The sequence below is a fragment of the Saccharothrix sp. CB00851 genome (assembly GCF_001905065.1).
Taxonomy (GTDB): Bacteria; Actinomycetota; Actinomycetes; order Mycobacteriales; family Pseudonocardiaceae; genus Actinosynnema.
The window spans coordinates 111,600-168,267 of sequence record NZ_LWLC01000011.1 but is presented as its reverse complement, the minus strand read 5'-3'; the positions used below and the strand labels follow the sequence as shown (position 1 = coordinate 168,267).

At 69.6% G+C, this 56,668-nt stretch carries 57 protein-coding genes and 2 pseudogenes (1 of these 59 running past the window's edge); 27 read left to right on the top strand and 32 right to left on the bottom strand.

Annotated features, from left to right (window positions below; translation table 11 throughout):
* Together A6A25_RS12695 and A6A25_RS12690 are read left to right on the top strand one after the other, a co-directional pair.
* On the top strand, positions 1-211 hold the 3' portion of the coding sequence (locus tag A6A25_RS12695) for a hypothetical protein (RefSeq protein WP_143193125.1). The gene continues 683 nt to the left of window position 1, outside the view; the window shows 211 of its 894 coding nt (coding positions 684-894); its start codon lies beyond the left edge, outside the window; its stop codon occupies positions 209-211.
* An 88-nt stretch (positions 212-299) separates the two neighbouring features.
* Positions 300-2,339 (top strand): hypothetical protein, encoded by a 2,040-nt coding sequence (locus A6A25_RS12690; RefSeq protein WP_073888819.1) that lies wholly within the window; start codon positions 300-302, stop codon positions 2,337-2,339.
* Positions 2,340-2,743: 404 nt separating this feature from the next.
* On the opposite strand, the gene A6A25_RS12685 is transcribed toward A6A25_RS12690, so the two are convergent.
* From A6A25_RS12685 to A6A25_RS12675, 3 genes are read right to left on the bottom strand one after another with little or no spacing between them, the layout of a single operon-like run.
* Positions 2,744-6,223: a DEAD/DEAH box helicase family protein gene (locus A6A25_RS12685; RefSeq protein WP_073888817.1), complete on the bottom strand. Its 3,480-nt coding sequence runs from the start codon at positions 6,221-6,223 to the stop codon at positions 2,744-2,746.
* A 59-nt stretch (positions 6,224-6,282) separates the two neighbouring features.
* A complete protein-coding gene (locus A6A25_RS12680) occupies positions 6,283-7,482 on the bottom strand; it encodes a restriction endonuclease subunit S (RefSeq protein WP_073888815.1) in 1,200 nt (399 codons plus the stop codon).
* Positions 7,479-8,999: a type I restriction-modification system subunit M gene (locus A6A25_RS12675; RefSeq protein WP_073888813.1), complete on the bottom strand. Its 1,521-nt coding sequence runs from the start codon at positions 8,997-8,999 to the stop codon at positions 7,479-7,481. The genes A6A25_RS12680 and A6A25_RS12675 overlap by 4 nt, the downstream gene beginning before the upstream one ends.
* Positions 9,000-9,306: 307 nt before the next feature.
* On the opposite strand from A6A25_RS12675, the gene A6A25_RS12670 reads away from it, so the two are divergent.
* Positions 9,307-10,356: a DUF4917 family protein gene (locus tag A6A25_RS12670; protein WP_073888811.1), complete on the top strand. Its 1,050-nt coding sequence runs from the start codon at positions 9,307-9,309 to the stop codon at positions 10,354-10,356.
* Positions 10,357-10,709: 353 nt separating this feature from the next.
* Here the strand turns inward: A6A25_RS12670 and A6A25_RS12665 are convergent, their stop codons facing one another.
* From A6A25_RS12665 to A6A25_RS12655, 3 genes are all read right to left on the bottom strand, one after another.
* Positions 10,710-11,090 (bottom strand): hypothetical protein, encoded by a 381-nt coding sequence (locus A6A25_RS12665; RefSeq protein ID WP_073888809.1) that lies wholly within the window; start codon positions 11,088-11,090, stop codon positions 10,710-10,712.
* 63 nt (positions 11,091-11,153) lie between these two features.
* Positions 11,154-12,380, bottom strand: coding sequence for a helix-turn-helix domain-containing protein (locus A6A25_RS12660; protein WP_143193124.1), 1,227 nt, complete (start codon positions 12,378-12,380; stop codon positions 11,154-11,156).
* Between the two features lie 540 nt (positions 12,381-12,920).
* The gene (locus A6A25_RS12655; protein ID WP_143193123.1) at positions 12,921-13,148 is read right to left on the bottom strand and encodes a hypothetical protein; all 228 of its coding nucleotides are present in this window, start codon (positions 13,146-13,148) and stop codon (positions 12,921-12,923) included.
* 118 nt (positions 13,149-13,266) lie between these two features.
* On the opposite strand from A6A25_RS12655, the gene A6A25_RS12650 reads away from it, so the two are divergent.
* The 4 genes from A6A25_RS12650 to fxlM all read left to right on the top strand — a co-directional run bounded on the left by A6A25_RS12650 (position 13,267) and on the right by fxlM (position 18,913).
* Entirely contained in the window at positions 13,267-13,419 is a 153-nt protein-coding gene (locus A6A25_RS12650; RefSeq protein WP_083668276.1) for an FxLD family lanthipeptide, read from the top strand.
* A gap of 69 nt (positions 13,420-13,488) precedes the next feature.
* Positions 13,489-16,482, top strand: coding sequence for a lantibiotic dehydratase (locus A6A25_RS12645; RefSeq protein ID WP_073888803.1), 2,994 nt, complete (start codon positions 13,489-13,491; stop codon positions 16,480-16,482).
* Positions 16,479-17,627 (top strand): lanthionine synthetase C family protein, encoded by a 1,149-nt coding sequence (locus A6A25_RS12640; protein WP_073888801.1) that lies wholly within the window; start codon positions 16,479-16,481, stop codon positions 17,625-17,627. Before A6A25_RS12645 ends, A6A25_RS12640 begins: the two co-directional genes overlap by 4 nt.
* A 29-nt stretch (positions 17,628-17,656) precedes the next feature.
* Positions 17,657-18,913 (top strand): methyltransferase, FxLD system, encoded by a 1,257-nt coding sequence (fxlM, locus tag A6A25_RS12635; RefSeq protein ID WP_073888799.1) that lies wholly within the window; start codon positions 17,657-17,659, stop codon positions 18,911-18,913.
* On the opposite strand, the gene A6A25_RS12630 is transcribed toward fxlM, so the two are convergent.
* The 7 genes from A6A25_RS12630 to A6A25_RS12600 form a co-directional block, all read right to left on the bottom strand.
* Complete coding sequence (locus tag A6A25_RS12630; RefSeq protein WP_143193122.1) at positions 18,879-19,793, bottom strand: DUF3987 domain-containing protein; 915 nt, start codon at positions 19,791-19,793, stop codon at positions 18,879-18,881. The genes fxlM and A6A25_RS12630 overlap by 35 nt on opposite strands.
* A gap of 74 nt (positions 19,794-19,867) precedes the next feature.
* Positions 19,868-20,110 (bottom strand): hypothetical protein, encoded by a 243-nt coding sequence (locus A6A25_RS12625; RefSeq protein WP_073888795.1) that lies wholly within the window; start codon positions 20,108-20,110, stop codon positions 19,868-19,870.
* Positions 20,107-20,319 (bottom strand): helix-turn-helix domain-containing protein, encoded by a 213-nt coding sequence (locus tag A6A25_RS12620; RefSeq protein ID WP_158073722.1) that lies wholly within the window; start codon positions 20,317-20,319, stop codon positions 20,107-20,109. Before A6A25_RS12620 ends, A6A25_RS12625 begins: the two co-directional genes overlap by 4 nt.
* A gap of 36 nt (positions 20,320-20,355) precedes the next feature.
* Positions 20,356-21,078 carry a hypothetical protein gene (locus tag A6A25_RS12615; protein ID WP_143193121.1) on the bottom strand — a complete coding sequence of 241 codons (723 nt, stop codon included), beginning with the start codon at positions 21,076-21,078 and terminating at the stop codon, positions 20,356-20,358.
* A 108-nt stretch (positions 21,079-21,186) separates the two neighbouring features.
* Positions 21,187-22,296 (bottom strand): DUF6461 domain-containing protein, encoded by a 1,110-nt coding sequence (locus A6A25_RS12610; RefSeq protein ID WP_143193120.1) that lies wholly within the window; start codon positions 22,294-22,296, stop codon positions 21,187-21,189.
* A 77-nt stretch (positions 22,297-22,373) separates the two neighbouring features.
* Positions 22,374-23,894: a hypothetical protein gene (locus A6A25_RS12605; RefSeq protein WP_143193119.1), complete on the bottom strand. Its 1,521-nt coding sequence runs from the start codon at positions 23,892-23,894 to the stop codon at positions 22,374-22,376.
* A 551-nt stretch (positions 23,895-24,445) separates the two neighbouring features.
* Entirely contained in the window at positions 24,446-25,951 is a 1,506-nt protein-coding gene (locus A6A25_RS12600; protein ID WP_073888785.1) for a recombinase family protein, read from the bottom strand.
* 33 nt (positions 25,952-25,984) lie between these two features.
* Here A6A25_RS12600 and A6A25_RS12595 point away from each other — a divergent pair.
* A pseudogene (locus A6A25_RS12595) lies at positions 25,985-26,176 on the top strand (MBL fold metallo-hydrolase); the annotation flags it as partial.
* Here A6A25_RS12595 and A6A25_RS12590 read toward each other — a convergent pair.
* Genes A6A25_RS12590 through A6A25_RS12575 form a run of 4 tightly spaced genes read right to left on the bottom strand, consistent with a single transcriptional unit; the run spans position 26,143 to position 28,672 of the window.
* Positions 26,143-26,835 carry a macro domain-containing protein gene (locus tag A6A25_RS12590; RefSeq protein WP_073888783.1) on the bottom strand — a complete coding sequence of 231 codons (693 nt, stop codon included), beginning with the start codon at positions 26,833-26,835 and terminating at the stop codon, positions 26,143-26,145. The pseudogene A6A25_RS12595 and the gene A6A25_RS12590 overlap by 34 nt on opposite strands.
* Before the next feature lie 21 nt (positions 26,836-26,856).
* Entirely contained in the window at positions 26,857-27,216 is a 360-nt protein-coding gene (locus tag A6A25_RS12585) for a hypothetical protein (protein WP_143193118.1), read from the bottom strand.
* A gap of 34 nt (positions 27,217-27,250) precedes the next feature.
* On the bottom strand, positions 27,251-27,850 hold the full coding sequence (locus tag A6A25_RS12580; protein ID WP_073888779.1) for a DUF7711 family protein: 600 nt from the start codon (positions 27,848-27,850) through the stop codon (positions 27,251-27,253).
* Between the two features lie 42 nt (positions 27,851-27,892).
* On the bottom strand, positions 27,893-28,672 hold the full coding sequence (locus A6A25_RS12575; protein WP_073888863.1) for a class I SAM-dependent methyltransferase: 780 nt from the start codon (positions 28,670-28,672) through the stop codon (positions 27,893-27,895).
* 89 nt (positions 28,673-28,761) lie between these two features.
* On the opposite strand from A6A25_RS12575, the gene rnhA reads away from it, so the two are divergent.
* Entirely contained in the window at positions 28,762-29,247 is a 486-nt protein-coding gene (rnhA, locus tag A6A25_RS12570) for a ribonuclease HI (protein WP_073888777.1), read from the top strand.
* Here rnhA and A6A25_RS12565 read toward each other — a convergent pair.
* From A6A25_RS12565 to A6A25_RS12540, 6 genes are all read right to left on the bottom strand, one after another.
* Complete coding sequence (locus tag A6A25_RS12565; RefSeq protein WP_073888775.1) at positions 29,203-29,673, bottom strand: hypothetical protein; 471 nt, start codon at positions 29,671-29,673, stop codon at positions 29,203-29,205. The two genes, rnhA and A6A25_RS12565, sit on opposite strands and share 45 nt — an antisense overlap.
* Positions 29,674-29,687: 14 nt before the next feature.
* Positions 29,688-30,068 carry a hypothetical protein gene (locus A6A25_RS12560; protein ID WP_073888772.1) on the bottom strand — a complete coding sequence of 127 codons (381 nt, stop codon included), beginning with the start codon at positions 30,066-30,068 and terminating at the stop codon, positions 29,688-29,690.
* A gap of 107 nt (positions 30,069-30,175) precedes the next feature.
* Positions 30,176-30,781: a response regulator transcription factor gene (locus A6A25_RS12555; RefSeq protein ID WP_073888770.1), complete on the bottom strand. Its 606-nt coding sequence runs from the start codon at positions 30,779-30,781 to the stop codon at positions 30,176-30,178.
* Positions 30,778-31,851, bottom strand: coding sequence for a sensor histidine kinase (locus tag A6A25_RS46290; RefSeq protein WP_073888862.1), 1,074 nt, complete (start codon positions 31,849-31,851; stop codon positions 30,778-30,780). The genes A6A25_RS12555 and A6A25_RS46290 overlap by 4 nt, the downstream gene beginning before the upstream one ends.
* A 7-nt stretch (positions 31,852-31,858) precedes the next feature.
* The gene (locus tag A6A25_RS12545) at positions 31,859-32,248 is read right to left on the bottom strand and encodes a hypothetical protein (RefSeq protein WP_073888768.1); all 390 of its coding nucleotides are present in this window, start codon (positions 32,246-32,248) and stop codon (positions 31,859-31,861) included.
* Positions 32,249-32,335: 87 nt separating this feature from the next.
* Positions 32,336-33,469 (bottom strand): aminotransferase-like domain-containing protein, encoded by a 1,134-nt coding sequence (locus A6A25_RS12540; protein WP_073888766.1) that lies wholly within the window; start codon positions 33,467-33,469, stop codon positions 32,336-32,338.
* A gap of 629 nt (positions 33,470-34,098) precedes the next feature.
* On the opposite strand from A6A25_RS12540, the gene A6A25_RS12535 reads away from it, so the two are divergent.
* The gene (locus A6A25_RS12535) at positions 34,099-34,815 is read left to right on the top strand and encodes a S1 family peptidase (RefSeq protein ID WP_073888861.1); all 717 of its coding nucleotides are present in this window, start codon (positions 34,099-34,101) and stop codon (positions 34,813-34,815) included.
* 31 nt (positions 34,816-34,846) lie between these two features.
* Here A6A25_RS12535 and A6A25_RS12530 read toward each other — a convergent pair whose 3' ends face one another.
* Positions 34,847-35,752 carry a LysR family transcriptional regulator gene (locus tag A6A25_RS12530; RefSeq protein ID WP_073888764.1) on the bottom strand — a complete coding sequence of 302 codons (906 nt, stop codon included), beginning with the start codon at positions 35,750-35,752 and terminating at the stop codon, positions 34,847-34,849.
* 108 nt (positions 35,753-35,860) lie between these two features.
* Between A6A25_RS12530 and A6A25_RS12525 the strand changes: the two genes are divergently transcribed.
* On the top strand, positions 35,861-36,523 hold the full coding sequence (locus A6A25_RS12525) for a type 1 glutamine amidotransferase domain-containing protein (protein WP_073888762.1): 663 nt from the start codon (positions 35,861-35,863) through the stop codon (positions 36,521-36,523).
* A 76-nt stretch (positions 36,524-36,599) separates the two neighbouring features.
* Here the strand turns inward: A6A25_RS12525 and A6A25_RS12520 are convergent, their stop codons facing one another.
* Positions 36,600-37,985 (bottom strand): MFS transporter, encoded by a 1,386-nt coding sequence (locus tag A6A25_RS12520; RefSeq protein WP_198932679.1) that lies wholly within the window; start codon positions 37,983-37,985, stop codon positions 36,600-36,602.
* An 82-nt stretch (positions 37,986-38,067) separates the two neighbouring features.
* Between A6A25_RS12520 and A6A25_RS12515 the strand changes: the two genes are divergently transcribed.
* Complete coding sequence (locus tag A6A25_RS12515) at positions 38,068-38,766, top strand: TetR/AcrR family transcriptional regulator (protein WP_073888760.1); 699 nt, start codon at positions 38,068-38,070, stop codon at positions 38,764-38,766.
* Between the two features lie 2 nt (positions 38,767-38,768).
* Here the strand turns inward: A6A25_RS12515 and A6A25_RS12510 are convergent, their stop codons facing one another.
* The gene (locus tag A6A25_RS12510; protein ID WP_073888758.1) at positions 38,769-39,326 is read right to left on the bottom strand and encodes a dihydrofolate reductase family protein; all 558 of its coding nucleotides are present in this window, start codon (positions 39,324-39,326) and stop codon (positions 38,769-38,771) included.
* Positions 39,323-40,360 carry a DNA polymerase IV gene (locus A6A25_RS12505; RefSeq protein WP_073888756.1) on the bottom strand — a complete coding sequence of 346 codons (1,038 nt, stop codon included), beginning with the start codon at positions 40,358-40,360 and terminating at the stop codon, positions 39,323-39,325. The genes A6A25_RS12510 and A6A25_RS12505 overlap by 4 nt, the downstream gene beginning before the upstream one ends.
* Before the next feature lie 76 nt (positions 40,361-40,436).
* Here A6A25_RS12505 and A6A25_RS12500 point away from each other — a divergent pair.
* The 6 genes and pseudogenes from A6A25_RS12500 (at position 40,437) to A6A25_RS12475 (ending at position 43,048) form a co-directional block, all read left to right on the top strand.
* Positions 40,437-40,798: pseudogene (locus tag A6A25_RS12500) on the top strand (helix-turn-helix transcriptional regulator).
* 23 nt (positions 40,799-40,821) lie between these two features.
* Positions 40,822-41,232 carry a VOC family protein gene (locus A6A25_RS12495; protein ID WP_073888754.1) on the top strand — a complete coding sequence of 137 codons (411 nt, stop codon included), beginning with the start codon at positions 40,822-40,824 and terminating at the stop codon, positions 41,230-41,232.
* Positions 41,233-41,277: 45 nt separating this feature from the next.
* Complete coding sequence (locus A6A25_RS12490; protein WP_073888752.1) at positions 41,278-41,724, top strand: DUF309 domain-containing protein; 447 nt, start codon at positions 41,278-41,280, stop codon at positions 41,722-41,724.
* Between the two features lies 1 nt (position 41,725).
* Complete coding sequence (locus tag A6A25_RS12485; protein WP_073888750.1) at positions 41,726-42,358, top strand: GNAT family N-acetyltransferase; 633 nt, start codon at positions 41,726-41,728, stop codon at positions 42,356-42,358.
* A 36-nt stretch (positions 42,359-42,394) separates the two neighbouring features.
* Complete coding sequence (locus A6A25_RS12480) at positions 42,395-42,577, top strand: hypothetical protein (protein ID WP_073888748.1); 183 nt, start codon at positions 42,395-42,397, stop codon at positions 42,575-42,577.
* A gap of 33 nt (positions 42,578-42,610) precedes the next feature.
* Entirely contained in the window at positions 42,611-43,048 is a 438-nt protein-coding gene (locus A6A25_RS12475) for an SRPBCC family protein (RefSeq protein ID WP_198932678.1), read from the top strand.
* A 22-nt stretch (positions 43,049-43,070) separates the two neighbouring features.
* Here the strand turns inward: A6A25_RS12475 and A6A25_RS12470 are convergent, their stop codons facing one another.
* Positions 43,071-43,301, bottom strand: coding sequence for a hypothetical protein (locus tag A6A25_RS12470; RefSeq protein ID WP_073888744.1), 231 nt, complete (start codon positions 43,299-43,301; stop codon positions 43,071-43,073).
* 111 nt (positions 43,302-43,412) lie between these two features.
* On the opposite strand from A6A25_RS12470, the gene A6A25_RS12465 reads away from it, so the two are divergent.
* On the top strand, positions 43,413-44,165 hold the full coding sequence (locus tag A6A25_RS12465) for an EI24 domain-containing protein (RefSeq protein WP_083668286.1): 753 nt from the start codon (positions 43,413-43,415) through the stop codon (positions 44,163-44,165).
* A gap of 9 nt (positions 44,166-44,174) precedes the next feature.
* On the opposite strand, the gene A6A25_RS12460 is transcribed toward A6A25_RS12465, so the two are convergent.
* Positions 44,175-46,121: a beta-propeller domain-containing protein gene (locus A6A25_RS12460; protein WP_073888742.1), complete on the bottom strand. Its 1,947-nt coding sequence runs from the start codon at positions 46,119-46,121 to the stop codon at positions 44,175-44,177.
* 155 nt (positions 46,122-46,276) lie between these two features.
* Here A6A25_RS12460 and A6A25_RS12455 point away from each other — a divergent pair, with 155 nt between their 5' ends.
* The 8 genes from A6A25_RS12455 to A6A25_RS12420 all read left to right on the top strand — a co-directional run bounded on the left by A6A25_RS12455 (position 46,277) and on the right by A6A25_RS12420 (position 54,584).
* Positions 46,277-46,651: an FKBP-type peptidyl-prolyl cis-trans isomerase gene (locus tag A6A25_RS12455; RefSeq protein ID WP_073888740.1), complete on the top strand. Its 375-nt coding sequence runs from the start codon at positions 46,277-46,279 to the stop codon at positions 46,649-46,651.
* Between the two features lie 126 nt (positions 46,652-46,777).
* Complete coding sequence (locus A6A25_RS12450; protein WP_073888738.1) at positions 46,778-47,332, top strand: YbaB/EbfC family nucleoid-associated protein; 555 nt, start codon at positions 46,778-46,780, stop codon at positions 47,330-47,332.
* Positions 47,333-47,353: 21 nt separating this feature from the next.
* Positions 47,354-47,656 (top strand): type VII secretion target, encoded by a 303-nt coding sequence (locus A6A25_RS12445; RefSeq protein ID WP_073888736.1) that lies wholly within the window; start codon positions 47,354-47,356, stop codon positions 47,654-47,656.
* The gene (locus tag A6A25_RS12440) at positions 47,656-51,594 is read left to right on the top strand and encodes a WXG100 family type VII secretion target (protein WP_073888734.1); all 3,939 of its coding nucleotides are present in this window, start codon (positions 47,656-47,658) and stop codon (positions 51,592-51,594) included. The genes A6A25_RS12445 and A6A25_RS12440 overlap by 1 nt, the downstream gene beginning before the upstream one ends.
* 11 nt (positions 51,595-51,605) lie before the next feature.
* A complete protein-coding gene (locus A6A25_RS12435; RefSeq protein ID WP_073888732.1) occupies positions 51,606-52,037 on the top strand; it encodes a hypothetical protein in 432 nt (143 codons plus the stop codon).
* Positions 52,038-52,215: 178 nt separating this feature from the next.
* Complete coding sequence (locus tag A6A25_RS12430; RefSeq protein WP_073888730.1) at positions 52,216-53,079, top strand: hypothetical protein; 864 nt, start codon at positions 52,216-52,218, stop codon at positions 53,077-53,079.
* A 224-nt stretch (positions 53,080-53,303) separates the two neighbouring features.
* Positions 53,304-53,888, top strand: a complete 585-nt coding sequence (locus A6A25_RS12425) for a DNA-binding protein (protein ID WP_073888728.1) — start codon at positions 53,304-53,306, stop codon at positions 53,886-53,888.
* A gap of 39 nt (positions 53,889-53,927) precedes the next feature.
* Complete coding sequence (locus A6A25_RS12420; RefSeq protein WP_073888726.1) at positions 53,928-54,584, top strand: RES family NAD+ phosphorylase; 657 nt, start codon at positions 53,928-53,930, stop codon at positions 54,582-54,584.
* Between the two features lies 1 nt (position 54,585).
* On the opposite strand, the gene A6A25_RS12415 is transcribed toward A6A25_RS12420, so the two are convergent.
* The 3 genes from A6A25_RS12415 to A6A25_RS12405 form a co-directional block, all read right to left on the bottom strand.
* The gene (locus A6A25_RS12415) at positions 54,586-55,149 is read right to left on the bottom strand and encodes a GNAT family N-acetyltransferase (protein WP_073888724.1); all 564 of its coding nucleotides are present in this window, start codon (positions 55,147-55,149) and stop codon (positions 54,586-54,588) included.
* Between the two features lie 51 nt (positions 55,150-55,200).
* Positions 55,201-55,794, bottom strand: coding sequence for a hypothetical protein (locus A6A25_RS12410; protein ID WP_073888722.1), 594 nt, complete (start codon positions 55,792-55,794; stop codon positions 55,201-55,203).
* Between the two features lie 85 nt (positions 55,795-55,879).
* Entirely contained in the window at positions 55,880-56,563 is a 684-nt protein-coding gene (locus tag A6A25_RS12405) for a Crp/Fnr family transcriptional regulator (RefSeq protein ID WP_073888720.1), read from the bottom strand.
* Positions 56,564-56,668 lie beyond the last annotated feature (105 nt).

The following is a 56,668-nucleotide window of genomic DNA, read 5'->3' as shown; positions in this document are numbered from 1 at the left end:
GTACAGGCACAACGTCCCCGGAGAGGACGCCAAGCCCGAGCGGGCTACCGACGTTCGTACCACCCTACTGGTGAGGCGCGCTCGCCAACTGATCGCCGGTGGACAACTGCCCGCCGACCCGTCGGCCACCCGGCTGCGCGAGGCCCTGGGATGCGGCACCGACACCGCACGTGAAGTCCGCGACGCCCTTCGCACGAAGGGAACGGAGTGACCGAGCGACAGACGAAGGATCGGCCCCTCGGTGGCGAACTGATCGTCAGTCCCTCCCCGCTTCGGCCTCCCCACTCGGACAGCCGGACGTGCTGGACGGCGAACTGATCACCGATGGCGAGTACTCGCGCACCCGCCGACTGGCCGAGAGCGCCATGTCGCGGCTCCCAACGCAGTTGCAAACCCGTCAGTCGGCCGGGCAGGCCGGGTTTGAGCTGGCCGGTCTCGCGGTGCTCGTGCCGGTTCGTCTCCTTGCCGCCGCCGGTCGCGGCCTGGTCCTGTCCGCGGGTGCGTGGTGGCGGCGGGTCCGGGTGACCGACTTCTATGACGCCGCGAAGGCCACTGACAGCCTGGCCGCGAGGTGGCAGGAGATCGCCGTCATCCGCCGCAGGCGGGGCGTGATCTCGCTCGTCGCCACAGGCACCACCGCGCTCGGCGGCCTGGCCACCGAGCTGATTGCCGGATCCCTGCCGCTCCTGATCACAGGTGGTGTCGTCTCGGCGTGGCTTGCGGTCGCAGGGCGGCGCAAGGACGGCGCGGGCGGACGCAGCACCCGACTTGGTTCGCGTTCACTGGCGTGGCTGATGAACGGCGACCACCTGGTCGTCGCGTTCAAGGCTGCAAAGCTGATTGGCAAGGACGAGAGTCTGATGCTGGTCAAGGCCCCTCGCCACGACGGCACTGGATGGGCACTGACCATCGACCTGCCGCCGTCGCGCAAGGCGTCCGACGTGATCGCCAAGCGGGAGGCGCTGGCCTCTGCGCTCGCGGTGGACGAGGTCCGGCTCATCGTCGAGCGCGTACGCGGCGACGACGGCCACGCCGGACGGCTGGCTCTGTGGGTCGGCGACGCCGACCCGTACGCGGCCGAACCCGTACCGAGCCCGCTGGCGACAGCCGCGAGGTGGGATCTCTGGAGCCCACCGCCGTTCGGCACCACCGCCCGCGGCACGGCCGTGTCCCTGCCCGTGGTGTGGACGTCGCTGCTCATCGGCGCCATCCCCCGTCAAGGCAAAACGTTCGTGATGCGCCTTCCTCTCACCGCAGCCGCGCTGGACCCGCACGTCCGACTCATCGTCGCCGACGGCAAGGGAGGCAAGGATCACCGCCCGCTCGAGTACGTCGCGCACCGGTTCATCCGGGGCTCGCGAGAAAGCGACGCCCGGCGGCTGATCCACGTGCTGGAGGAGTGCGCCGCCGACGTCGGCGACCGGTTCGACCGCCTGTCCGAGATGGATGACGAACTGTGCCCGGAATCCAAAGTCACCCCGGAGATCACCCGCGACCCTAACCACGGGATGCCGCTGACCGTGATCGGCATCGACGAAGTGCAGAACTACCTCGGCATGGACATCCCCTTGGACCCCGACAACCCGAAAGGCAGGAAGATCGGCCAGCGGATCTGCGAACTCCTGACCTACATCGCCAAGACCGGTCCGGCAGCCGGCTACTCGCTCATCCTGGCCACCCAGAAACCCGACGCCCAGGTGATCCCCGACGGGCTGCGCGGCCAACTCGGCACCCGCTTCGCCCTCAAGGTCATGACCTACCAGGCGTCCGAAACCATCCTCGGCGCAGGTACCTACAAGGCGGGCATGGACGCCTCACGCCTGCTCACCAGCCACAAAGGCGTCGGCCTGCTGCTTGGCGCGGACGGCGAGACCGAACTGGACACAGGCTCGGCCACCACCGTGCGGACCCACCTGCTCCACATCACCGCCATCCGCGCCGCCTGCGAACGCGGCCGAGCCCAACGCGAACTGGCCGGGACGCTGACCGGCGACGCCGCAGGACAACGCGAACTCGCGGCATTGGACGCAACCACGACGGCACGACTGGCCACGGAGTTGGACGGCACCGCTACCGACGAACCCGTAACCCCTACGACGGCAGAACCGCCGGAAGTTCTGGCATTGCTGGCCGACGAGTTGACCGATGACGAGCACGGCCTCGTCGCGACGGCCGAGTTGGCGGCCCGCATCGGCTGGCAGGCGAAACCGTTCGGTGAGGCACTACGCCGTGCCGGCGTGAAGCCGCCGACCCCACCCAGGCAACGCATCGGAGGCTCAACGAATCCGGTGTCGGTAACCGACCTGGACATGATCCGGACAGCGATCACCGGCTGCTGAGTGGGTGGGGTGGGTCGGCACAGCTTGTGCCGACCCACCCCACCCACTCCGAGAGGTNTGGACGGCACCGCTACCGACGAACCCGTAACCCCTACGACGGCAGAACCGCCGGAAGTTCTGGCATTGCTGGCCGACGAGTTGACCGATGACGAGCACGGCCTCGTCGCGACGGCCGAGTTGGCGGCCCGCATCGGCTGGCAGGCGAAACCGTTCGGTGAGGCACTACGCCGTGCCGGCGTGAAGCCGCCGACCCCACCCACTCCGAGAGGTGCTAATCCGGCCGTGACCAGCATCAACAGTCGGCCATAGCAATCCGAACCGCTGTGCCGACCAGTGCCCAGGGGTCTACACAGCTCCACAACCTCGCTCGCCCACGCGCCAACCACCGCGGTCGACGAGGTCGGTCAAGCTGCTTCATCCTTGGCGACAGCGGTAGCGCGAACGGACTTGATGATCTCTTCCATGCTGGTGATGTCCGCCTCGTCGAACAGGCTCTCGGGGCCGTGTGGTGCAAGAGAGTTGAAGGGCGGGTCGTACAGCGCGGCGACGTCGATGACACCGTTGCGGGACAAGTAGTCGATCACCATGTCGATGAAGCGCAACTGGGCACTGGAGAACGACCGTCCCCGCTGGAAGTCCTCGAAGGCGGCGCGCGCAGCCTCCCGGTCCAGGCCGGTGAGCGAGCGCAGGAAGACACCGAGACCGCCTTCGACGTTCCGGGTCCGTTCGAGGTCCACCTCGTTCGCGATAAGGGCTTCCAGGAAGATCCGCTCCAGTTCGGTCAGGTCCGACGTGGTGATCTGCCGGTTCCGGCGGATCTTCTGGATCGCCATCTGATCTTCATGGGCACGCAGGTAGATCTTCAGCTTCTGCTCGAACCGGGTCAGGTTCGCGCCGATCGCCGTGCCCTGCAACTGAGCGACCGTCAGGTCCCCCAGTTCGTCCTCGAAGTCGGTGTAGACGATGTTGCGGCGCGTCTTCTCGATGAGCTTGACGAGGCTGCGGAGTCGCCGACGCATTGTCTCCAGCATCGGCAGAGTCACCTCCTGCCACCACTCGTCGCCGACCAGCTCGTCGATCAGCTGCTGCTGTGCCCGCACCGCCGGGATCGTGTACTGGTCTTGAAGTGCCGAGGCGATGTCCTGTACCTGTGCGCGCAGCCGGTCGTAGCCGGAATCTGCGTGAAGTACCCCGAGCTGCAACCGTAGGGCCAGGAGGTCGAAGCGCTTGGCTTCCTCGCTGCTGTCGTCGTCACGGAACGCGGTCGGCAGACCGGCGAGGTGATCAACAACCTGCGCATGCGTCTCCTGGGTCAGCGAGAGCCAGGCGTCGAGGCCGGAGAAGGCGTCCACGTACTCGCGCTTGGGGCGGACCAGGAAGTTTTCCGGGTTCATGCCCGTGACCTCCTGGTGAAGCCGCTGCGCGATGTCGATGCGCAGTCCGTGCGTGCTGACCGTGCCATCGCTTTCAGCGGGCTGGGCCCCTGCGCTCTCGGTTTGGCGGTCCACCTCAGCCTGCTCATGGCGACCGGATTCATCGGCGTCCAAGGCCAGCAACAGGTCGGCGCGACCCTTGAAGATCCTCTCCGTCAACGACGGCCCGAGCTTGCCCTCCGCCTGCATCAGGTTCTGGTTGAAGAACTCGATGTTCTGGCACAGGTCGAAGACCAAGAATCCATCCTTATCCCGGTTCGGCCCGAACAGGTCGGGACATAGCCGGGTGCCACGGCCGATCATCTGCGAGAACTTGGTCTTGGACCGGACGAGCTTGAAAAAGACCAGGTTGACGACCTCTGGAATGTCCACGCCGGTGTCGAGCATGTCGACCGAGATCGCGATGTGTGGAGCCTTAGCCGGGTCGGAGAACTGGTCAATCAGACTTTGCGCATAGTCCTTGCGGTAAGTGATGACCTGAGCAAATTCTCCACGCAGGTGCTTGTAGTTGACATCGAATCGCTCAGCAATAAACTCCGCGTGCGCGTTGTTCGCGGCGAAGATGATCGTCTTACCGAGGCGGTCACCACCTGCGACACGGACGCCTCGTTCCATCAGCGTGGCGAGTGCCTTGTCAACCGTGTCAGCGTTGAAAAGGTACTTGTTCAACTCATCCGAGCTGACCTCGTCTGGGACACTGCCGTCCTCAGACCAGTCCAGTTCGTCCCAGCGCTCCTTGTCCTCGTCGGACAGGTCTGCGTACTTGATCCCGCCGCGTTGGAACTTCAGTGGCACTTCCACAGCCCGCGCCGGCACCAGGTATCCGTCGGCGACAGCCTCTTCCAGGCTGTACACGTCGGTCGGAACGCCGTCCTCCAACTGGAAGCGCCGGTAGGTATTCCGGTCGATCTCGTCCTTCGGCGTCGCGGTCAGGCCGACAAGGAGGGCGTCGAAGTAATCGAAGATCGCCCCGTACTTCTGGTAAATCGACCGGTGCGCCTCGTCCACTACGATCAGGTCGAAATACCCAGGGCCGAACCGCCGCACCCCCGAGTCGTCCACCTCGTTGATCAAATTCATCAGCGTCGGGTACGTCGACACGTACACCCGCGCGTTGGTGTTCTTCTCCTCCAGCAGGTTCACCACCGGCGCCCCAGACAACTGCTGCTTGAACGCGTTGGTCGCCTGCTTCACCAGCACCTTGCGGTCCGCGAGGAACAGCACCCGCTTGACCCAGTTCGCCCGCATCATCAGATCCGTCAGCGCGATCACTGTGCGGGTCTTTCCAGAGCCCGTCGCCATCACCAGAAGAGCGTGCCGCGCGGCGTCCGCCTCGAACGTCTCCGCCACCCGGCGGATCGCGTGGGACTGGTACCTGCGACCGGCGATCTGGTCATTAATCGGCAGCTTCGCGAGACTCTGCTGACCTGCCCGACGCTGCACAAGGAGCCGCAGCTCCTCCTTGGTGTAGAAGCCCTGAACTTCACGCGGCGGGTAGTTCAGGTCATCCCACAGGTAGGTGTGGTAGCCGTTCGTGTAGAAGATGACCGGGCGCTGATCGAACTGCTCTTCGAGCGCATCCGCGTACACCTTGGCCTGGTGCTGGCCTGCCTTCGCGTCACGAGTCGTGCGCTTGGCCTCCACAACGGCCAACGGCTTGCCGTCGTTGTCCCACAGCACATAATCGGCCTTGCCTTTACCGGTCTTAGACGCCGACTCCGGTAGCCCCGACAGCGGGAACTCCCGGTTCTGGGGCTGGTCCAGCGGCCAGCCTGCCTCCTTCAACAGCAGGTCGATGATCAGCGTGCGGGTCTCGGCCTCGTTGTAGTCGTGCGTGTCGACGCGCGCCTCGTTCGCAGCCTTAGCCGCCTTGATCTCCGCACGCAGCACCTGCAACTCGGCATCGAGGTCCTGGCTCCTGCGGCGCTCCGCCGCCAACTCCTCCTGCTGCCTGGCGAACTGCTCTGCCAGCTTCTTGAGCTCGGCTTGCTTGGCCAGGCGTACGCTGGCAGGCTCCGGGCGCGGCACAAGTGTCGAGTTGAAGACCAGGCCGGGCTCAGGCAGGTTCGCACGATCCACGGTGTAGGTGCGTGCCAGCCAGTACATGACGTGGAACAGCTCGCCGACGACACGCATCGCATCGTTCACCGACACCAGGGCCTTCCGGTGGACGGCGGCGTTTCCTTGGCGCCGGACCACGTCCATTTTTGTCCGGATCGCCGGCCCCACGACTCGCACGAACGTCGGCTCAGCCAGCATCGCCGCTAAGTCATCCCGGTACGGCCGTTGCAGCGCCTCGTCCGCCTCAAACATCCACGTGACCCCGAGCTCCACCGCCCGCCGCGCGTAGAACACCGCCGCCCGCGGATCAGCAGCCGCAAGCCGCTCCGCACGCGTCGCCTCACCAGCAAGGTCAGGCCACTCGGCCTTAAGGAACCCGAAGTTACTCACGTGTCACCCTTTCCCCTATGAGAGCAACGCTAGACGCAAACAGGTTGACAGAACGCCTTTCAGGCCGCAGGAACGGGGCGGACCCACAATTCATCCCGAAAGACCCGACCCCGAATCGACACGAACAAGTCATCAAGAGAAGCTAGGTGCGCATAGCACAGTCGGCGCTGCAATGCGATTGCTTTTACCCTCGCCATGAACTCTTCCTGAAGACTCGCATCCGGAACCATCACTCGCGTTTGCGCCAACTGCTTTATGTTCAGCGTAGGCTGAGCTACGGTGCGCAGTTCACTTGTAAAGTATTCCTGAGTGCTTTCAGAGCGCAGATGCTCCGCAAGGTAAACCCTCAGAGGGAGAGAAGCAATCGGAATCCGAGCCACCGCCCGAGCGATGTTAGAACCGACATCCTCCACCTCGACTAGGGAGACCCTTCCAATAGATCCCACACAGCCGACCAGGATTTCATTTCCCCTGATTCGAGAGCGCGAGTATTTTGACTCAATCAGCGGGCTAATCCTTTTGATTCGCGATCGATTTACACCTCCACCTACCAAGTCGCTCACCCTGATCAAGGGAACACCCCCCTCCTGGTCCACGCCCGGCTGAACCACCCCATAATTAATCCTATCCTCCGAGTCGGAAAGCTCCGCCAAGGTTCGAATCATAAACTTGTGCGGGTTCGTTCGAGGTTCACCAAACATGTCTAGAAAGACAGACTGAGAAAGGTTTTCAAGCAGAGCTATCGAGCTGCGACGCTTAGAGCGCAGCGCGTCCGCCTGGTCCAGAACCTGAACAATGCGTCGCTGCTCCGAAAGCGGCGGGACCGGGATCTGCAAGCGCGCAAGCTTTGCCTTATTAAGAGTCTGTCCCATTACGGCGTTATCGACATCACCAGTTAGGTCAATTGCCCGAAGAGTCCAGTACAGAAATTCTTCTGTAATCCGAGAGGGGCTCTTGATTGGAAGTGCCGCAATTGCCTCATTAGTGTACATGGGAACCTGAGCGATACCCACCTTTCCAATACTCAGCTTAAAGCTCAAGAGTACCGTACCCGGAGACACAGCAGTCCCCATAACGCTATTCACAGCGGCCTGCGTGATCTGCTCCTTCGTCTTGGCGATCATGCGCCCCTGGTTCATATCAGCAATGGACAGCCAATGATAACCCTCCCCCCAGTACTCTCGGTGGTTTCGAGATGGGGTACGTCCGATTCGGATCTCACATAGATCAGACAGAGCGACGGTAGGCCAACCTCTCATCCCAGCATGCCCTTCAGCTCGCTCATACCCTGTTGGATCTCCGCCTCGATACGTGCGAGCTCATCCAGGATGTCAAGGGGAGAGCGGTACTCGGCCTCCTCATGGATGACCTCCTTGTAGCGGTTAAGACTTAGGTCGTAACCCTGTGCGGCGATATCGGCCTTTAGGACGTAGAAGCTCTGCTCGCTGCGCGTGCGACTATGTTCACCGCCGTTGCGTAGCTTCCAGCGACGCAAAACGTCGGGAAGGTTGTTCTTCTGATGCTCGCCCTCGGTCAGTTCTCCATCTGCGGGAACCGGCCCCAGCTTGTCCTCGTCCAGCAAGGCGGTGCGCTTGTCGTCCAGACTAAAACCGTCTGCAGTGACCTCGTAAAACCAGACGTCGTCCGTGCCACCGCTGTTGGTCTTGGTGAAGAACAAGATCGCTGTCGACACGCCAGCATACGGCTTAAACACGCCGCTCGGCAGCTTCACGACAGCGTCGAGCTTGTGATCCTCTACAAGACTCTTCCGCAACTCCTTGTGTGCCTTTGTTGAGCCGAATAGTACACCGTCGGGAACGATAACCGCAGCCCGACCACCAGGCTTGAGCAAACGAAGGAACAGAGCAAGGAACAAAAGCTCGGTCTTCTTTGTTTTGACGACCTTCAGCAGATCCTTCGCCGTCGTCTCGTAGTCGAGACTGCCTGCGAACGGCGGGTTCGCCAAGATCAGCGAGTATCGCTCGGCTTCATCCGCAGCACTCTCCGCAAGCGAGTCGCGGTAGCGAATGTCCGGATTCTCCACTCCGTGCAGAAGCATATTCATTGAGCCGATGCGCAGCATCGTGCCGTCGAAGTCGAAGCCGTGAAACATGCTCTCGTTAAAATGTTTACGCTGTGCAGGCTCCAACAACGCTTCGCGATGGGTCCGGTTAACATATTCCGCCGAGGAAACAAGGAAGCCTGCAGTACCGCAGGCCGGGTCACAGATTTCGTCTTTCGGTCCCGGAGCCATCATCTCCACCATTAGTTGAATGATGTGCCGAGGCGTGCGAAACTGCCCATTGTGGCCTGCCGTAGCGATCTTTCCAAGCATATACTCGTACAGGTCGCCCTTGACATCCCGGTCGCCGAGCGGAATTTCGTCGAGCATGTCGACGACTTTCGCCAACAGGTTGGACGTGGTGATCGTGAAGCGAGCGTCCTTCATGTGATGGGAGTACGTCGAGCCTTCACCTCCCAGGTTCCGCAGCCAGGGGAACACACCATCCCGGACCAAGGCAAGCATCGCGTCCGGAGCTTCGTTGGCGAAGCGGGACCACCGCAGCCTGTCGGTGCCGGGGGTGTAGATCGGGCTCTCGATCGGCCGGCCTGTCCGGTTGGCCTTGTTCTCCTTGGCCGTCTGAAGATCATCCAGGCGGCGGATGAACATCAGATACGTGATCTGCTCGATCACCTCCAGCGGGTTCGAGATCCCGCCCGACCAGAAGGCGTCCCAGACACGGTCGATCCTGCTCTTGAGGTCACCTGTGATCACAGCCGAAGGCTAGCGGACCGCTCTCAGCAACTTCCGGTTGGACCAGGCAGGATGCAAGGCAGCCGCAGCGCCCGGAGACAGCCGCTTGCGCCCCCTGAGCCAGGTCAGCGTGTACGTCCGCATTCCAGTGGTGCCGCCCTACCAGCACGGACTGCTACCCGCTCGCTTGAACGTCCTCGTCCGGGCATCCAGGTCATCCCTCTGCATGGGACAGATCAGCGATCCTCGTACCAAGAGCTTAGACCGTTCGATGTACAACCGCAGCACTCGAAGCGATCCACAACCATCAGGCACCAAGGGGGTAGGAGTGAAGACCTTCAACGAAGCGTTCCAATGGCTTCTGGAACCACTTAGGCCCCAGAAGCGACCACATGCACTGTTGGGGAACGGATTCAGCATGGCACTCGACCCCTCTAGGTTTTCCTATTCGGCACTCGCCACGGCGGCAGAAGCTGACGATCTGCTTCCAGCGGACGCAATTAACATAATGCAGAAAACAAGCACCGTGGATTTTGAGAAGGTTATCCGACAACTCGAAGACACGGCACATACGCTAAAGATTCTGGCAGCGTCCAACACCGTCGACATAGTGGCAAGACTTCTGAAGTCTTCGGCAAGCCTCCGTGAAGCCCTGGCACAATCCATTGCTGGACTACATCCCGATAGGCCGTACGACATCGAACAAAGTCGCTACATCTCCACTCGTGACTTCCTCAACAGATTCGACCATGTCTTCACGGTCAACTACGACCTCCTCCTGTACTGGTCAATTATGCAGGACCTGCCGGGACACTCCGACAAAGAACGCGATGACGGCTTTAGGGATAGCGGCGTAGATGGCGACGAAACGGTTCTATGGGATATCTATAGCAACTTCTCTCAGACCGTCTTCTACCTCCACGGAGCACTGCATCTATTTCTCGGAACAGACGGGCTACGAAAGATCACATGGAAGAGGACTGACATTGCTCTGATCGACCAGGTTCGTCAGCAACTCAAAGAAGGAAGGTTTCCACTGTACGTAGCCGAGGGAGACGCAGAGAGCAAGCTTGATAAAATCAATCGAAGCGCCTATCTCTCCCGAGGTCTTCGCAGCCTAACGCAATGCGGCGGCTCCCTGCTTATCTACGGACACTCGCTAGCCAAAAATGATGCACACATCTTTCAGGCAGTAGTGCGCGGAAAGTACAAGCGCGCCGCCATATCAATCTACGGCGACCCAAATAGTGACGACAACAAAGAAATCATGCGTCGTGCACGCGGCCTAGTCGCCGACCGATCCGTATACTCGTCAACCAACCCTCTTGAGGTCGAGTTCTTCAACGCCGCAGAGGTTCGACTGTGGAAACCCGCCTGAACGGGCGGACACCGCAAGGTGCACGACATCGAAATGCAAATACGTTCTTCGACTGGCCGACGAGGAGTCGGTTCGACGAGGCGATGCGGCTGACCGAGGAGCATGTTCTCAAGCCGTGAGACTCCGATCGCGTCATATCCTCCGGCGTCCATGGCTGGACGGGAGGGTTTTAACACGTCTCGGACATTCGGTCCCTCCGCCGGACCTAGATCGTGATACGCCGATCAGACCGACAGAGCACGAAAGAGGCTCCGCTTCATGGGCAGCACGAGAAGCTGACCAGCGGGTTCCGACTCTGGACCAAGAGGTCTGCCGTGGCTCGTCCGATCGGTGTCAAGGGTAGCGACAGACATTCATTCGTCAGCGACGTGGTCCTGTTCGATGCGCTCGAATATGTCCGCATCGGTCTCCTGTTGCCAGACGGGTAGCTCGTCCCAGTCGGCAACGTAGGAGGGTTTGGGATCGGGAAAGTGCCGGTGGATCTGGCCGGTCCAGCAGGCGGCGACGAACTGGCCCTTCTGGGTGCGAGTCAGCTTGGCGGCTTGACCAGCGGTGATGGCGAGGAAAGCCAGGACCTGCGAGTAGACCGCGGCGGCAGAGGCGCGTTCCCAGTCGGGGGTGTCCTCCCAGACGGCGACGTAGCCGGGTTTCGGCTCGCCTGGGTAGTGCTTGCGGACCCCGGCGATCCACGCCTCCCGGAAGATCCTTCCACCTTCGGTGTTGCTCGCGGGCACGCGCGTTCTCCTTGGATCCTTGCGGTGACGATTACGGTCGGTTCGGTGGCGTCAGGCTGGTGATCAGGCGACGCCAGCACGGACGGCGAACTCGCGCAAGCCTGGCAGCGACGGCCCGGAAGAGCGCAGTTGCCGGGTCAAGCGGTGCGCCCACGGGCGCAGCCTGACTTCCTGTGGGGCGGCGCGTTCTGCGGCGAGCAGCGCGTGGAATGCCTGTTCTCGCTTACCCCAGGAGCCGAAGGTCAGGGCGACGTCCTCCCAGTAGCGCACCAGCCGCTCGGTGACGGTGATCGTGCCCGGACGGATGGCGCGGGCCGCCTCGATGGCGGTGCCGTAGTCGCCGAGCTTGCGGTGCACGCTGATCTCGTACAACCCCAGGTAGCGGGCGTCCACCGCCGACGGGGTGAGTGCGGTGGGCAACGCCGTCCGGGTGGTACGGGCCGCGGTGGTCGCCTCGGCGTGCAACTCCAGGGCGGTGTCACGGCGGCCCGCGATGGCGGCGGTGTACGCGCCGGTCTCCAGCAGCATCGCGTAGGCCGCGCCGTACCCAGAGCTGGCCAGGCCGGCATCGGAATGCAGTTTGCCTGCGGTGTCTACGACCAGGTGCTGGGCCTTGTCAGGCTGCTCGAACCGGCGCAGCACGACCGCACCCATCTGAGCGGCTTCGGCCTCCACCAGCAGGTTTCCGGACGCGCGGGCAGCCGAGAGTGCCTGGTCAGACAGACCGGTGGCCAGTCCGTCCTCGCCCAGCCGCAGCGCCAGCCAGGTGGCGTGCCGGTAGGCGGTGGCCATCAGCGCGTCCACTTCGCCACGTTGTTCGGCGTCCACGGCGGCGCGCGTGGCCTGCGCGTGGCGGATTACCTGCGGCAGGCCAGCGGCCAACTGGGAGTACCGGCAGGCCAGGTAGTCGGCTTGAACGCGGTCGACCAGGCGACGCAGCTCGTCGACGGTCACGGGTCCGGTTGTCGTGGACTGGGCGTGGGCGTCGGGCAGGCCGAGCAACGCGGCCCCGGCGACACCGAGCACCCCGGCCAGCAGTTCTCGACGCAGCACGTCATCACCGCCATTCAGAGGGTCTGCTGGCCCTACGGTAGCGAGTCCCAGCCGCTGCGGGTGGATGCCGTAGCGGTCGGCCAGCCGCCGCAACGTGTCGGTGTCCACCGGACGTCCACGTTCGATGCGGGACAGCGCCGAGCCGGAGTAGCCCAGCAGCTTGCCAGCTTGGGCCAAGGTGAGGCGGCGTCTCTGGCGCTCGGCGCGCAGGACGTCTCCAGGGGATGGATCCGACATCTCCGTGATCCTCACGTGTCCCGCCTCTACTCCACCAGACCCAATCGGGTCAAGAGGCTGCCCGGAATCGGCACACCGTGCGCACGCAGCGCACACAAGCTCCCGACGCGACCAAAACGGTCGTTAGCTGGCTCCAGCGGACATGGCGTCCAGCGGACCAGGTGGAACGGAGCATCCCGCATGAGCCTCCGGGCACGACCTGGTGGTGGGACATACCCCGGCAACCGGACGCCGGACGCCGGACGCATCTTCGAGCGTCTGCCGTGCTGGCCGTGCGGGCACCGGTCAGGACAGCAGGCTCCCACCGATCACGACCGCGAGGGCGTCATGTGGGTTGTCATCTCGTGGGTCGCCACCGCGCTCACGTTGCTGGGCCTGTCGCTGTTAGCGCTGGCCGCCGTGGCCAGCTTGATCTACGGGTTGCGTGCCTGGCGGAACCACCGGCGGTTGGCCCGTCGCCGCACCGCGGACATTCGAACGCATGTGGCGGAGCTGCGCTGCCGCACCGGCTCCGGGAAGCAGGACCACGACTCGCTGCCGTCACCCTCCCAGCCTGAAGAAGGAGGCGATCAGCGCGAGCGATCCCCACGCGGCGACCGGACCGACGACGAAGTCCAAGGCGGCCGACATCGAGCGGTGAGGCCACCGTTCGAAGGTCGTGTCCGTATCGCCGGTCATGTCCTGCACAACGCCGACACCCGACGTCTCCCCCGCATTCCACCTTCCGCTGGCGAGGGCTGATCTACCCGAGACCTCGACATCGCTCATGGCGACACCGATCACCGCCTGGTTGCTGCACCGCCGTGCTGCCTTCCCAGATGGCCTCTGCTTCCAACTACAAGATCACGCGTGCGATGCGCGTGTGTGACGAACGAAGGAGACAAACGTGATTACTGCCCTTCAGGACGCCCCGGCGGGCGTCTTCGACCTGGACGTGCGGATCGAGACCGAACAGGTGGGGGTCGAAGACGCGGCGTGCGCGACCGACGACGGCTGCGGGCACACCTGCGAGCTTTCCGCCTGCCACTCGCAGCGGTGATCTGACGACGGCGACCGACGTGGGGTCGGGTGCGAAGCGCGGCCCCACGTCGGGGAGGAGGACGTAGACATGCGCGCTGACAAGGGTTTCGTCCACTACCAGCACCACAGGACCGGGTTGCTCCGTGCGACGGCTGAGGTCATCGACGTCCGCCGCTGGCCGGATCCTGACGACGAGCAGGACTGCCGCTCGTGGCTGGCCGAAGCATGGCCCCTTCCCGGGATCGCCCCGGCAATCCGGCACGCCAGCCCCGTCCTTGCCACCCGCGTGGAGACGATCCTGTCGGGCGACGCGGTGGCAGCACGGGACGTCCGACGCGCCACCCTGTCCGTCGTCCGTTACGTGTTGCGCGCTCGTGGCCGACCGACCCCGTTCGGCACCTTCGCCGGCGTGAGCACGCTGGCCGTAGGGACGTCGACGGACGCTCGCTGGGGTACAGGTCATCGTCCCGTTGTACGTGCCGAGACGCGCTGGCTCCACCGGGTCGTGCAACGCCTGGAGGACTGCCTTGAACTGGTGGCGCGGCTGGATGTCACCGTCAATGACGCGGCGGAACTGCGCGCCGGACGGTGGGAACTGCCCGGCCCGCGCAAGGTCAGCATCCGAGCCACATCCGCAGTGGCGATGGTTCGGGACGAGGCCGCCGTGCCGATCGGGTTCGGTGTCCTGTCGGACAAGCTGGCGCACGCCTTCCCGGAGGCCGGGGACGCCTCGGCGACGCTGATGTCCCTCCTGCGGCACGGTCTCTTGTTGACTTCGCTGCGCGCCACGGGCACGGTCACCGACCCGTTGGCGTTCCTGATCGAACGTCTGCGGGACGCGGGTGCCGACTCGTTGCCCATCGCTCCCTTGGCGGAGGAACTGAACCGGATTCACCGCGCGATCACCGAGCACAACCACACTCCCAGCGAGCAAGCACGCGTTGACCTGGCTTCGCGGATGCGTGAGGTCGCGGACTCGATGCGCGTGCCGCTGTCGGTCGATCTCCGGCTCGACGCTCACGTGCAGCTCCCGCAGCAGGTGGTCCGCGAGATGCAGCGCGCCGCTGGCGTGCTGGCACGGCTGACCCGTGAAACCACCGGCAGCCGCGAGTGGCGAGAGTGGTTCGCCGCGTTCTGCGAGCGCTACGGCACCGGCACGCTCATACCACTGCGGATGGTCCTGGATCGAGACGGCGGAATCGGCCTGCCCCGCGGCTATCCGGGCAGCCCGCGGTCTGCCCACCGGCACGTGTTCTCGGCACGTGACGAGCTGCTGCTGGCTTTGGCTGCCGAGGCCACCGCCCTCGGACAGCGAGAGGTCGAGCTGGACGAAGCGCTGGTGGAGAAGCTGGCTGCCGCCGGCGGTGAGCGGGGGACACCTCCGCCGCACGTCGACCTCGGTGCGCGCATCCACGCCGCCAATGCCGCCGCTCTGGACCGTGGCGAGTTCACGCTGACGGTGTCGCCCGGACGGGCCGCCGGGACGCTGACCTCACGGTTCACCACTCTGGTGCCGGAGGCGGGGCTGGCAGCGATCTTCGCCGCGTTGCCGACCACGACCGCCGGCGCGGCACCGGTGCAACTGTCGTTCTCCCCGATCTACCCGGCTGCGGAGAACGTGTGCCGGGTGCCCGCGTACCTGCCGAACGTCGTGTCGATCGGCGAGCACGTCCCTGATGGGGCGATCCGCGTTGACGACCTTGCGGTCACTGCAACGCACCGACGCCTGCACCTTGTGGACCTTCCTCGTCGCCGCGTCGTCGAACCGCAGGTGTTGCACGCCCTGGCACCCAAGCAGCAGCCGGCGATGGCACGTCTGGTCGGCGAGCTGTCCCGCGCCCTGGACATCGGTTGGATCGGGTTCGACTGGGGCGCGGCCGACGCGCTGCCCTTCCGGCCGCGCGTGCGCTACGGGCGGGCGATCCTGTCGGCGGCCCGGTGGCGGCTCACAGCGGCCGATCTGCCGAGTGGGACGGCTGGGTGGGACCAGGCCCTGGACTCCTGGCGGGAGACGTGGCGCTGCCCGGCACGAGTCGAGCTGCGCGACTTCGACCAGTTGCTTCCGCTGGATCTCGACGTGCCCGTACACCGCACGATCCTCTACCGACACCTACGTAAGCACTCCGAAGCCGTGTTGCTGGAAGCCGCCGACCCCGACGCGGACGGGTGGCTTTCCGGCCACCCGCACACCGTGGTGCTGCCGCTGACCTCGCTGCGGATGCCCGATCCCGCCCCGGACGTCAAGGTGCTGCCGGTCCTGACCCGCGAACACGGCCACTTGCCCGGCTCGGCTGACTCGTCCTGGCTGTACGCCAAGCTCTACCTCTCCGCGGGCCGGATGGACCACCTGCTCGTCCACGAGTTGCCCGCGCTGCTGGCCGCACTCGGCGACCGCGCGTGCTGGTTCGTCCGCTACCCGCAGGCCCGGGAAGGAGAGGATCCCGATCAACTGCGGCTGCGGGTCCGCGTGCACGGCGACAAGCCAGGTGACACCGACCGGGTGCTGACCGCCGTCACCTCATGGGGTGACCGACTTCGCGCCGAAGGGCTGATCGGACGACTGGCGTTCGACACCTACTTCCCCGAGGTCGGCCGCTACATCGCCATGGAAGAGGCAGAGGACGTCTTCACCGCGGACTCCCACCTGGTGCTCGCCCAACTCACCCACCTGGCTGCCGACAACGTCGCTCCGACCGTGCTCACCGGGTTGTCGATGTTTGACGTGGCCACCGCGTTCCTCGGCGGCCGTGCCGCCGCTGTGGACTGGTTGAGCGCCCAGGCCACGCCAGCCGTTCCTGACCGCGCAGAGGTCAACGAGGTCACGCGGTTGGTACGCGACGGAGCGCAGGCTGGCATTCCCGGACGGTCCGCCATCTCTCAGGTTCACCGGCAACGCACCGACGCGCTTGCCCGGTACCGCCGAGCACTGCCCGACGGCGTGGACATCGACCGCGTACTGCACTCACTGCTGCACATGCACCACAACCGCGCACTGGGCGTGAACCGTGACCGCGAGGCGATCTGTCTGCGGTTGGCTCGGCAGGCCGCCGCAGTCTGGCGAACCACCCAGGACATCGCATGACAGTCCGAGGACGCGGACAGGTCCGCGACGTCAGGACCGCCCGATGGGCGCAGTCGCTGGCCGACGGTGCGGCGGGCACGGCACTGCTGCACTTGGAGCTCGGTGAGGGCGCTGAGGAGTGGCTGACGGCGATGGTCGCCGAACCGGTGCTGGCGCACCCGCACCAGGCCACGCTGTTCGACGGCGCACCGGCTGTGGCGTTCACCCTCGCCGCAACCACCCATCACCGTGCGTTGGCCGCAGTGAACGGGCATGTCGAGGCGGTCATCCGCGCCCGCCTGGACGCCGCTCATCGCCGGATCGACTCCGGCGAACTGCCCGCCAAGCGAGAGTTCGACCTCGTCTCTGGGCTGACCGGCCTCGGCGCGTACCTCCTGCGCCGCCACGGCAGCATGGACTGGCACAAAGCGCAGTTGGCTGACGTGCTCGTCTACCTGGTGCGCCTGACCGAACCACGCCCCGACGGCCTGCCGGGATGGTGGGCCACCAGCGGGCCAACCGGTCCCGGCCCCGACTGGGCGGGCGGACACGGCAACCTCGGCGTCGCGCATGGAATCGCCGGACCGTTGGCGCTCCTGGCGCTGGCGATGCGGCGTGGGATTGCCGTACCCGGTCACGCCGAGGCGGTGGACCGCATCTGCCGCTGGCTGGACCACTGGCGTTGCGGGAGCGAGTACCGGGTGTGGTGGCCCGGAGCGATCACGCGAACCGAACACGTCACCGGCGCCCTCCGATCGGCTGGCCCGCATCGCCCGTCCTGGTGTTACGGCACCCCCGGCATCGCCCGTGCCCAACAACTGGCCGCACTCGCTCTCGGCGACACCCACCGGCAGCGCTTCGCCCAACGGGCACTGGCCTGGTGCCTGACCGACGAAGCACAGTTAGCCCAGCTCAGCGATGTGTCGCTGTGCCACGGATGGGCCGGGGTGCTGCACACTGCCTGGCGGGTGGGAGAGCACGATGAACAGGTGCGCGCCCACGTTCCCCGGCTCGCCGGGCGGCTGGCCGAACACCTGCTCCACCACCCGCCGCGCCCACACGGGCTGCTTACCGGGGCAGCCGGTGTCCGGCTGGCACAGCGTGCCGCGACCACCGACACGACGCCCACCACGCGGTGGGACGCCTGCCTGCTGCTGGACGGTTGACCATGAACGCTGAACAACGAAAGGAACCGATGGACTCCGACACCGCCACCGATCCGACGACCGATACCGCCGCCTCACCCGAGGCGCTGCGCGCGGAGATGGTCGAGAAGGTCCGCAAGGTCGGGTACGCCCAGCGCGAGGAGGTGGAACGGGTCCTGCGGGACACGCCCCGCCACGAGTTCGTGCCCGAAGCCGACCTGAAGACCGCCTACAACCCGTGGCAAGCGGTGATCACCCACCGCTTCGAGGACGGCCGCTCGCTGTCGTGCGCCTCGGCACCATTCGTGGTCGGCATGATGCTCGACCAGCTCGACGTCCAGCCGGGCGACCGCGTCCTGGAGATCGGCGCGGGAACCGGCTACAACGCCAGCCTGCTCTCGCGGTTGACCGGCCGCGCGGATCTGGTGACCACCATCGACATCGACCCGGACGTCACCACGCAAGCTTCTCGCAACCTGGCCGCCGCAGGCCACGGCGATGTCCACGTGGTCACCGGCGACGGCGGACTCGGCCACCCCGACCACGCTCCCTACGACCGCCTCATCGCCACCGTCTCGCCCTGGGACATCCCCGCGGCCTGGTGGCAGCAGCTCGCCCCCGGCGCGCGGCTGGTCGCCCCGCTGCGCTGGCGCGGCCAGGCACGCAGCGTCGGCTTCACCTACGCCGACGGTCGACTGGTCTCCGACTCGATCTATTTGTGCGGCTTCGTGTACCTGGTCAACGCCGACGATGGCGAACTCAGCGGCCCGATCAACGACGACGAGACGGTCAAGCTCCACTGGGACCGGGACCAGGCCGTCAACCTGGACGCGCTGCGCGGCGTGCTCGACCAGCCGCGCACCACTGCTTGGTCGGGCGTCACCATCGCCGGCGACGAGCCGCACGACGGGATCTGGCTCCGGCTGACCGCCACCGATCAGCGCGTGTGCCGGATCGACGCCCACTCCGACGTCGCGCCCGAGGTGTGCGACCCGATCCAGGCGTTCCGGTCCCCGGCACTGGTCGACGGCGACTCACTGGCCTACCTCACCTCCCGCCGCCAGACCAACGGTGACGAGGTGCGCTGGGAGCTGGGCGCGATCGGCCACGGTCCGGCTGCCGCCGAGTTGACCGAGCACCTGTGCGACGAGATCCGGGCATGGACGCCCGAGCGGGATCGGCGCAAGCCCACTCTGATCGTCTATTCCGCCGACACGCCGGACAGCGAGCTGGCCGGACCCGCCATCGACAAGAACCACAGCAGGTTCGTGCTCACTTACGACGCGCCTTCAGATCGCCCTCATTGACGTAGGAGCGGTCGTCCAACACCGCGTAGAGGGCAGCGACGCGGCGGCAGTACGGCAGCGCTCGACGGGCGAACTCGGTCCAGGCGCCCTCCTCGTCGTCGGCGCAACCCAGCTCGTCGTACAGCTCGTCCTCCCACAACCGGCGGGCCTCCTGGTCCAGGCCGACCTCCCCGTGACGGGCGGCCCGCTCGACCGCTGCACGCAGCCGGGCACCCAGCTCCGCGAGGAGTCCGGGTGCGATTCCCTCCGGCAGTGGGAGCCGTTTGGAGCGCTCGACGTAGACCGGCAGGAAGCGGTTGAAGGTGCCGCCTGCCATCTCGGTCGCGGCCAGCCTGAGCCGGAACTCACGGGGCGTGACGTGCCCGATGATGATCACGTGGGAGGACGAGGCCCGCAGCGCGAGGCGGTTCATCACCGCCAGCGCCTTGCCCGACCAGCCCTCGCGCAGCACCGCTCCGACGGTGTTGCCCTCCCGCTTGGCGCGCGCCATCACCGAGCCGAACTCGGCTTCGAGAATCCTCAGCCGCTTGTCCTCGGTGCCACCCGGATCGTTCTCGTCACGCGGATCGCGGATGCGTTCGATCAGCCCCTCGCCCGAGGACAGGCCGCTGACGAACAGATGCTCGACCTCCGGCATTGCGGCCCGAGTGAGCCGGTCCGCGGTGTCGGTGGCGTCGCCCTTGCGGCCCGCGCCGGTGCGGCCGAACAGCAGCGGCCACACGATCAGCGGGTGCCGGGTGTCGCCGATCTGCACATGCGGACCGGTGCCGATGACGGCGCTGACGTTGGCCATCAGCGACACCAGCACCCCGACCGGGTCCGCCTCCGTCGTCGGATCGGCCGCCAGCACCAACTCGCCGAGCACCCCGCGAAAGACCACCGGGTCCACCGCGGGCGGAGCGGGCGGCAGTTCATTCGTTTTCTTCGTTCGTTCGTCGGACTCCCCAGGGTGCGTCACGGACGGCCGTCCTCGTGGTCGGCCGCAGTGCGGTTCGCACGCCCGGCGGACGGCGCGGCGCCGTTGAGGATCGCCGCGATCCGCGCACGCTGGCTTGCGGTGAACGGCGGCGCGGCGCGCACGATCCGCTCGACGTACGCCTCCAAGCCCGCCTCGGTGGCCGCCTGGACGCCCGTCACCGCACGCCGTGTCCGGCACGGCTTGCGGCCCGAACCGGCCTGCTTGCGGTGGCCCGTCATCGGGTCTCACCGCCCTCGACGGCCACGCGCCGCGCGGCGGCGTACGCGTCGAGATCGACGACGGCGACGCGCACGGCACGCCCGATGCGGACGTGCGCGAGTTCACCGGACCTGATGGCACGGCGGATCGTCGCCTCGGACACAGAGAGGCGTGCCGCCGCGTCCCCCACGGACAGGTACGCCGGTTCGATGATGTTGTTGTCTGCCACGGTGTGGCCCTTCCGATGCGGGAAGGCCACGACGGACTATGTGATCAGAGCGCTCCCCCAAGCGCGCACAGCCCGACGCGGCCCTCGCTGCACGACAACAGCGAGGGACCAACGGCGACCCGGCGCACGGGCGACACGCGGCTCGGCGAGCACAAGACGACCCGGTGGATGCTTCGTCCGAGGCGGCGGCGCGTTCGAGACCGGCCACGTCGGACGATGCGGCACCAGCCGCGGACCGAAGATCAAGAGCAGGAGCGCGCGGAGCGCGGCCGGGTACTTCCGGGCGCCCAACGCGGCCCAGAACAGCAGGAGCCTGATCAGCCGGATGACCGCTTCGGCGTCGCTGACTACCTTCTCCTGCTGGGCTCGTGAGGAACCCGGGTAGTACGAGACGGTGATTCCGAGATCCTGTGGCGTGGCCGAGGCCAACGCCTTACCGGACAACACGAACAGGTCTTCCTGCACCGTGTACGGCAGATCGTCCGCTCGTCGCAGCAACCTCAGTCGCTTCGCATGACCCGCCGCGATCCGCGCCCGCATCCGGTCGTCGCGCTCGACGAACGCCTCGAACCCGGCCGCCAGTCCTCGCGGCCATCCCTCGTCGGGAGGCTCGGCCTGCGTGAGGCGAAGCGCGCGAAGACTGCCGACCGTCCGCCGGATTTCACCGACCGAGTATGAATCCGGTACAGCGGACGACGGCACGGCCAACCGTTGCGGCGGTCGTTCCCCCACCATCCTGGTGTTGTCACCAGCCCCCATGAGACCACGTTAGACCACACAGGACAGTCGGTCGAACAACTCACGACCAGTGTCAGGACGGCTACTCATCGAGTTCTTCTAGTTAATAAAGTGGCCCAACACAGTGATCTAGAGATTTGAGAGGGCTTGCGTCAGGCGGTCACGAAGGGCGGGCCAGCCCGGTTTGTCGATCTGGCAGGCGTTGGCCACCGCGAGGGCCAAGCCGAGGCCGGGGTCGTTCATCAGTCTGCTGTGGGTTGTCGCCATGGCGTGTGCGCGGGCGACCAAGCCGTATTCGGTCGACCGGTCGGCGTTGCGGCGGCTGACCTCGGCTTGCAGGGCGGCTATCGGATCGAGGTCCAACGGTCGGCAACGGTCCCAGCGCAGGTGCAGGGCCTGCCGGTATTCCTCCCGGATACGTCTTGCCAGTCGTTCGCGAAGATCGGCGCGCTCGGCCGCCGGGAGGGCGTCGACGTCTTCGGTGAGGCTGCCGAGCACAGCGGGGTCGTCGACGCCGGCAGCCTCGCAGGCCGAGACGGCGGCCAGGGTGGTCACGGTGCGCATCTCCGGGCCACCGGCCGTGGACAGGGCCGCGTGCAGTTCCGGCGCGTTGATCTCCAGCCACCCGTCGGCACCGGACAGGTCGAGCCACTGAAACCCGGCCACCACCGAGGCAGGGTGCGGGCGGCTCGCCCAGTCGAACGGCACGCGCACGCCGCTCACGCGTTCGAGGAAGGCCAGCGCCGACGCGAACATCCGCTCGGGATCGGCGAAGTCCAAGCTGCGGATGAACGGCCCGATCACGCCCTCGGTCGGCGGCTCGTCGGAGACGAAGTCGAAGGCACCGACCACCTCGCCGCCGTAGGCAAGCGAGAGCCGGGTGGCCAAGTTGACGTTCCAGTAGGCGCTGGCGGCCACGGTGCCGTCGGACAACCGGGACAGGACCGTGGAATCGGCCCCGTGGTAGCCGTTGTCCTCGACCAGGACCACCCAGCTGTCGAGGTCGTCGGCCACCACGAGCGGCAACTCGTCGGGGAAGGCGGTGACCGAAGCGCGACCGGCGTCGACCAACGTCGCCTCGCGGCCGGTGGCCAGACCGTCGAAGCGAATCAGCGCCTCCTTGACAGAAAGCCCTCGCACCACGGTGAGGCACATCGCCTCGGACGGCCACCCGTCATGCGCCAAGAGTTCCGCACAGTGGTCCGCCGCATCTGCTCTGACGGTCGGCTCTGGGAGCATGGCATCACCTTCCCATGATCGTGCTATCACCGTGCCGGAAAACTGCCCGTCCCAAGTGGGACGGGCAGCCTCTCAGGTCAGGGCTGGATCCAGACCTTGAACGGATCACCGTCGAGCACGCGGTTGGACGAGTAGAACGCGCCCAGCGCGGCTCCACCGTTGCCGTTGTGCGTAGCGTTGATCATGCACGACGACCAGCCGGTCGGGCCGGTCACGCCAGTCGGCACACCCCACGCCGGGTTCATCTCACACCACGACACGGTCGGGGGCGCGAAAGTGCGGGCCGTGCCCTGCGGCGTCTGTGTGGAAGCGCCCTGGGACGTGGAGCGGAACGGGTACTCGTCACAGGACTTCCCCGTCGGGCGTGGCCACACCGAGGACGGCGGGCACGCCTTGTACCCGTTCTGGTTCTTCAGGGTCGGATTAGTGATCCGGTTCAGCACCGCTCCCGCGGGATAGGCCCCAGGCAAACCGCTGATCTGCGCGGCTTCGATGTGGGCGGCCAGCGTCGGGTACGAACCGGTCTTCGAGTAGGTCATCACCGGCAGGAACCCGTAGAACACGCAACCGGCCCCGATGACGGCCTCGGCAGTGGCGGCGAACGGGTCGCCGGAGTTGTTCTGGTTGTCACCGAGGGCGTTGTCACACCGCACGCCCGGCGGGGTGATGGCGGGCGGCAGCACCTGGGGGAAGACGGTGTACTGGATCCAGTACTCCCAGTTGCCCGCGCTGTAACCGATGCCGCCAGGCTCACCCCGGGTCGAGTCGTTGGCGGCCTCGCCGTCGTTGTTGGTGCCCGTCGCGAACGACGTCGGGCGCAAGCCGGTGTCGACGTCCTGCTTGCACTCGCCGTCGCACCACGAGTAGCCGGTGATCGTGGCGGCGGTGTTGCCGTGGCCGACACCGTAGTACTTCTGGGTGCGGAGCTGGTGTCCCCAGGAGTCGATGCTGCCGCTGGTGTACGCGTAGCTGATCTCCAGCCACTCGTACTGGCCGACCACGGTGATCGTGCCCGCGCTGTTGCGAACCCACTGGTCCACGTGCCACGAGTTGATCATGCACGCTTGCAGCCGCGTGCCCCACCAGCCGTCGAAGGCGTGGTCGAAGCACCAGTCAGGCGGCTGGATGTAGGCCTGCGTCCCCACATCACCCGACCGGGCCTCGGCGAGGCGGTCGGCACGGGCGGCAGGCGACGACGCTGCCTCCGCACGGAACTTGCCAAGGGCCGCGTCCCGCGCCTCGGCGGCGGCACCACTCTTGGGGTTCGCACTGGTAAGGCAGGAGAAGCCCGCCAGTCCCGCGTACTCGCCCGCTTCCGCACCGAGAGGCTTCGCCGAGGCTGCCAGGGTTTCGAGCGCCTCCAGCGAGCAGTTGTCCTGCGCCACCGTGCCCGAGTTCCCCAGCTTGACAGGAGGCGCGGGACGCGCATGACCGGCCGCCACATCCGGCGGCTCGATGTCGGCGCCCCACGCGACCTGCGCATTCGGAACGGTCTGCTGATCCGGTGCAGCGGCTGTGGCCGGAACAGCGACGACACCCAGCACCAGGGTGGCACCCAGGATCGATACTGCTAATTTCGATCGAACAGTTGATCTCATTCGATTCCCCTTGAGGCAGCACAAGAAACCGACTCGGCTCACATGACGGAACTGCACAGCGGCATGCGCGAGCGCGAACTCCTCGCCATTAAGGAGAACGCGGACCGGATCGGTATAGGAATGCAGAGAGGGTTAGATGTGACGGCCGCCTAGCGCCTCTGAGCAGGACGTACGGTGTCGCATGTAACCGACACAGACCTCTTCCTCATGCGGCGAAGTGCACGATGAACGCACCGGACGATGCGGAACCGCCACTAGAACCCCCCTGCAAGACGACATTCGGCCCATCCCTCGCAAGCGAGGCCCCCGGGCTTGTGTCGGCACTGGTTTGACGCAGCAAACTCAAACTGGCACAGGAGCGGGTGATCGTCAACCCTCATTCCAATGTCCCGCCGACGTGAACCCGAGATGACGTGGAATAGCGCCTATCCCTTCGGGTGTGTGACGAATACCTCTCACCGTCGCCGGTGAAACCCCAGATGGTCGCCATGACAGCGACTGGCCGAAGGTTGCGCCGCAGCAGACAGTTGGCCGAGGATATCGCCAGCAGTTCAGCGTCGACTACTCATCGCCGATACGGCTGCTTCTCCGTCGTCGGTCGCGCTACCGTCTTCGGCGCTCACGAACCGCACGTCAACGGACTCCGGCTTGAAGCCCGCACCACCTCGGGCCGGAAGGATGGTCACCACGACGCCCATCGCTTCGAGCAACGCGCGCTTCTGCGTCACCTTCAGCTCACGCCAGCGCTCTGCGGCATGAGCACCGATCATGCTCACGACCATGTCCGAGGGGATGCCTTGGACGGCGCGCATGGACCGCTGCTCGGCCTTCTCCAGTTCGGGTCGCAGAGCTGTCGTGATCCGACGAAGCTGCTCACGGTCGATCACCCCGTCCGCGTAGTCGTCAGCCGCACCGTTGAGTCGAGCACGGATCGTTTCGACGCGCTCGCGTGCGGCACGAGCCTTGTCGTCATCGCGTGCAAGGAGATCCAGGGCGTCGGGCTCCTGGAGTCGACGTACGACTACCCGCTCGACGAGGTCGTCGACCCAGTCCACTCGCCGACCGACGCAGGCGGACTTGCTGTAGCAGACGTACAGGGCCACCTTGCCCTGCTCCTTGCGGCGAGCGTTGGCCCACTTATGCGCGACTCGGAGCCGTGCACCACAGCCTGGCTTACCGCAACAGCCGATACCGAAGGTCAAGAGGTGCTGGCGCGCACCTCCCCGGGTCTTGACGCGTGACGGGTCGTTGAGCAGCGCCACAACCTGGTCGTGCTGATCGCGCTCGATGATGGACGGCCACGCGGCCGGACCGAAGTCCTGGCGCCCGCGTGCTCGCCGGGCGATGTTGGCCAATCGCAGGGCGAGCTTGCGGACCGAGCTGGTCCGCCACGGTTTTCCGCCCTGTGGCGTGGAGATGCCTCGTGCGTTGAGGTCGGCTGTGATCGCGTTCAGCGACTCACGAGCCAACAGGCGTTCGACGATCTCGCGGACGATCGCCGCTTCTTCGGGGTCAACCTCGTCGTGCCAGTCCACGACCTCACCGCTGGCGTTCCGGATCTTCACCCGTCGCCAGCCGTAGGCGACCGGGCCGTTCGCCTTCCCTTCCTCGGCTCGCTGCCGTGCGGCGGCCTCGACCCGCTCGGCCTTGACCTCGGACTCCATCGTGTCGAACTCACCCAGCAAGCCCGCCATCGCGCGACCCTGGGCGGTGGTCATGTCGAGTTCGCTTCCCTTGACCAAGGTCACCGGCACACCGGCCGCCTTCAGCTTCTCGATCGCCTCGACGCGCTCACGGCGGTTGCGCCACAGCCGGGACATCTGGAACGCCACGATCCGCGTGATCTCGCCGGCGGCGACGGCCTCCATGAGCCGCTCGTACTCCGGCCGCGGGCCGCCCTTCAGCGCGGAGAGATCGTTGTCGACGAACTCGTCGCCGATCTTCCAACCGCGCTGCCCGCACAGGCCCCGACAGTCCGCGACCTGGCGCTTCACGCCCTTCTCCAAACCCAGTGGATCTTCACTGATCCGGGCGTACACCCCCACGACCTCGGTCATGGATCCAGGCTAGCGCCTCTAACCCGCTAGTGTGATTTACTGTTCCCGGGAGGGGTCGGCAAGACCACGTCGCCTGAAACCTTCGGTTCCTTGATCGACGACGTCGAGAACCGGATCTTCGCCGAACTGCCCGACGAGACGTGGGTCTACCCAGGTCACGGCGATGACACCACCCTGGGGCGTGAGCGACCTCACCTGGCCGAGTGGCGTTCGCGCGGCTGGTGACCCAGTGCGCGATAGACGAGTTCCCGGTCACCCGTCGGTGCCATCACTGACGGGTGACCGGGGTCGTCACAGGTCGAGGCGACATCACCCTGGCGCGTGAGTGACTGACCAGCTCCTGACCGGTACGAGCGGCCAGGAGGCGCAACAGCTCCCGCAGCTCGGCCTCCAACCGGACCTCGGCGATCGGCCGAAGCGCCTCCCTCGACACGACGTCGTGCACGTACGCCTCGAACCAGTTCCGGCGCTGACGTTTCGTCGAACGCGACCAGCCGGACCAGGGTGACGTCGGTCGGCGTCGAGCGGATCGTGGTGACAAGGCGATGGGTGCGGGCGGGCAGGGTGTCGGCGACTTCGAGGCTGCGCCGGTAGCAGGAGGCCAGGACTTCCGCCTCGCCGTGACCGCCGCCCTCCCACACCGGGCCCACGGTGTGGATCACGTGCCGGATCGGCGGGGTCAGGTCGAACGCGGGGGTGGCCATGGCGTGGCCCGGTGGGCACGGGCCGATCGCCGCACCTGCCTCGGCCAGTCGGGGACCCGCCGCGCGGTGCACCGCGCCGTCCACGCCGCCACCGCCCATCAGCGACTCGTTGGCCGCGGTGACGATGGCGTCCACGTGCTCACGGGTGATGTCGCCGCGCGTTACCTCCATCACGGTCATGGGGGTGAGCATGGCACGCGATCAGGTGTCCGTCGGAAGTGTGAACAGGTCTTCGGGGAGGGTGCAGCCGTAGTCCTGCAACGGCTTCGGCTCGTCCACCACCAGTTCCCGCACCCACCCGGCGGGTGACAGGCCGTCCGGGCGGTCCGGGACGCGGACGCCTGGCAGAGGTCGGTGGTCGATCGGCTCGAGGTCCGGCACCAGGTCACCGTGGCGCTCGATCAACGCGTACGCGGCATCGGTGACGTCGGCCACGGCCTCCGCGACCTCGGCGTCGGTGAGCCCGGGGTTCAGCTCGCGGTACGCGGCACGTGCGGCGGCCAGGAACCGGTCCGGGTCCACGACCACCACGTCCCGCCGGGTCCGGAGGCTGATCGTCATCCCGGCGACGGGACCGCGCGGTTCGTCCACAGGTTCACCCGATCCGGTCCACGGCGCCGAGCACGTCGAGGTAGCCGTCGCTCGCCCGCCACAGGGCGTCCGAGACCGCCGTGAGCTTGCCGGGGCGCCAACGCTTCTCCTCGTACGCCCGGGTCTGGCGGCGCAGTGCCCGCAGGCTCACCGCCAGCTCGTCGCGCAGCCGGGCCCGCAGTTCGGCCGCTCCCGGCGCGGGCGGCCTGACCTGCTCGCCACGCCCCTCCGCGAGCGCCGCGACGGTCTCCTCCACCAGCCCGTCCGCCGCGTCCCAGACCAGGGCGGGCCGGTCGACGTGGTGGTTCCAGACCGGAGCGTGCGCCGAGCGCCACAGCACCCCGATCGGGTTCCTGGACGCCCGCGTCGCGTTGGCCCAGTGCTCCGCGCCGTGCGGCTCGCTCAACCACGCGACGTCGTCGACCGGCAGGTCCACCACCACGGCGACGGTCACCAGTTCGAGATCACGTTTTTCGCCGAGGATCTCGCCCACGGCCCACAGCCGCACCGCCCGCAACGGGTGGATCGAACTCGGCAGACCCGCCAACTCACCGCACTTGGCCGCCAACTCCTCGACGTGCCGCACCGCCCGTGACCACTTCACCCGTCCATCCTCACCTATCCCGGGCACGTGTCGCGGCCCGCGTCACCTCTGTCCGGTCAGGACGGTCACGTGGACATGTTCGGTGAACGGGCCGTGGGGTTCCAGGGCGCGGCCGATCCGCTCGGTGAAGGCGAGACGGTCCGAGGGGAGCCGGTCCACCGGCAGCGCCGAGAGGACACCGCCCACGACGGACTCGACGTCCAGGGTGTCGGTGTAGTCGACGCCGTGCACCGCGACCTGGAACCCGGCCCCGGCCAGGCTCCGCCGGTACCGCTCCTGGCTCTCCTCGTCGGTGCCGCACGTGCCGCCGGCGGGCGTGCCCAGCCACTGCTCCAGGCTCTCGCGCAACGCCCGCGACCAGTCGCTGTCCTGCAGCCACAGCGGCGTGCCGTTGGTCAGCACCGCCACCCCGCCACCGGGCCTGACCAACGAGGACACCTCGCGGAACAGGTCGTCGTGCCGCATCCAGTGCAACGCCTGGCCGATCGTGACCACGCCGACCGCCCCGTCGCCGAGCGCGGCGCGCAACGCGGGCACGTCCGCGTCCGTCCCGACCACCCAGGACACGTTCACCGCGCCCCGTTCCGCCGCCGCACGCCGACCGCGCGCCAGCATGTCCGGCTCCGGGTCGACGCCGACCACGGCGCGGACCCGGTCCGCGAGGGGCACGGTCACCTGCCCCGTGCCGCACCCCAGGTCCACCGCGACGTCGTCCGGTGTCAGCGCGAACACTTCCACCAGCGCGTCGAACACCTCAGGCGGATAGCCCCGCCGGTAGCGGTGGTAGTAGTCCGCCACGTCACCCCGGAATCCCAGTGCCATGATCACAGGGTGCCCACGGCGGCGGTCGGGCGACAGCGATTGCGCTCACGGCCGAACCCCGTCACCGGACCGGTCGGTATCTTCGCCGCATGGAGCAGGTGGTGGAAATCTACACCGACGGCGCGTGCAGCGGGAACCCCGGGCCGGGTGGCTGGGGTGCGGTGCTGCGGTACGGGGCGCACGAGCGCGACCTGTTCGGCGGCGAGTCGTCGGCCACCACCAACAACCGGATGGAGCTGATGGCGCCGATCCGTGCGCTGGAAACGCTGAAGCGGCCGTCCGTGGTGCGGATCTACACCGACAGCACGTACGTCCGCAACGGCGTCCTGTCGTGGATGACCAAGTGGAAGGCCAACGGCTGGCTGACGTCGGCCAAGCAGCCGGTCAAGAACGTCGACCTCTGGCAGCGCCTCGACGCCGCCACCAAGCCCCACCAGGTCGAGTGGCACTGGGTGAAGGGGCACGCCGGGCACCCGGAGAACGAACGCGCGGACCGGCTGGCGGTCCGCGGCGTCCGGGCGGCGATGGAGTCAGATCTGCGGGCAGACGTCGTACATGACGCGGAACAGGCGTGACGACTCCGGGGTCTGGCCCGGCGGCAGGGCGAAGTAGCCCTTGGCCGCCTCCACGCACCGGGTGAGCAGGTCGTGCTGGGTGGTCAGGGTGGACTCCCGGGAACGGTTGGTCCCCAGGGTCGCGTCGGCCTGCTCCTGCCTCTCCGCCACGGTGGCGAGCGTCCGTTCCCGGTCGGCGCGGGTGGTGGCGATCGTGTCGCGGTCCGTGCGCTCGCCCAGGTAGAGGACGGTGAAGAGGCCGGCCACGAGGGCGAACACGGCGGCCAACGCGGTCAGCGCGACGATCGGCGCCCGACTCGGGCCGGTGGTCGGCGGGGGCGCCGCCTGGTACGGCAGCGGCACGCCGTTCGGCGGGGTCGGTGGTGGTGGCGTCAGCAACGGCGGCGGCGGTGGCGTGAACAGGCGGTCGGGTTCTGGCGTGGTCATGTCGGCTCCCCGGCTCAGCAGTTCTCGGCGGCGCGGCGGACGGCGGGCCGCAGCGCCGCTTCGTCGTTGTCGCGTGCCGCGATGATCGATTCCTTGGCCGGGTCGGCGCACTTGTGCAGCTCGGCGTTCGCCGCCTCCAGCGTGGTGATCCGGCCGGTCACGGTGTCGTTGGTCTGCTCGGTCCCGGCCAGCCGCCCCTCGGCCTCGGTGAGCGACCGGCTCGTCTGGTCCAGCCGCTGGACCTCCAGGCCGTGCTCGTCCTTCGCCCCGACGAACAGCACGATCATCAGCACGGACGCGCCCAGCAGCAGCACGACGAGCACGCTCAGCAGCCCGACGGCGACCCGTGACCGAGGTCGGGGCGGTGACGGGATCGACAGCACGTGGTCGGTCATGGTGGCCCCCTCTTTCCCTTGTGTTGCCTCGAAAGTAGGGATGCGGGGTGGCACCGGCCAAGCCTCGGGCGGGCGGAAACTTCCGCTATCCGGCAGGGCCCGGGGGTTCAGAGCCAGCCGTTGTCGTGGGCGGTGACGTAGGCCTCCGAACGGGTCGCCGCGCCCAGCTTCGCCACCGCCGCGGCCAGGTGGTTGCGGACCGTGCCGGTGGACAGGTGCGTCTTGCGCGCGATCACGGCCACCGGCGTGTCGTACTCCGCCAGCCGCAGCACTTCCAGCTCACGCGGTGTCAACGGGCACGGTGGCGTGGTCAGCGCGTCCGCCGCCAACTCCGGGTCGACGTACCGGGCACCGCCGTGCACCCGCCGGATCACGTCCGCCAGCGTGCCGCCCGGCGACCCCTTCGGCAGGAACCCCTTCGCACCGGCCGACAGCGCCCGCTGCAGGTGGGGCGGTTTGCCGCGACCGGTCAGGATCACCACCGCGCACGACGGCAGGGACGACGCCAGCGACGCGGTCACCTCGAACCCGTCCAGCACCGGCATCTGCAGGTCCACGACGGCCACGTCCGGCCGGTGCGCCAACGCCGCGCGCACCGCCTCCCGGCCGTCCCCGGCCTGCGCCACGACCTCGATGTCCGGCTCCAGCCCGAGCAGCGCCGCCACCGCGACGCGGATCAGCTCCTCGTCGTCGGCCAGCAGCACGCGTATCACGGCCGCACGGTCGCCACCAGCGTGAACACACCGCCCTCCTCCCCCGTGCGCACCGTCCCGCCGACCCGCTCCAGCCGCTCCGCCAGCCCGCTCAGCCCCGACCCGTGCCCCGGCACGCCGGCCGCGCCGTCGTTCGCCACGGTCAGCCGCACCTCGTCGGCACCGACCACGACGTCGATCGTGCACCAGCGGGCCCGGCTGTGCCGCAGCACGTTCGTCCCCGCCTCCCGCAACGCCCACGACAGCTCGCGCGCGGACGCGGGCAACCGCGCCGGAACCGACACCGTGCACCGCACCCCGGCCGAGGTCAACACCTGCTCGATCGCCGACGCCTGCTCGGCCGGCTCCACGGTCCGGTACCCGTGCACGGTCTCCCGCAGCTCCGCCAACGCCGACGCGGCCAGCTCGCGCACCCCGTCCGCCTCGGCACCGGCCCGCTCGCCGTCCACGGTCGCCAGCCGCGACGCCAGCTCCGCCTTCAACGCGATCACGGTCAACCGGTGCCCGAGCACGTCGTGCACGTCCCGCGCGAACCGCAGCCGCTCCTCGATCACCGCCAGCCGGGCCCTCGCCTCACGTCCCCGCTGCGCCTGCACCACCAGGTCCCACAACCACACCGGCAGCACGTGCATCAACGCCAACCCCAGGCCGACACCGCCGGCGATCACCAACGCCCGCAACGGTTCCGGCGACACCACCACGGCCACCGCGACCGCCACGGGCACCGCCACCCACCACCGCCGACGCATCACCACCGGCGCCGTCCCCACGAGCGCCGCGCCGACCCACGCCCACGTGTCCCACCGCCCCACCGCCACCGGCGCCAGCAACGGCACCGACAGCAGCGACGCCACCAGGAACGCCAAGTGCCACCGGGACCGCGCCGAACCCGGCGTCATCGACGCGTGGAGCACGCCCGCGTGAGCCGCGCTGAACAGCACCACGCCGACCAGTCCCGCCACCACCCAGGCGGGCCGTCGTTCCAGCAGCACGCCGACACCCGGCCCGACCAGGCTGGTCGACCAGGCCACGCCCAGCGACACCAGAGTGAGCACCCTCGCCCGCCGCATCACGCGCTCACCATGCCAGCGACACGCCGACGAACGCATCCACCACGGCGCACGCCAACGCGTACCAGGTCGGTACCACCAGCTTGGCGCGGAAGTGCACGAGGTCCCAGGCGGCGTGCGCCAACCAGCCCGCCGCCACCAGGTACCGGCCGACCTCGGGGTCCACGAGCAGCGCCACCGCCGCCACCGCGCCGAACACCGCCACGCCCGCCACCTGCGCCCACAGCACGCGGGTGCGGCGCACCTCGTGGCGCAGCAGCCCGACCACCAGGTAGACCAGCGCGCACGCGACCAGGCCCCACGTGCCGAAGCCGGTCCAGTCGTCGCCGCCGTCGGACACGATCACCACGCCCAACGCGGTCGAGATCACCAACGAGTAGATCGAAGAGCGTTCCATGGGCTCCACGGTGGTGCGGGCGACGCACAACCCACACCCCCGTGGTGTCACGACGAACCCGTGCGGATCGCACGACCCGACCATGCGCTACCGCAGCACCGCCCCCAGCCGCCGCATGCCCTCCGCGATCTCGTCGACCGTGTTGGTGGTGAACGAAAGCCGCAGCGTCGACCGGTCCGGCGTGGTCGCGTAGAACGGCGCACCGGGCACGAACGCCACGTCACGCGCCAACGCCTCGGTAATCAGCGAAGACGTGTCGACCTCACCCGGCAGCGACACCCACACGAACATCCCGCCGTCCGGATCGCTCCACCGCGTCCCGGCGGGCACGGTCGACGGCAGGGCGCCGATCATCGCGTCCCGCCGCTCCCGGTAGGCGGCGCACAGGCCGCGGATGTGCCCGTCCAGGTCGTTCGCCTTCAGGTACGCCGCCGCCGCGGCCTGGTCCACGGTGGACGTGTGCAGGTCCGCCGCCTGCTTCACGATCACCAGCGTGCGCATGATCGACTCGGGTGCGCGCAGCCAACCCAGCCGCAGACCCGGCGCGCCGACCTTCGAGAAGCTGCCCGCGTACAGCACCTGGTCGCTCATCGACGCCAGCGACGGCACCGGCTCGCCCCGGTAGCGCAGCTCGCCGTACGGGTCGTCCTCGACCACCCACAGGCCGTGCCGGTCGGCGAGCGCGGCGATCTCGGCCCGCCGTGCCGCGCTCAACGTCCGGCCGGTCGGGTTGGCGAACGTCGGCACCAGGTACAGCAGCTCCGGCCGTTCCCGCTCGATCACGTCCGCCAGCGCGGCGGTGTCCAGGCCGTGCTCGTCACCCGCGACGGGCACGACCCGCGCGCCGGCGAGCTGGAAGCACTGCAGCGCGGCCAGGTAGGTCGGCTCCTCCACCGCGACGACCGCGCCCGGCTCCAGCAGGGCGGTCACCACCAACGTCAACGCCTGCTGCGAACCGGACGTGACCAGCAGGTCCTCCACCGCGGTCGGCAGGCCGCGCCGGGTCAGCCGGTCCGCGACCAGGCCGCGCAGGTCCACGTCGCCCTCGGTGGGCGCGTACTGCAGGGAACGCGCGGAGATCGCCTGGTCGAAGGCCGCGCGCAGGCCGTCGACGTCGAACAGCTCGGGCGCGGGCAGGCCGCCGGCGAACGAGATGACCTCGGGGCGGGAGGTGAGGGCGAGCAGGTCGCGGACGGGCGAGCCGGCGAACGTGCGCGGCATGAAGGGCTCCTCGAAATCGTCGAGCGGAAGAGGTTCACGCGGTCGTGCCACGCGGGAAGTGGGCCGCACTGGGGTCGAGGGGCCGCCGACCTCATCCTAACGCCCGCCCGTGGACCCGGAAGCGCATCGCGTGGAGCCGACCGGCCGCTCGCGCGGTCCTTCCCGGGCAGCGGCCGAGGTAGACGCCTGGCTCGCGCCGCACCGGCGGATGTAAGAGGACCGCCGCAAGCGCTCGCCGCGTGACACGCGCACCTGGAGCTGTCCTTCGCGGCCAGGTTCGGCGACGTCCGCCGCCCCTGGCCGCGGGAGCGGGTCGCCGAACTGCTCGACCACTACCGCGGCTGAGCGTCCACCCGGGCGAGGTGGTCACGGCCGTAGGGGCCGTTCTCCAGGAAAGCCTGGAAACCCCGCGCGTAACCCTCGCGCGGGTCGCGGTGGAACGCGTCCACGCTCGAAGCCCGCGCCGTACGCGTCCCCGACCGCCAGTTCGACAAGCATGCCGCACACGTTATAGGCCGCGTTATAACTGATTCGATATATCCCTTTTCACCCGGTCGAGTGGTACGAATCTCGTGACCCAAGACACCCCTGTGCGCGAGAAATCGCGTGTCTTCGGAATCGAGGAACACTTGCGAATCACCAGGTTGATCCCTGCGCTCGCAGCCGCGTTGCTGTCCCTGCTCGCCCTCGTCCCGTCGGCGTCGGCCACGCCTGCGTCGACGTCGGAGGGCGGCGTGACGCCGTACATCATCGGCGGCGGCTACGCGAGCAACGCCCCGTGGGCGGCCAGGCTGTTCTCCAACGGCAGGCAGACGTGCACCGCGACCATCATCGCGCCCACGTGGATCCTGACCGCGAGGCACTGCGTCAGCGGCGGCGGGCTGTCGTTCCGGATCGGCAGCCTCGACCAGACGTCCGGCGGCACGGTGGCCAACGGCGTGCAGACCTACAACCACTCGTCGGACCTGTCGCTGGTCCGGCTCGACCGCTCCGTGTCCGCGACCTACGCCCGGCTCGGCCAGCCGGGTTCGGTCACGGTGGGCCAGAACGTGCAGGTCTACGGCTGGGGCGCGACGTCCCGGTGCGGCTCGGAGATCAACTGCCAGTCGCGGTACCTGAAGGTCGCGAACGTGACCGTCACCGGCGGCTGCACCGACGCCTACGGCGGCAGCGCGATCTGCGCCCGGTACGGCAACGGCATCACCGCGGGCGGCGACTCGGGCGGCCCGATGATGGCGGGCGGCGTGCAGGTCGGCGTCGCGTCCACCAGCGACCGGCAGACCACCACCGCCTACACCAACGTGACGCGGTACCGGTCGTGGATCCAGTCCATCGCCGGGGTCTGATCCGGTAGCACGGCCCGCTCGCGCGACGCGGTCACAGCACACCCCAGTCGCGCGAGCGGGCCATCAGGTGCCCGTGCACCAGCGCCACCGACGGGTTCGCCAGCCCACCGACCCGGGTGGCCAGGAACAGCGTGTTCAACGGCGGCACGGCCGCCTGGTGCGCCAACTCCACCGAACCGGCCGCCAGCGCCGGGTCGGCCAGGTACCGCGGGAGTGCCGACACCCCGGCACCCGCGACCACCGCCGCCAGCACCGCCCGCAGGTCCGGCACCACGACCGCGACCGGGTTGGGCGGGCGGCGGCCGAACTCGCTGCGCCAGTACCGCCGCACGATCGGCAGCTCCTCGGCGTACGCGACCAGCGGCAGGTGCGCCAACGCCCGCACCGGGTCGTCCGCCAGCAGCGCGCGGTCGATCGTGCGCACCAGCGTCGGCGCGCCGACCAGCACGAACTCCTCGTCCACGAACGGCGTGGCGACCAGTGCCCGGTCCGCGGGCCGCACCGCCGAGACCACCAGGTCCAGCCGGGCGTTGACCAGCGCGGCGAGCAGGTCGTCGGCCAGGCCGAGGGTGATCCGCAGCCGCAGCCCGCGGGCGGTCAGCGGCGCCAGCGCGGGCAGCACCCGGGCGGCCATCACCTCCACCGCGCCCGCCAGGTGCACGGTGCCCGCGTACGCCTCCCGATCGTCCACTTCGGACAACGCCGACCGCAGCTCGTCCACGTGCGCGCCGACCCGGTGGGCCAGCGCGTCGGCCCGTGCGGTCGGCGTGACCCCTCGGCTGGAGCGCACGAACAGCGGCTCGCCCAGCTCGCGTTCCAGGCGGGCGAGGTGGCCGCTCACCGCGGGTTGGGTGAGGCCGCGGCGCTGGGCGGCGGCGGTCAGCGAGCCGGCCCGGTAGATCTCCACGAACGTGGACAGCAGGTCGAGGTCCGTCACCGCGCAACTCCGGGGCTATAAGAAAATTTATGGCCAGGCGAACGCTACCGGATGAAACGTGATGGAGTGGCCGTTGTTCGGGCTACCGCTCCTGGAAGGGGAGAAACGATGAGCAGGGTTCTGGTGGTCGTCTCGGTCGCCGACGAGTTGGTGCTGGCCGACGGGTCGAGCCACTCCACCGGGTTCTGGGCGGAGGAAGTGGTCGAGTCGGTGCGCGTGCCGCGGGACGCGGGCGTGCGGGTGGACATCGCCACGCCGGGCGGCGCGCGGCCGACCATGGACGCGGCCAGCCGGACCGACGAGTTCGACGCCTACCTCGCGTCGATCGAGGGCGAGTTGGCCGCGCCGCTGCGGCTGGCGGACGTCGACGTCGCCGACTACGACGCCGTGCTGCTGCCCGGCGGGCACGGGCCGATGGCGGACCTGGCGTTCGACGCGGACCTGGGCCGGTTGCTGGTGGCGTTCGACGACGCGGGCAAGGTCGTCGGCGCGCTGTGCCACGGCCCGGCCGGACTGCTGGCCGCGGTGCGCGAGGACGGCACGTTCGCGTTCGCCGGTCGGCGGCCGGCGGTGTTCACCGACGAGGAGGAACGCCAGGGCGGCCTGGCCGTGCCGTACTCCCTGGAGGCGCGGTTGCGCGAGCTGGGCGCGGTGCCGCAGACCGGTCCCGCGTGGTCGAGCACCGTCGTCGTGGACGGCAACCTGATCACCGGCCAGAACCCCCAGTCCAGTGTGGACACCGCACGCCGGGTGCTGGAAGCCGTGTCGTAGGCCGATCTCGCGGCCTAGATCTCGTTGGTCGGCGGTGGCCCGGCCCGGAGTTCGACCGGGCCACCGCCGCCCGCCACTACACCGTGCCGGACGACATCACCGCCTCGGCGCGGTGACGCGGCACGAGCGCGAGCACCACGCCGCCGACGACGGTCGCCAGGCCGCCCACGGCCAACGCACCCGGCGCGCCGAACCCCGTACCAGCCAACGCGATCAGCGCCGCGAGCCCCATCGAACCGCCGACCTGCTGCGACGTGGTGGCCAGGGCCGACGCCACCCCCTGTTCGGCGTCGGCGACCCCGGACGAGGCGGCCACGAACATCGCCGGGAACGTCAGCCCGCCGCCGACACCCCACACCACCAGCCCCGGCAGCAGCAGCCAGAACCCGCCGTCCCACGCCATCCCGCCGGCCAGCAGCGCGATGCCGACACCGTTGACGACCATGCCGACCACCAACGTGGTCCGCACACCCCACCGGGCGATCGCCGCGCCGGTGCCCTTGAGCGACGCGGTCATCGACACCAGGGTCAGCGGAACGAACGCCAACCCGGCGGCCAGCGGCCGGTAGCCCAACGCGCCCTGCAGGTGCGTGGTGAACAGGTAGTAGGCGCCGCCCAGCGAGCTCTGGAACAGCAGCACCACGCCGATCGCGCGGACCAGCGCCCGGTTGCCGAACAACCGCAACGGCACCAGCGGGTCGCGGGTCCGCCGTTCCACGGCCGCGAACGCGCCCAGCACGGCCACCCCGCCCGCCACCGCGAGCCCGCCCCGCACCCAGCCCGTCTCCGGGCCGGTGACCAGCCCGAACACCAGCAGCACCGACCCGGCCGTGGCCAGCACCGCGCCCGGCACGTCGAAGCGCTGCCGCACGCCACCGACCCGGTCGGCCGGCAGCACCGACTCGGCCGTCACGGCGGCGCCCAGCGACAGCGGCACCAGGACGAACAACGTCCACTCCCAGCCCAGCGCGTCGGTCAGCACCCCGCCGAGCAACGCGCCCGCCGCCAACCCGCCGCTGCCCGCCGCACCCCACACCGACAACGCGCGGGTCCGCGCCGGGCCTTCGGTGAACGTCGTGCTGATCAGCGCCAGCGTCGCGGGCGTCAGCAACGCGCCGCCGACACCCTGCACCGCCCGTGCCGCGACCAGCACGCCCGGCGCCGTCGCCAGCCCGCCGACCAGGCACGCCAACCCGAACACCACCAGTCCGGCCACGAACGCCCGGCGCGCGCCGAGCCGGTCGACCACCCGCCCCGCGCAGAGCAGGAACCCGCCGAACGCGACGGCGTAGGCGCTGACCACCCATTGCAGGGACTGGCTGGAGAAGCCGAGCGCCCGCCCGATGTCGGGCAGCGCCACGTACACGATGTTGTAGTCCACGGCCACGATGAACTGGGCAAACGCCAGCAACGCGATCGCGAGCCCGGCACGGGCGCGTGCCGGGACCACTGTGGTGTCCACGCGAGATTCACTCCGTATGTTTACTGCACGGCGTATAGTTTGAATACGCCGGACAGTACAGCAACGCTGTAGAGTGTCAACCGTGGGAGATCCAGTGCCCAACCGGCGGGCGCGACTGCGGGCGGAGACGTCCGCCGAGATCAAGGCGATCGCGCTCAAGCTCATGGCCACCGGCGGCCCGGACGCGATCTCGCTGCGCGCCATCGCCCGCGAGATGGGCATGACGGCCAACGCCATCTACGGGTACTACGCCACCCGTGACGACCTGGTCACCACGCTGATCAGCGACGTCTACACCGACCTGGTGCGGCACCTCGAGGCCGCGCGCGACGCCCGGCCCGCCGTTGACGCGGCAGGCCGGATCGTGGCGTGGGCCGAGACCTTGCGCACCTGGTCGCTGGCCAACCCGGAGGGCTTCCGGCTCATCTACGGCGACCCGGTGCCCGGCTACCAGCCGCCGGAAGAGGGCGTGGCAGCCGAGCGGCGGGCGTGCGCGGCGCTGGTCGGCCTGGTCGCCGACGCGTGGCCGCGGGCCGCCGGGCGGCAGTCGCACGGTGACCACGACTGGTCGGACTTCGACCCGCACGTCGTGGAGACCGTGCGGGCCGAACACCCGGACCTGCCGCCGGCGGCCGTCGCGCTGTCGTTGCGGGTGTGGGGCCGGATGCACGGCCTGGTGGCGCTGGAGGTCTACGGCCACCTGCGCGGCCAGACCCGGGAACCGGGCAAGGTCTACCGGGCCGAAATGGCCGACCTCGTCTCGTCACTCGGCCTGGCCTGACGTCACCGCAGCACGCGGAAGCGCAGGTGCAGGACGTCGTCCGCCTCAGTCGCCTCGATCCGTTCCAGCTCACCGGCGGGCAGCCCGTCCAGCAGCCGCGCGCCCGAACCGAGGAACACCGGCACCAGCTGCAGCCGGATCTCGTCCACCAGCCCGGCGCGCAGCACGTGCTGCGCCGCGTTCGCGGACGCCATGACCAGCACGTCCCGGTCCCCCGCCGCCGCACGCGCCCGGGCGACCGCGCTCTCCGGGCCGTCGGTGACGAACGTGAACGCCGCCGACCTCATCGCCAGCGGCGGGCGCCGCTCGTGCGTGAGCACGAAGCTCGGCACCGGGAACGGCGTGTCCTGCCAGTACTTCAGCCCCAGGTCGAACGTCCGCCTGCCCAGCACGACCGCGCCGACCGTCGCGGCGAACGGCGCGTCACCGTCCGACCCCTCGGCGAACATCCACTCGTGCAGCCGTTCACCGCCCTCGCCCATCGGGTGCTCCTCACCCACGTTCGGTCCGGCGCTGTAACCGTCGAGCGACACCGAGCCGTTCAACACCACTTTGGTCACGGTCGTCCTCCAGTGAACTCGGCGCGCACCCCCAGCAGGCGCACGGCACGTGTGTCGTCGAATCTTGCCAACGCGGCGACCGCCGCGGCCTCGATCGGCTCGACGGCCATCGTCGGTTCCGCCAACGCCACGCCCCGCGTGCAGGTGAAGAACGGCACGAACCGCACCTTCACCACCACCCGCACCGCGGGCCGCCCCTCCGCCACCACGTCGCGCACCACGCGCCGGGCGAGCAGCCGGACCTGCTCGCGGATCTCGTCCGGGTCGGTCAGGTCCCGCTGGAACGTGGTCTCCCGGCTGCGCGACTTCGCCACCCACGGCGTGGCGGTGACCTCCGTGTCGCCCGCACCCAGCGCCAGCTGCCGCAGGTGCGGCCCCATCGCCGGCCCGAACCGCGCCGCCAGCACCTCCGACTCGGCCCGGGCCAGCTCCTCGACCGTGCCGACGCCCAGCTCCGCGAGCTTGGCCGCGGTCCGCGACCCGACGCCCCACAGCGCGGTCACCGGCCGTGCCGCCATCACCTCCACCCAGTTGTCCCTCGTCAGCCGGTACACCCCGGCGGGCTTGGCGAACCCGGTGGCGAGCTTGGCGCGCAGCTTGTTGTCGCCGATGCCGACCGAGCACTCCAGCCCGGTCTCCGCCTTGACCGCACGCCGCGCCGCGGCGGCCAACGCCTCGGGGTCGTCGGTGCGCGCACCCAGGAACGCCTCGTCCCAGCCGAGCACCTCGACCACCACGGGCAGCTCCCGCAGCACGTCCATCACGTGCGCGGACACCTCCTCGTAGGCGGGCGCGTCGGACGGCAGGAACACCGCGTCCGGGCACTTCTTCTTCGCCAGCCGCAACGGCACTCCCGAGTGGACGCCGAACTCCCTCGCCTCGTAGGACGCGGTCGCCACCACGGCGCGCTGCGTCGGGTCGCCTGCTCCGCCGACGACCACGGGCCTGCCGCGCAACTCGGGCCGCCGCGCCACCTCGACCGCCGCGATGAACTGGTCGAGGTCGACGTGCAGGACCCAGTCCGATCCGGGCACCTCGCCAGTATCACCGTGGGAGGCTGTCACCGTGCGACCGGAAGAACTGGCCCACCTGCGCCGGGCACGCGACCTGATGGACCGCGAGTACGCCCGACCGCTGGACGTGCCGGCCATGGCCCGCGCCGCGCTGATGTCGCCGTCGCACTTCGCCAGGCAGTTCAAGCTGGCCTACGGCGAAACGCCGTACAACTACCCATGACCCGGCGCGTGGAACGGGCCAAAGCCCTGCTGCGCCGGGGAGACCTCACCGTCACCGAGGTGTGCGTCGAGGTCGGCTGCACGTCGCTCGGTTCGTTCAGCTCGCGGTTCACCGAGCTGGTCGGCGAGACGCCCAGCGCCTACCGGGCCCGCCGCCACGACGAGGTCACCGCCGTGCCCGCGTGCTGGTCCAAGATGGTCACCCGGCCGAGCAGATTTCGAGAAGCACGAGCCTGACCAGCGCCGATAGGTTCCCGGGCATGGGCATGACGATTTCGCACACGTTCCTGCAAGTCCGCGACCAAGAGGAAGCGCTGGCGTTCTACCGCGACGTGCTCGGCCTCGACGTGCGCACCGACGCGCCGATCGAGGCGTACCGGTGGCTGTCCGTGGGGCCGGCCGACCAGCCCGACGTGGAGATCGTGCTGGAGGACCCGGACATGGGCAGGCCCGCGGCCGACGCGACCGCGATGCGGGAGCTGATGGCCAAGGGTTCGCTGGGCGCGGTGATCTTCCGGGTGGACGACTGCGACGCCACGTTCGAGCGGCTCCGCGCGGCGGGCGCGGAGGTCATGCAGGAGCCGGTGGACCAGGCGTACGGGGTGCGCGACTGCGCGTTCCGCGACCCGTCCGGCAACCACCTGAGGTTCTCCGCGCCGCTCGAGAACTGAACCGGCGCCGTTTCGCGCGGACGGTGTTCGTGACACGATCAAGAGGTGCCGACCAGCCCCCGTGACCGCGACGAGCAGGGCCGGGCCCGCAACGCGCGACCGCGTGACGGGCTCGGCCGCCCGCTGCCCTACGGGCTGCCGGGCGTCGAGCGCCAGCCGGAAGGCGTGCCCCGCACCCCGTCCGAAGCGCTGACCGAGGCGCAGCGCCTGCTGGACCTCGGCCGACCGTTCCACGCGCACGAAGTGCTGGAGGACGCGTGGAAGGCGGCCCCGGAGTCCGAACGGGAGCTGTGGCGCGGGCTGGCACAGCTGGCCGTCGGCCTGACCCACGCCGCGCGCGGCAACCCGTCGGGCGCCTCGGCCCTGCTGAGCCGGGGCGCCCGCAACATCTCTCCTTATCGTGACGACCCGCCGCACGGCGTCGACGTGGCGGGCCTGGTCGCCTGGGCCGCCACCGGTGCCGGCGTGCCGCGGCTGACCGGCGGTTCGTGACGTGGTGATCAGGCCTTACCGGGAATCCGACCGGGACGCGGTCGGCGACGTCTGCGTGCGCACCGCGGACGCGGGCGGCGACTCCCGGCACCTGTACCCCGACCTGGAGCTGATGCCGACCCTCTTCGCCTGGCCGTACACCGACCTGGAGCCGTCGCTGGCGTTCGTGGCCGACAACGGGGAACGCGCGGTCGGCTACGTGGTCGGCACGGCGGACACGCCGTCGTTCGTGTCGCGGTGGGAGTCGGAGTGGCTGCCGAAGGTGTCCGACCGGTACCCGCCGGTCGCCGAACCGTCCACACCGACCGAGAACATGGTGTGGCTGCTGCACCACCCGCGCCGGATGATCGTGCCGGAACTGGCGGGCTACCCGGCGCACCTGCACATCGACCTGCTGCCCGAGTACCAGCGGGCCGGGTACGGGCGGGCGCTGATGACGGCGTTCCTCGGCGCGCTGGCCTACCAGGGCGTGCCCGCCGTGCACCTGGGGATGCTGACCTCGAACACGGCGGCCCGCGCGTTCTACGACCGGCTCGGCTTCCACGAGGTCGACGTGCCGAACGCGGAGCCGTTGACCTACCTGGGGCTCGAAGTTGGGCCGAACGCCGGCTTGGGCGCCTCGGCGGCGGGGTAACTGGTGGTCACCCCACCCCACCGTAGGAGGTTCGCAGTGTTAGCGATCATCGCCGCGGTCATCTTCGGCCTCGCCCTCCTGCTCGACTTGGCGAACGCCTCGCTGGGCACCGTGCTGGACGGCGGCACGCTGCTCCTGGCCGGTCTGCTGTGCGTGGCGTTGCACCTGGCCGGTGTCGGCGCCGGCGCGCGGGCGCTCAGCTTCCGCCGCCGCCGCTGAGCGACCGCCCGTTCCCGGATGGACAATCGGCGCGTGGACGTGTCCGCGCGCCGATTGATCCCCCGGTCGCCCGAGGCCGTGGCGCGCTACGCCATGGACTGGCGGCACGACCACGAGTGGACGCAGGGCATCAAGCGGGCCGAGCTGAGCGCTCCCGGTCCCGACGGCGGGTTCGGCGTCGGCGCGGAGGTCACCCGCACCGCGCACTTCCTCGGCAAGCGGATCGACTACGTGCTGCGGGTCGTGGCGCACGAGCCGCCGACGCTGCTGGAGATGAAGTCGGTCGCCGGGCCGTTCCCGATGCACGTCACCTACCGGTTCGACGCCACGCCCGAGGGCGGCACGGTGGCGTCCATCCGCATCCGCGGCGACGCGAGCCGGCACTACCGGCTGTTCGGACCGCTCATGGCGCGGTTCGTGCGCGCCAACATCCGCAAGGACCTCCGCGACCTCGCCCGCCACGTCCGCTGAACGGTTCCCGGTCGGGCACGGGTCAGCCGCGGGGTGGTGGCACCGAGAGCAGGCACGCCACGCACGGCATGCCCTCCGGTTCCGGCAGCAGCTCGGCCGTGCTCACCTCGATCCGCTCACCGCACAACGTGAGCAGCGTCGACCGGGTGCCGTCGTCGGGTAACGCCGCCAGGTGGCAACTCCGCTCCCACTCGCCCACGAGGTCACCGCGCTTGCGCACGAGCAGGACGGGTTCGGTGTGATCCAGTGGCATGGCAAGTCCTCTCCCCAGAGACCAGCAGTCTGGCACCGCTCCCAGAGTCGCGCGACCACCATTGCGGACCGCACCGGCGGGCGGCGCGGATATGCTCCGCCGGTGATCAGGGTGCTGCGGGACTTCTCGACCGGTGTCGGACTGCTCGGCCAGGGCTTCGGGTTGGTGTTCCGATCGCCGAAACTGCTGCTCATCGGCGCGATCCCGGCGTTGATCACGACCGCGCTGCTGATCGGCGGCCTGGTCGGGCTCGCGATGTGGATCGACGAGATCGCCGCCTGGGTCACGCCGTTCGCCGACGACTGGAGTGAAGGGCTGCGCGCGGCCACCCGCTTCGCCGCCGGGTTCTCGATCATCGGCGCGTTCGTCGCGATCGGCCTGCTGCTGTTCACCGCGATCACGCTGATCATCGGCGGCCCGTTCTACGAGCACATCGCGGAGACCGTCGAGGACACCCACCTCGGCGGCGTGCCCGAGGCCGAGCAGGTGACGTGGCTGAAGTCGGCGGCGGTCGGCGTGCGCGACGCCGTGCTGCTCGTCGGCATCGCGGTGCTGTGCGCCATCCCGCTGTTCGCCGCCGGGTTCATCCCCGTCGTCGGGCAGACCGTGGTGCCGGTGATCGCGGTGCTGGTCAACGCGACGCTGCTGGCGATCGAGCTGACCGCCATCCCGTTCACCCGGCGCGGCCTCAAGCTCGACGTGCGCCGGCGCACGCTGCGCAAGCGGCGCGCGGTCACCCTCGGCTTCGCCGTGCCGACCTACCTGCTGTGCCTGATCCCGTTGGCGGCGCTGGTGGTGCTGCCGGCGGCGATGGCAGGCGGCACGGTCCTCGCGCACCGCCTGCTCCACGACCAGCTCAAGTGACACCGCGGCTCAGTTGAACGGCACCCACGCCTGCCGCTCCAGCCCGTCGATCCGGTTCACCTGCACGCCGACCGCCGACACCGTCCACAGGTCGTCGCCGATCACCAGCGCCCGGCGGATGCCCGGGTCGTAACTGGACTGCTCGTGCCCGACCGTGCCCTGCGCGGAGAACGCGCCGTCGCGCAGCCGCAGCACCAGCAGGCCGCCGGACGTCGGCCCCACCGGCTTGCGCGCGGTCGGTTCGGTCAGCGTGGTCACCGGCAGCACCACCAGGTCGCGCGCCGGCCAGTACAGGAACGCGTGCGGGTCGAACTCGACCTCGGAGCTCGCACCGGGCAGGTGGTGGGCCGCGACCCTGGTCGGCGCGGCCGGGTCGGACACGTCGAACAGCGACACCTGCGTGCCCGTGGTCCGGCCCTGCTCGGTGGCCTCCTGGCCGACGCCGATCAGCTTCCCGTCACCGGCGGGGTGCAGGTACGCCGAGTAGCCGGTGATCTTCAGCTCGCCCACCTTGCGCGGCTTGGCCGGATCGGACAGGTCCAGCGTGTAGAGCGGGTCGACCTGCCGGAACGTCACCACGTACCCGACCGGGCCCGCGAACCGGACGCTGTAGATCCGCTCGCCCAGGCCGAGCCCGTCGACCTTGCCGACCTCCACCAGCTTCGCGCCGTCCCGCTTGAGCACGGTGACCGCGCTCTGCGTCGCGGGCGCCTGCTCGGGGATGCCCGGCGCGTCACCGGACGTGGTCGCCACCCTCAGGTGCCCCTGGTGCTCGGACAGCGAGTACTGGTTCAGCAGCGTGCCCGCGACCCGGCCGGACGCGACGTGCCGGGGCGGGCCCGGCTGCGCGACGTCGAACTGGTGGATCTCGGTGGTCGTGGGCGCGTCGGGCGCGAACCGCGTCGCCGGCCGCAGGTGGTGGTCGTCGGCCACGTACAGCGACGAGCCGGTGCCGTAGACGGTGTCGCCGTCGGCCACGATCGTCACCGCGTCACCGCTGCCCAGCTCGCCCGGGAAGTCGAACGTCAGCACGGACAGCATCGACGTGGCCGAGTGGTCCACCGGGTGGCTCACCCGGTCGCACGCCACCAGCGCGCCCTCCGAGCGCGAGCCGTCGGTGTCGGTCAGCTCGTAGCGCGGCAGCCACGACTCGATCGGCGCGGTGGCCACGAGTTCCCGGTTCGCGATCAGGGACTCCGCCTCGCTGCGACCGTCCATCGGGTACACCCACGGCAGCCGCGGCCCCGAGTGCACGACCACCCGCACGACGCCGCCGACCTGCCGCGCGTCGACGTACCGACCGTCCACGGTGAGGGTGCCCAGGACGCGCGGCGCGCCGGACAGGTCGACCAGCGTCACCGACGAGTCCTCGACGTACACGTCGGACCGGCCGTCGACCACGCTGCCCCGGCCCGCCACGCCTTGCCCGCCGCCGACGAGGAGCGCGCGGTCGCCGTCCAGCAGCAGTTGCGAGGCGTGGCCGGCGGGCACGTCCAGCGTGCCGGTGAGCTGACGGGTGGCCACGTCCAGCACGCGGAGCTTGCCGTCGGCGACCGTCACGACCCGCTTGCCGTCGGTCTTGACGAGGTCCGGCTCGTCCACGCCCGCCTCGTGGGCGTTCGTCTTGGAGTGCTCGGGCACGGCGGCCGACTCCTGGGCGACTCGCGGCGTGCCGCCTGCCCGGCTGTCCGCCGCGACGTCGCCTTCGGCCTTGGTCGCGAAGCCGTGGTTGCCCAGGCCGTACACGCCGACGTGCGGCGAGATCGCCTTCCTCAGCTCGGCCAGCGCGGTGTCGCACGTGTCGAACGCGACCAGGTCCACCGGCACCGCCTCGATCGGCGGCGCCACCCGCCGGTCCTCCGCCTCGGTGGGCACGGCGGAGGCCGCGCTCACCCCCACCACCAGTGCCGCTCCGCCGAACAGCGCCGCCCGCGTACCCCAGGACCATCGCCTCATGTCCCCAGGACGGGACGAGCGGGGCAAAGGGTTGCGCGGACCCTGCGCCGGCGCGGGCGTAGGCCGATCGGCCGCACCACAGGCGACGTGATTGAGTAGGACAGGACCGATGCCCAACACCCCCGGCCGGGGGTGGAGCGACACAGGAGAGTCAAATGGCCCCGAGCAAGCCCGTGGTCGAGCCGTACGAGGGCGCACCGCCCGCCGACCTGGTGATCGAGGACATCACCGTCGGCGACGGGCCCGAGGCGGCGCCCGGACAGCTCGTGCACGTCCACTACGTCGGTGTGTCGCACTCGACCGGCGAGCAGTTCGACGCCTCCTGGGACCGCGACGAGGCGTTCAGCTTCCCGCTGGGCGGCGGCCGCGTCATCGCCGGCTGGGACCGCGGTGTCGCCGGCATGAAGGTCGGCGGACGGCGCAAGCTGGTCATCCCGGCGCACCTGGGTTACGGCGACCGCGGCGCGGGCGGCGTGATCAAGCCCGGTGAGACGCTGATCTTCGTGGTGGACCTGCTCGGCGTGAACTAGCTTTCCCGGCCCGGTTCCGCCCCTGCTCCGTTCGGAGCATTTGCCCGGGAGGCGGAACCGGGCCGTTCACCATTGCGTCATCCTGAATGGACCAACCACGCGTCATCTTCGAGGGGGAGAGCCGTCGTGCCCGAGGACATCGGCGCGTCCGAGCGGATGCTCAGCCAGTGGCAGCAGAGCATCGAGCAGAAGGCCGAGCGCTACCAGGAGATGGCGGCCCGCGTGCAGGGGATGACCATCTCCGAGGCGTCGCGCGACGGCTCGGTGCGCCTCACCATCGGCTCGAACGGCATCCTGACGCACCTGGAGATCGCCGAGTCCGCGCGGGACAAGCGGATGGCCGAGGTGTCGGCCGAGGTGATGAGGACGTTGCAGCGCGCGCAGGCGCGCATCCCGGAACTGCTCCAGCAGGCCATGGCCGAGACCATCGGCACGCAGGACGAGACGGCCAACGTGCTGTTCAACGAGGCCAAGCGCAACTTCCCGACCCCGCCGCACGAGGACCCCGCGCCGCCGCCGGTCGGCCGTGAGCTGCGGTTCGGCATCGAGGACGACGACGCGCCCACCTCGCGCCCGGCGCCGCGGTCCGCCCCGCCGTCCACACCGCCGCCGCCGTCCCGCAGGCCGCAACGCAGGCCCGACGAGGACGACGACTTCGGCGGACAGTCCTTCCTTTCCTAACCAGCTTTCCAGGGGGATCGCATGGCCGGTTTCGAGATCGTCGCGGAAACGCTCGAAGCGCACAGCAAGCAGCTGGACGACTTGAGCGCGCGGCTGCAGGGCGCGGTGGACGCGGCGAAGACCGTCAGCATGCCCACCGACGCCTACGGCATCATCTGCCAGCCGTTCCGGATGATGCTCGACCCGGTCGAGCAGTACGGGCTCGACGCGTTGCAGGGCGCCGTGGAGGCGATGGCGGCTGCCGGCACCGCGGTAAAGGGCACCGTCACCCAGTACCGCGAGATGGAAGAGGCGATCCGCGACAGCTTCCAGGCCGGCGACTGATGGCGGGCGAGAACCCCCTGGTCGAAGCCCCGCCCGCGGAGTCGAGTTCGTTCTTCAACGCCGGTACCGGTGACAACGGTTGGGCCACCGGCATCTCCATCGCGGAGTCGGCGATGGACACGTTCAACGGGATCAAGGACGGCAACTGGGTCGAGGCCGGCCTGGGCATGGTCGGCCTGGCCGCGGACGCGGCGGCGATGGCGATCGACCCGTTCGGGACGTTGTTGTCCTCGGCGGCGTCGTTCCTGATGGAACACGTGCAGCCGCTCAAGGACATGCTGGACTGGCTGGCCGGCGACCCGCCGGTGATCGAGTCCTACTCCACGACGTGGAACAACGTCGCCGAGGAGCTGGGCAGGATCGCCGAGGAGTACTCCTCGGGGGTACAGCGCGGCACGGAGGGGTGGACCGGGTCGGCGGCGGAGGCCTATCACGCCAACTCCAAGGTCCACGGTGACGCGTTGACCGGTGCGGCGTCGGCGGCGGGCACGGTGGGCACGGTCGTGGGCCTGATGGGCATGGTGGTGGGGTTCGTGCGCGAGGTGGTGCGCGACCTGATCGCCGACCTGGTCGGCAAGCTCATCGCCTGGGTGCTGGAAGCGGTGTTCTCGCTGGGGTTCGGCACGCCGGTGATCGTGGCGCAGGCGGTGACCGCGATCTCGAAGTGGGCCGCGAAGATCGCGAAGATCATCCAGGACCTGCTGAACACGATCAAAAAGGTCTCGCCGATGCTCAAGCGTCTGGTCGAGGTCTTCGAGAAGATCATGAAGGTGGTCGGCAAACTCGCCGGCAAGGTCACCGGCCTGGACGTGCTCAGCCCGAGCAACATCAAGCCGGGCGGCTTCCTGCAGACCGGTCGCGCCGACCTCGACACCCCCTCCGGCACCGGCAACACCCCCGGCAGCAGCAGCACGGACGGCTCACCCGACAGCAGCCCGAACGGCACCGGCCGCGACACCGGCACCGGCAACCCCTCCACCACCGACACCAACACCAGCAACGGCACCGGCACGGGCACGCCGTCCAACCGCCCGGCCGACACCACCTCCACCTCGAGCACCACCACCGCCGACCCGACCTCACGACCGCGCGGCGGCGACCCCACCGACATCCCCCCACCCACCAACCGCCCAGGCCGCGGCGACCCCGACAACAGCCCGACACCCGGCAACACCCCCACCCCGGGCAACCCCACCCCCGGCACCAACCCCACACCCGGCCAACACCGCCCCAACGGCAACTCCCCCATCGGCGAACACCGCGGCGGCCCCAGCGGACAACCCGCACCCGGCAGCTACGGCAGTGGCGGCAGTGGCGGCGGCCCCGGCAGCGGCAACCCCGGCGGCGGTTCGTACGGCAGCGGCAGCGGCAATCCCGGCGGCGGTTCGTACGGCGGCGGCAGCGGTGGCGGCTCCGGTAGCGGCAGCCCCGGCGGCAGCGGTTCGTACGGTGGCGGCTCTGGCAGTGGTGGCCCTGGCGGTGGTTCACCCGGTGGCAGCGGCGGCGGTTCGCCGTCCGCGGGCGGCGCGCCGAACACCGCTCCCCCGCCGCGCTTCGACCAGACCTCGGCGGCCAACGCCGCGACGCCCGACGCGCCACCACGCCCCGACCAGCCCCACACCGGTGCTCCCACCACGGGCAACCCCAACACCGGCGGCCCGAACCCGGGTCAGCAGACTTCCCCAGCCGGCCCCGGCGGCACCGGAGGCGCTCCGCCGGCGGGCTCACCGGGCGTCGGCACGCCAGGAGGCGGCGGCGGCCCACGTCCGGGCGGCGGTGGCGGCTGGACCGGCACCCCGGGCAGCCGAGGCGACCTGGGCTCCGGCATCCCGACCGCACGCGGCCCGGAACACGTCAGCCCGTCCTCGCACGGACCGTCGGGCACGAACCCGTCGCACGCCGGTCCGCCACACACCGGCCCCAACACGCCTCACCACGGGCCCAGCACGCCCAACACCGGCCCGGGCACCCCGCACACGAGCCCGAACCCACCCCACACCGGCCCTTCCGGAACCGGTCCCGGCAACACGGGCCCCGGCAACACCGGTCCAGGCCACGCCCGCCCTCAGGGCGGCCCGACGCCACCGCCACACGGCGGTCCGCCACCCGCGGGCCCCAACGCGCCGCGCAACGGTCCCGCACACCCGTACTCCCCGAACGCGCCGCACTCACCCAGCGGACCGCACTCGCCGAACGGGCCCTCACACACCAACCCGTCCCAGCACACCCCGCACAACGGCCCACCCGACCGCGGCCCCGCGGGCGCACCACACCAGCGGGACGGCAGCCCCGACTTCACCCGCCCCCGCGGCGGCGACGGCCCGATGCCGCACACCCCGAACCGGCCGTTCGACGGCCCGCCGCCCCAGCGGCACCCCGACACCAACACCCCCGCGCCGCGCCGCGACCCGGACACACAACTCCCTCCGCGCCGCGACCCCGACGGCGTCCCCGCCCAGCGCCGGGAACCCGACGCGTGGACCCCGCCCCAGCGCGACCCCGACCCGAACACCAACCGGCCCGACAGCGACCGGCCGACCAACGACCGGCCCGACAGCGACCGATCGGACAACGACCGACCGGCCGACAGCACCCCGAACGGCGACCGGTCCGACACCGACTCGCCCGACCAGGACAACCCCACCAACCCCGACGGTGACCGGCCGGACATCGACCAGGCCCACGCCCGCCACGGCGAGACCACCCCCGCCGGCATCTCGCACCACCGGGGCGACCCCGACATGGGCGACCTGCCCCACCGCGTCCCACCCGACCCCCGCTACTTCACCGCCGACGTGCACGTCACCCCCGACGGACGCGCCCGCATCGGCAACCACACCTACACCCCCGAGCAATACGGCGACCTGCTCCGACGCAACGGCTGGGACGGCAAAACCCCCATCCGCCTCATCGGCTGCGACGCCGGCACCAACGACTTCGCCAACCGCCTCTCCCGCCACACCGGAGCCGACGTCCTCGCCCCCACCAAACCCGCCTGGACCGACACCAACGGCCGCGTCTACACCAGCGACGCCGAAATCGGCCCCGACGGCAACCGCCAACCCAAAATCCCACCCAACGGCGAATGGCACACCCACCGCCCCGACGGCACCACCAGCCGCACCGGCGACGACGGCTACGCACCCAACACCCCCGACAGCCACCGCACCGACCACACCGACGCCGACGGCGCGGCTGATCGCGGCCGGCGAGGTCTGTACGACCAGCACAAGTGGGGCGACAACCCCGCTACCGGTGACCCGTGGACACCCGACGAGATCGACACGGCCCGCCGGAACCTGTTGGACGTCAACGACACCAACCGCATGCGGCGTGAACTCGACCGCCTGGGCCTCGACGTCGACCCGGAGACCATCAGGTCGATCAAGAAGTACCTGTTCGACAGCCCTGGTATCGCGATGAGCCACGACAACTACTCGGCGTGGCGCAGGCTCACGTCGGGGCGTGGCTCGGTGATGGACGCGCAGTTCATCGCGCACGAGGCGGCTGAACAGCGGCGACTGCGGGATATCGGCGACCGCACCGGGTTCGACCACCTCGGCCGCAACTACGACGAGATGTCGACGGCTCAGCGGGCCGCGTGGCGCTCCGACCACGACAGGGCTTACCTGGAGGCGCACCGCGGCGCTCTGGAAGAGGAATACGACTTCCTCGCGCACAAGGTCGAGGAACTGACCAATGGCCAGGTCCCGATGTCGAGGTCGTTGGCCGCGGTCGCCGACCGGAGGGCGGAGGGTCGCGACCACATGGTGGTCGACGGCCTCCCCATGGCCGAGCACTCGAACTACCCGCGTTGGCAGGAGCGGGCGGAGAGCCGGGTGGAGATCGGCGGCAGGGTGGCCGAGAGGCTCGGCCTGTCGTCCCCGGCGCGCCTGGCGGACGTCGTCGAGGCGGTTCGCCGCTACCGGGCAGACTGAGGGGAACGGGCATGGCCACCAGTGACGAGATCGCCGAGATCATCGACGTCCTGAAGTCGCCGGACGCGCACCAGCGCTCCACCATGCTGGGCGTGCTGGCGCAGGAGCCCGGCGGTGATCCACGCCTGCTGCCCGTCGTGGAGGAGTTGCTGGCCGACGACACACCGGACCTGATCAGCATCCCGCTGCTGTTCGGCGAGGTCCGCTGGGTCGCCGCGCACGCGCTGGCCGCCGAACGGCGTGCCGCCGACGTGCCCGCGCCCGTGGAGCTTCGCGGCGTGCCCCGGCCCCTGACCTCGGACGAGTTGTCGCGCCTGGTGGACGAGGCCGGACTGCCGCGTCGGGGCGGTGTGGACGGAATGCTGGCGTCGTTCACCGCGCTGCGCGAACGCGGTCTGCTGCCGGTGACCGATCTGCGCCTGGTGGCCGAGTCGGACGGATGAGGGTGATCCCGGGTGCGGGCCACGCGCCACCCGGGTCACCGCAAGACCCGAGAGCCTGCTGGTGGACCGCGGCGCTACCCGCTGACCTGGCGACTCACCCAAGCGGACCACGGGGGCGTGTCGTGGCCGTTAAGATCAGCGCACCGTGTCCGGGGGGAGCCAAAGGGGTGTTCGACGCATGAGCCAGCCAGCCACACCGCTGACCGAGCAGGAGCAGAACCAGCTCGTCAAGCAGATCGGCCGCGCCATGCTCCCCGCCCTGCCGCCCGGCTGGCAGCGGATCCGGGCGGAGTACCGGGCGGCCGGTCGGCACATCGAGGTGGACCTGGCGTTCGCGGGCTCTGACGGGCAGTGGCGGCCGGTGCGCCCGCCGATGGACGTGGTCCAGCTCTTCGGGCAGTTGCGGGCCGGGATGTACGAGCCGGTGCGCGGCACGTGGCTGAGCGCGGTGTACGAGATCGAGGCGCCGGCCGCGTTCTCGGTCGACTTCAACGCCGACGAGGAGCCGCGCTGGCGCAACGCGCCACCGGTGATCGGCTTCCAGGACGAGCTGCGCACGTTCCCCCGGCAGGACGACCGGATCCCGCCGTGGCTGCGCCAGCGCGTCGGTCTGCCGCCGCTGCCCGACCCGCCGAGCGAACCCGAGCCCGAGACCCCGCGGCCACCGCAGGACGGCGAACTGCGCACCGCGCACGTCTACGACGGCCGGGACGAGGAAGGCCGCCCGGTGGTGAACCGGCAGCTGCTCGACCCCCAGCTGGCCGACGCGCTGCTGACCTACCTGGAGGCGGCGCCGGTCGTGCTGGCCGCACGCCACCTGGACGCGGACGAGTTCATCCCCGGTGACCAGGACGTGCCGCTGAACTTCCGCACCGACGGCGCCTGGATCTGGGCCGGCGCGGTGCCGCACTACCTGCGCAAGCACGGCCTGCCGCCGGAGCCGGACCTGGTGGCGCACATCGTCGCCCGCGGTTTCCGGCTCGGCGAGGTGGACGAGGCGACCCGCGAGCGCGCGGTCGCGCTGATCACCGGCGGCGCCTGACCGTCAGTTCCGCGAGCACGCACGACGGCCGTGATCACGCTGATCGCGGCCGTCACCTCTCCGCGCGCCGGCGGCATCGCCGCCGCCCTCGAATGAGGCCGAGGTCACTGTGCTCGACCTCGTTCGTTTACGTAGAGTCGCTAAGTGTGCGCACTCTGTCTACGCGGTCCGACGATCGGGTTACCTATGCGCACAGAAGCGCACGCCCGGGATACCCTGTGCGCATGAGTCCCGCGCTGGAGGCGGTGTTGGCCAAGGCAGGTCTGCAGGTCACCCCCGACGAATTCCTGTCGCTCGTGGCCGACGCGGCGAAGAAGCTGGCCCCACCACACCCGGATCCGGCGAGCTACTTCCCACCCGACCAACGCGACGCGCTGGAGGACGTGGGCCTCGACCTGAGCCCGCACCGCGTCACCGACGACCAGGGCCGCGCGCGGACCGTGGTGGCGCACGCCGTGCTGCGCGACTCGGCGCTGACCGTCGCCGAGGCCGCCCGGCAGCTGGGCGTGGACACCAGCCGCATCCGGCACCGGCTCGGCGTCGGCAGGCTGGTCGGTTGGAAGGACCGGGGCAGCTGGCGGCTGCCCGCCTGGCAGTTCGCGGGCGCCGGGGTGCTGCCGGGGCTGGAGGCCGTGCTCGCGGCCGTGCCACCGGACCAGCCCGCGCTCGTGGTCGCCGGGTTCATGACGACCGAGCAGGAGGACCTGGTGGTGGACGGCGCGCCCACGACGCCGCGCGAGTGGCTGCTGGCCGGCGGTGAACCCCGCCGCGTGGCGGCGCTGGCCGAGCAGTTGGGCACGCCCGCCTGACCGGTCGCCGACCCCCGTCGCCGAGAACCTTGGACACGCATGTCACGGCTACCCCAGCCGCCCTCTCCCGCTGTGCTCCAGGCGAACCTGCGCCGCACCGAGGACGTGGTGGCGGTGCACCGGGCCACCCGGCTGGTGCGCGTCTTCGCCGCGAAGGGGCTGCACCCGCAGCGGTGGAACAGCTTCCGCTACACCGGCCCGCTGCCGCACGCCCGGTTCGACACCCAGCCGCCCGGTCCTGACGGCTCGCCCACGCACGCCCACGACCAGGGGGTGCTGTACTTCGGCCTGACCGTGCGGACGTCGGTGGCCGAGGTGTTCCAGGCGACGTCGGTGGTGGACCGCCGCACGCGCAGCCCGTTCCTGGTGGTGCTGCGCCCGCGGCGGACGTTGCGGCTGCTCGACCTCACCGGCCTGTGGCCGACCCGGGCCGGCGCGTCGCAGGAGATCAGCTCGGGCCCCAAGGCGATCACCCAGCAGTGGGCGCGGGCGATCCGCGCGGCCTACCCCGAGCTGGACGGCCTGTGGTACCGCTCCTCGATGGACTCCGGCGACCCGGCGGTGTGCTTGTGGGACCCGCCGGGCGGCACCGGGCTGCCCGCCTCGCCGGACGTGCTGCTGCCGTTGGAGCACCCCGGCCTCGACCTGCCGCTGGCGCGGGTGTGCGAGGAGCTGAACTACACCCTGCTCGGCTGACCTACACCCGGCTCGGCAGGCCGCGTCGTCGCGGTGCCGGGAGGAACCGGCCGTAGCGGACCTCGGGCAGCTCCTGGTCGCCCAGTTCGTAGCAGTGCACCAGCCCGTCGTGTCGCCAGCCGTGCGACTCGTAGAACCCGCGGCTGCGGGCGTTGTCCTGGAACACCCACAGGACGGCGTACCGGAAGCCCTGCTCCATCAGGTGCCGCAGCCCGGCCTCGTGCACCTCGTGGCCCGCGCCCTGCCCGTGGTAGCGGGGGTCGGCGTAGATCGCCACCAGCTCACCGGTGTGCAGGTCGGGGTGCGCGTCCTTGGACTCGCGGACCGCGTCGACGGCGCAGTACGCGCCGATGCGGCCGGTGCCCTCGTCGACCGCGACGAACACCCGACTCGGTTCGGGCAGCCGCAGCACGCGCGCCCACGCGGGCAGCCTGCTCTCCGGCAGCATCCGGTCCAGCACCGGGTCGTCCACTATCCCGCGGTACGAGTGCTGCCACGCGTCCACGTTGATCCTGGCGATCTCGGGCGCGTCGTCGGGCCGTCCGGCCCGCACGGTCCACTGCATCGCCAGAGCGTGCCGCAACCACGCCGCCGTCCGCTAGTGCCGTGACGGGCACTAGCCATTCGGCCAACCGCGCCTGGGCGCGCCGGCGCACAGGTAGCCCGAGTACACCTGCTTCTTCACCCTGAAGCGGGTCGGGCGGAACCGGGACGGGTCGAGGTCGTGGAACCGGGTGCGCACCACGTCGTCGTGCAGTTGCTGCGAGATCACCAGCACCAAGTCGTCGTCGGCGGTGGCCAGCGCGTCGCGGACCACCTTGGCGTCGAGCAGCCGGCAGGTCACGATCGGGGCGTCGCCGACCAGGCCGAACGCGCCGGCGGTGAGCGGGCCGCAGTGCATGGCCACGCGCATCCGCAGCGGTGTGCCCGCCCGGCGCAGGTCGGCCAACGCCTCGGTGAGCTGCTCGGTGAAGTGGGCGACCACCCACGCGGCGTCGGCGTCGGTGGGCAGCACGGCCAGTTCGCCGTCGCCGCGCACCTGCCGGTACCACAGGTCGCGGTCCAGCCCGGCCTTGCGGGCGGCCACGTCCAGCACGTCGCTCAGCCGGGACTGGACCAGCGACTGGTCCAGCGCGTCGAGCTTGCTGTAGCCCTCGATGTCCACGGCCACCACGAGGCGGTAGACCAGTCCGTGGAGGGGCGTCACCATTTCCAACGTCACACCAGGAGCATCGCGTCGGTCCGCGCCCGGAAGTAGGGCGATCACCGGGTTTCCCGTTGCCGGATCGGGTGAGTCAGAGCTCGGCGATCTTCCGCAGCACGTCCCGGTCCACGATCGTGGTGGTCCGGTACCCCATGGTGATCACACCGCGGTCGCGCAGGGTGCGGAACTCCCGGCGCGCGGTGTCCTCTTCCACGCCGACGAGCGACCCGATCTCGCCCTGGGTCAGGTTGAGCTTCAACGCGATGCCGTCACCGCCCTGGTGGCCGTAGGCGTCGGTGAGGTAGGCCAGCACGCGGGCCAGCCGCACGGACGCCGGGTAGCCGTTGAAGTCCATCCGCCGCTGCTCGCCCCACTCCAGCGTGCGCAGGATCATCTTGTCCAGGTCGAAGTGGGCGGCCGGGAACCGGGTGAGGTAGTCGGTGAACTGCGCGGCGCTGATCACCCGCGTGCGGGTGTCGACGCACGCGGTCACCGTCGCCGAGCGCGGTTTGCCGGTCAGGAACGCCATCTCGCCGACCACGTCGCCACCGACTTTGACGTTGAGCAGCGCGACCCGCCCGTTCTCCAGCGTCACCGTCGCTTTGACGAGCCCTTGGACGAGCAGGATCACGTGGTCGGACCGCTCGCCCTCGCGCACCAGCGCCTCGCCGCGCCGGAACACCTTCTGCACGCCGAGTCGCAGCAGCGCCGCGCGACCGGCGGCGGACACCGTCTCCAGGTAGGTGCCGGTGGGCCAGCCTGATGGGATCGCCATCTCGTTCGACCTCCTCCGCGAGGAACCAGTGTGCCGCTCGCGGAGGAGGAAGATCCGGGATTCCGACCGGTTTCCGGCCAAGTGGCCGATCAGGTGACGCCGGGC

Coding starts and splice junctions, on each gene's coding strand:
- A6A25_RS12680 (WP_073888815.1), bottom strand. CDS start 7,482: ATGAGAGGTTGGCCTACCGTCGCTCTGTCTGATCTATGTGAGATCCGA.
- A6A25_RS12625 (WP_073888795.1), bottom strand. CDS start 20,110: ATGACGGGCCACCGCAAGCAGGCCGGTTCGGGCCGCAAGCCGTGCCGG.
- A6A25_RS12640 (WP_073888801.1), top strand. CDS start 16,479: ATGACAGTCCGAGGACGCGGACAGGTCCGCGACGTCAGGACCGCCCGA.
- A6A25_RS12645 (WP_073888803.1), top strand. CDS start 13,489: ATGCGCGCTGACAAGGGTTTCGTCCACTACCAGCACCACAGGACCGGG.
- A6A25_RS12605 (WP_143193119.1), bottom strand. CDS start 23,894: ATGAGATCAACTGTTCGATCGAAATTAGCAGTATCGATCCTGGGTGCC.
- A6A25_RS12415 (WP_073888724.1), bottom strand. CDS start 55,149: ATGCAGTGGACCGTGCGGGCCGGACGGCCCGACGACGCGCCCGAGATC.
- A6A25_RS12560 (WP_073888772.1), bottom strand. CDS start 30,068: ATGACCGACCACGTGCTGTCGATCCCGTCACCGCCCCGACCTCGGTCA.
- A6A25_RS12420 (WP_073888726.1), top strand. CDS start 53,928: ATGTCACGGCTACCCCAGCCGCCCTCTCCCGCTGTGCTCCAGGCGAAC.
- A6A25_RS12585 (WP_143193118.1), bottom strand. CDS start 27,216: ATGACGATCAGCCTCCGGACCCGGCGGGACGTGGTGGTCGTGGACCCG.
- rnhA (WP_073888777.1), top strand. CDS start 28,762: ATGGAGCAGGTGGTGGAAATCTACACCGACGGCGCGTGCAGCGGGAAC.
- A6A25_RS12565 (WP_073888775.1), bottom strand. CDS start 29,673: ATGACCACGCCAGAACCCGACCGCCTGTTCACGCCACCGCCGCCGCCG.
- fxlM (WP_073888799.1), top strand. CDS start 17,657: ATGGACTCCGACACCGCCACCGATCCGACGACCGATACCGCCGCCTCA.
- A6A25_RS12435 (WP_073888732.1), top strand. CDS start 51,606: ATGGCCACCAGTGACGAGATCGCCGAGATCATCGACGTCCTGAAGTCG.
- A6A25_RS12610 (WP_143193120.1), bottom strand. CDS start 22,296: ATGCTCCCAGAGCCGACCGTCAGAGCAGATGCGGCGGACCACTGTGCG.
- A6A25_RS12410 (WP_073888722.1), bottom strand. CDS start 55,794: ATGGTGACGCCCCTCCACGGACTGGTCTACCGCCTCGTGGTGGCCGTG.
- A6A25_RS12425 (WP_073888728.1), top strand. CDS start 53,304: ATGAGTCCCGCGCTGGAGGCGGTGTTGGCCAAGGCAGGTCTGCAGGTC.
- A6A25_RS12460 (WP_073888742.1), bottom strand. CDS start 46,121: ATGAGGCGATGGTCCTGGGGTACGCGGGCGGCGCTGTTCGGCGGAGCG.
- A6A25_RS12615 (WP_143193121.1), bottom strand. CDS start 21,078: ATGGGGGCTGGTGACAACACCAGGATGGTGGGGGAACGACCGCCGCAA.
- A6A25_RS12575 (WP_073888863.1), bottom strand. CDS start 28,672: ATGGCACTGGGATTCCGGGGTGACGTGGCGGACTACTACCACCGCTAC.
- A6A25_RS12430 (WP_073888730.1), top strand. CDS start 52,216: ATGAGCCAGCCAGCCACACCGCTGACCGAGCAGGAGCAGAACCAGCTC.
- A6A25_RS12540 (WP_073888766.1), bottom strand. CDS start 33,469: ATGCCGCGCACGTTCGCCGGCTCGCCCGTCCGCGACCTGCTCGCCCTC.
- A6A25_RS12495 (WP_073888754.1), top strand. CDS start 40,822: ATGGGCATGACGATTTCGCACACGTTCCTGCAAGTCCGCGACCAAGAG.
- A6A25_RS12545 (WP_073888768.1), bottom strand. CDS start 32,248: ATGGAACGCTCTTCGATCTACTCGTTGGTGATCTCGACCGCGTTGGGC.
- A6A25_RS12440 (WP_073888734.1), top strand. CDS start 47,656: ATGGCGGGCGAGAACCCCCTGGTCGAAGCCCCGCCCGCGGAGTCGAGT.
- A6A25_RS12600 (WP_073888785.1), bottom strand. CDS start 25,951: ATGACCGAGGTCGTGGGGGTGTACGCCCGGATCAGTGAAGATCCACTG.
- A6A25_RS12660 (WP_143193124.1), bottom strand. CDS start 12,380: ATGTCGGATCCATCCCCTGGAGACGTCCTGCGCGCCGAGCGCCAGAGA.
- A6A25_RS12590 (WP_073888783.1), bottom strand. CDS start 26,835: ATGACCGTGATGGAGGTAACGCGCGGCGACATCACCCGTGAGCACGTG.
- A6A25_RS12405 (WP_073888720.1), bottom strand. CDS start 56,563: ATGGCGATCCCATCAGGCTGGCCCACCGGCACCTACCTGGAGACGGTG.
- A6A25_RS12445 (WP_073888736.1), top strand. CDS start 47,354: ATGGCCGGTTTCGAGATCGTCGCGGAAACGCTCGAAGCGCACAGCAAG.
- A6A25_RS12655 (WP_143193123.1), bottom strand. CDS start 13,148: ATGAGCGATGTCGAGGTCTCGGGTAGATCAGCCCTCGCCAGCGGAAGG.
- A6A25_RS46290 (WP_073888862.1), bottom strand. CDS start 31,851: ATGCGGCGGGCGAGGGTGCTCACTCTGGTGTCGCTGGGCGTGGCCTGG.
- A6A25_RS12470 (WP_073888744.1), bottom strand. CDS start 43,301: ATGCCACTGGATCACACCGAACCCGTCCTGCTCGTGCGCAAGCGCGGT.
- A6A25_RS12525 (WP_073888762.1), top strand. CDS start 35,861: ATGAGCAGGGTTCTGGTGGTCGTCTCGGTCGCCGACGAGTTGGTGCTG.
- A6A25_RS12455 (WP_073888740.1), top strand. CDS start 46,277: ATGGCCCCGAGCAAGCCCGTGGTCGAGCCGTACGAGGGCGCACCGCCC.